Source organism: Paenisporosarcina sp. OV554, assembly GCF_003058165.1.
In the GTDB taxonomy this organism is placed as follows: domain Bacteria; phylum Bacillota; class Bacilli; order Bacillales_A; family Planococcaceae; genus Paenisporosarcina.
In genome coordinates, this window is record NZ_QBUC01000008.1 from 1 (window position 1) to 57,671 (window position 57,671).

At 37.9% G+C, this 57,671-nt stretch carries 55 protein-coding genes, 1 pseudogene and 1 riboswitch (1 of these 57 running past the window's edge); of the genes and pseudogenes, 18 read left to right on the top strand and 38 right to left on the bottom strand.

Translation table 11 applies throughout. From position 1 onward, the window contains the following. Both C8K15_RS08790 and C8K15_RS08795 read left to right on the top strand, forming a co-directional pair. A partial coding sequence (locus C8K15_RS08790) for an IS3 family transposase (protein WP_146173644.1) occupies positions 1-258 on the top strand: 258 nt, incomplete at its 5' end. 200 nt (positions 259-458) lie between these two features. Next, positions 459-902 carry a hypothetical protein gene (locus C8K15_RS08795; RefSeq protein ID WP_233260421.1) on the top strand — a complete coding sequence of 148 codons (444 nt, stop codon included), beginning with the start codon at positions 459-461 and terminating at the stop codon, positions 900-902. Positions 903-954: 52 nt separating this feature from the next. Here C8K15_RS08795 and C8K15_RS20580 read toward each other — a convergent pair whose 3' ends face one another. From C8K15_RS20580 to C8K15_RS08810, 4 genes are all read right to left on the bottom strand, one after another. Continuing rightward, positions 955-1,107, bottom strand: coding sequence for a hypothetical protein (locus C8K15_RS20580; protein ID WP_199224083.1), 153 nt, complete (start codon positions 1,105-1,107; stop codon positions 955-957). A 179-nt stretch (positions 1,108-1,286) separates the two neighbouring features. Further along, positions 1,287-1,814 carry a hypothetical protein gene (locus C8K15_RS08800; protein WP_108586038.1) on the bottom strand — a complete coding sequence of 176 codons (528 nt, stop codon included), beginning with the start codon at positions 1,812-1,814 and terminating at the stop codon, positions 1,287-1,289. Between the two features lie 132 nt (positions 1,815-1,946). Beyond that, the gene (locus tag C8K15_RS08805; protein ID WP_199224084.1) at positions 1,947-3,581 is read right to left on the bottom strand and encodes an acyl-CoA dehydrogenase family protein; all 1,635 of its coding nucleotides are present in this window, start codon (positions 3,579-3,581) and stop codon (positions 1,947-1,949) included. Continuing rightward, positions 3,578-3,961 carry a MerR family transcriptional regulator gene (locus C8K15_RS08810; protein WP_108586040.1) on the bottom strand — a complete coding sequence of 128 codons (384 nt, stop codon included), beginning with the start codon at positions 3,959-3,961 and terminating at the stop codon, positions 3,578-3,580. Before C8K15_RS08810 ends, C8K15_RS08805 begins: the two co-directional genes overlap by 4 nt. A gap of 305 nt (positions 3,962-4,266) precedes the next feature. Continuing rightward, a riboswitch (SAM riboswitch) is annotated at positions 4,267-4,382 on the top strand. Positions 4,383-4,528: 146 nt separating this feature from the next. On the opposite strand from C8K15_RS08810, the gene C8K15_RS08815 reads away from it, so the two are divergent. The 4 genes from C8K15_RS08815 to C8K15_RS08835 all read left to right on the top strand — a co-directional run bounded on the left by C8K15_RS08815 (position 4,529) and on the right by C8K15_RS08835 (position 8,426). Next, on the top strand, positions 4,529-5,560 hold the full coding sequence (locus C8K15_RS08815; protein WP_108586041.1) for a methionine ABC transporter ATP-binding protein: 1,032 nt from the start codon (positions 4,529-4,531) through the stop codon (positions 5,558-5,560). Positions 5,561-5,573: 13 nt separating this feature from the next. Beyond that, on the top strand, positions 5,574-6,224 hold the full coding sequence (locus C8K15_RS08820) for a methionine ABC transporter permease (protein ID WP_108586176.1): 651 nt from the start codon (positions 5,574-5,576) through the stop codon (positions 6,222-6,224). 15 nt (positions 6,225-6,239) lie between these two features. After that, positions 6,240-7,085 (top strand): MetQ/NlpA family ABC transporter substrate-binding protein, encoded by an 846-nt coding sequence (locus tag C8K15_RS08825; protein WP_108586042.1) that lies wholly within the window; start codon positions 6,240-6,242, stop codon positions 7,083-7,085. Positions 7,086-7,514: 429 nt separating this feature from the next. Then, positions 7,515-8,426, top strand: coding sequence for a nuclease-related domain-containing protein (locus C8K15_RS08835; protein ID WP_255421088.1), 912 nt, complete (start codon positions 7,515-7,517; stop codon positions 8,424-8,426). Between the two features lie 77 nt (positions 8,427-8,503). Here the strand turns inward: C8K15_RS08835 and C8K15_RS20585 are convergent, their stop codons facing one another. From C8K15_RS20585 to C8K15_RS08845, 3 genes are all read right to left on the bottom strand, one after another. Beyond that, positions 8,504-8,680 carry a hypothetical protein gene (locus C8K15_RS20585; RefSeq protein WP_199224085.1) on the bottom strand — a complete coding sequence of 59 codons (177 nt, stop codon included), beginning with the start codon at positions 8,678-8,680 and terminating at the stop codon, positions 8,504-8,506. A gap of 83 nt (positions 8,681-8,763) precedes the next feature. Next, a complete protein-coding gene (locus C8K15_RS08840) occupies positions 8,764-8,967 on the bottom strand; it encodes a hypothetical protein (protein WP_146173645.1) in 204 nt (67 codons plus the stop codon). Positions 8,968-9,125: 158 nt separating this feature from the next. Continuing rightward, positions 9,126-10,316, bottom strand: a complete 1,191-nt coding sequence (locus tag C8K15_RS08845) for an MFS transporter (protein WP_108586046.1) — start codon at positions 10,314-10,316, stop codon at positions 9,126-9,128. 333 nt (positions 10,317-10,649) lie between these two features. On the opposite strand from C8K15_RS08845, the gene C8K15_RS08850 reads away from it, so the two are divergent. From C8K15_RS08850 to C8K15_RS08865, 4 genes are all read left to right on the top strand, one after another. Then, positions 10,650-12,911 (top strand): EAL domain-containing protein, encoded by a 2,262-nt coding sequence (locus tag C8K15_RS08850; RefSeq protein ID WP_108586047.1) that lies wholly within the window; start codon positions 10,650-10,652, stop codon positions 12,909-12,911. Further along, a complete protein-coding gene (locus C8K15_RS08855) occupies positions 12,908-14,527 on the top strand; it encodes a thiamine pyrophosphate-binding protein (protein WP_108586048.1) in 1,620 nt (539 codons plus the stop codon). Before C8K15_RS08850 ends, C8K15_RS08855 begins: the two co-directional genes overlap by 4 nt. A 251-nt stretch (positions 14,528-14,778) precedes the next feature. After that, the gene (locus C8K15_RS08860; protein ID WP_108586049.1) at positions 14,779-15,825 is read left to right on the top strand and encodes an LLM class flavin-dependent oxidoreductase; all 1,047 of its coding nucleotides are present in this window, start codon (positions 14,779-14,781) and stop codon (positions 15,823-15,825) included. Between the two features lie 18 nt (positions 15,826-15,843). Continuing rightward, positions 15,844-16,812 (top strand): ATP-grasp domain-containing protein, encoded by a 969-nt coding sequence (locus C8K15_RS08865; RefSeq protein WP_108586050.1) that lies wholly within the window; start codon positions 15,844-15,846, stop codon positions 16,810-16,812. Between the two features lie 53 nt (positions 16,813-16,865). Here the strand turns inward: C8K15_RS08865 and C8K15_RS21155 are convergent, their stop codons facing one another. Continuing rightward, positions 16,866-16,994, bottom strand: a complete 129-nt coding sequence (locus tag C8K15_RS21155; RefSeq protein WP_255421078.1) for a hypothetical protein — start codon at positions 16,992-16,994, stop codon at positions 16,866-16,868. A gap of 87 nt (positions 16,995-17,081) precedes the next feature. Between C8K15_RS21155 and C8K15_RS08870 the strand changes: the two genes are divergently transcribed. Further along, complete coding sequence (locus C8K15_RS08870; RefSeq protein WP_108586051.1) at positions 17,082-17,744, top strand: HAD family hydrolase; 663 nt, start codon at positions 17,082-17,084, stop codon at positions 17,742-17,744. A gap of 167 nt (positions 17,745-17,911) precedes the next feature. Further along, positions 17,912-18,130 (top strand): hypothetical protein, encoded by a 219-nt coding sequence (locus C8K15_RS08875; RefSeq protein WP_108586052.1) that lies wholly within the window; start codon positions 17,912-17,914, stop codon positions 18,128-18,130. A gap of 77 nt (positions 18,131-18,207) precedes the next feature. On the opposite strand, the gene C8K15_RS08880 is transcribed toward C8K15_RS08875, so the two are convergent. Further along, positions 18,208-18,693 carry a C40 family peptidase gene (locus tag C8K15_RS08880; RefSeq protein ID WP_108586053.1) on the bottom strand — a complete coding sequence of 162 codons (486 nt, stop codon included), beginning with the start codon at positions 18,691-18,693 and terminating at the stop codon, positions 18,208-18,210. A 188-nt stretch (positions 18,694-18,881) separates the two neighbouring features. Further along, positions 18,882-19,283 (bottom strand): VanZ family protein, encoded by a 402-nt coding sequence (locus C8K15_RS08885; RefSeq protein WP_158268279.1) that lies wholly within the window; start codon positions 19,281-19,283, stop codon positions 18,882-18,884. A gap of 235 nt (positions 19,284-19,518) precedes the next feature. Between C8K15_RS08885 and C8K15_RS08890 the strand changes: the two genes are divergently transcribed. Continuing rightward, positions 19,519-20,799: a glucose-6-phosphate isomerase gene (locus tag C8K15_RS08890; protein ID WP_108586055.1), complete on the top strand. Its 1,281-nt coding sequence runs from the start codon at positions 19,519-19,521 to the stop codon at positions 20,797-20,799. Positions 20,800-20,891: 92 nt separating this feature from the next. Here C8K15_RS08890 and C8K15_RS08895 read toward each other — a convergent pair whose 3' ends face one another. The 6 genes from C8K15_RS08895 to C8K15_RS21160 form a co-directional block, all read right to left on the bottom strand. Then, positions 20,892-21,977 (bottom strand): ABC transporter ATP-binding protein, encoded by a 1,086-nt coding sequence (locus C8K15_RS08895; protein WP_108586056.1) that lies wholly within the window; start codon positions 21,975-21,977, stop codon positions 20,892-20,894. 18 nt (positions 21,978-21,995) lie between these two features. Next, a complete protein-coding gene (locus C8K15_RS08900) occupies positions 21,996-22,907 on the bottom strand; it encodes an ROK family protein (protein WP_108586057.1) in 912 nt (303 codons plus the stop codon). 379 nt (positions 22,908-23,286) lie between these two features. Next, on the bottom strand, positions 23,287-23,478 hold the full coding sequence (locus C8K15_RS08905) for an aspartyl-phosphate phosphatase Spo0E family protein (protein ID WP_108586058.1): 192 nt from the start codon (positions 23,476-23,478) through the stop codon (positions 23,287-23,289). Positions 23,479-23,876: 398 nt separating this feature from the next. Continuing rightward, entirely contained in the window at positions 23,877-24,077 is a 201-nt protein-coding gene (locus C8K15_RS08910; protein ID WP_108586059.1) for an alpha/beta-type small acid-soluble spore protein, read from the bottom strand. A gap of 255 nt (positions 24,078-24,332) precedes the next feature. Beyond that, on the bottom strand, positions 24,333-24,497 hold the full coding sequence (locus tag C8K15_RS20265) for a hypothetical protein (RefSeq protein ID WP_158268280.1): 165 nt from the start codon (positions 24,495-24,497) through the stop codon (positions 24,333-24,335). Positions 24,498-24,574: 77 nt separating this feature from the next. Further along, positions 24,575-24,700: a hypothetical protein gene (locus tag C8K15_RS21160; protein WP_255421079.1), complete on the bottom strand. Its 126-nt coding sequence runs from the start codon at positions 24,698-24,700 to the stop codon at positions 24,575-24,577. Positions 24,701-24,783: 83 nt separating this feature from the next. Here C8K15_RS21160 and C8K15_RS08920 point away from each other — a divergent pair, with 83 nt between their 5' ends. Continuing rightward, complete coding sequence (locus C8K15_RS08920; protein ID WP_108586061.1) at positions 24,784-24,969, top strand: hypothetical protein; 186 nt, start codon at positions 24,784-24,786, stop codon at positions 24,967-24,969. Positions 24,970-25,060: 91 nt separating this feature from the next. On the opposite strand, the pseudogene C8K15_RS08925 reads toward C8K15_RS08920, so the two are convergent. Together C8K15_RS08925 and C8K15_RS08935 are read right to left on the bottom strand one after the other, a co-directional pair. After that, positions 25,061-25,295, bottom strand: a pseudogene (locus C8K15_RS08925) (diguanylate cyclase); the annotation flags it as partial. 31 nt (positions 25,296-25,326) lie between these two features. Beyond that, the gene (locus C8K15_RS08935) at positions 25,327-26,286 is read right to left on the bottom strand and encodes a bile acid:sodium symporter family protein (RefSeq protein ID WP_108586064.1); all 960 of its coding nucleotides are present in this window, start codon (positions 26,284-26,286) and stop codon (positions 25,327-25,329) included. A 207-nt stretch (positions 26,287-26,493) separates the two neighbouring features. On the opposite strand from C8K15_RS08935, the gene C8K15_RS08940 reads away from it, so the two are divergent. Beyond that, positions 26,494-26,679 (top strand): H-type small acid-soluble spore protein, encoded by a 186-nt coding sequence (locus tag C8K15_RS08940; RefSeq protein WP_108586065.1) that lies wholly within the window; start codon positions 26,494-26,496, stop codon positions 26,677-26,679. Positions 26,680-26,885: 206 nt separating this feature from the next. Here the strand turns inward: C8K15_RS08940 and C8K15_RS08945 are convergent, their stop codons facing one another. The 15 genes from C8K15_RS08945 to C8K15_RS09020 form a co-directional block, all read right to left on the bottom strand. After that, positions 26,886-27,200 (bottom strand): hydrolase, encoded by a 315-nt coding sequence (locus tag C8K15_RS08945; RefSeq protein WP_108586066.1) that lies wholly within the window; start codon positions 27,198-27,200, stop codon positions 26,886-26,888. A 157-nt stretch (positions 27,201-27,357) separates the two neighbouring features. Next, positions 27,358-28,017, bottom strand: a complete 660-nt coding sequence (locus C8K15_RS08950; RefSeq protein ID WP_199224086.1) for a hypothetical protein — start codon at positions 28,015-28,017, stop codon at positions 27,358-27,360. A 692-nt stretch (positions 28,018-28,709) separates the two neighbouring features. Then, positions 28,710-29,213 carry a divergent PAP2 family protein gene (locus tag C8K15_RS08955; RefSeq protein ID WP_108586067.1) on the bottom strand — a complete coding sequence of 168 codons (504 nt, stop codon included), beginning with the start codon at positions 29,211-29,213 and terminating at the stop codon, positions 28,710-28,712. A 483-nt stretch (positions 29,214-29,696) separates the two neighbouring features. After that, positions 29,697-30,512: an STAS domain-containing protein gene (locus C8K15_RS08960; protein WP_233260423.1), complete on the bottom strand. Its 816-nt coding sequence runs from the start codon at positions 30,510-30,512 to the stop codon at positions 29,697-29,699. A 296-nt stretch (positions 30,513-30,808) separates the two neighbouring features. Beyond that, entirely contained in the window at positions 30,809-31,288 is a 480-nt protein-coding gene (locus C8K15_RS08965; protein ID WP_108586069.1) for a metal-dependent hydrolase, read from the bottom strand. A 185-nt stretch (positions 31,289-31,473) separates the two neighbouring features. Beyond that, on the bottom strand, positions 31,474-35,223 hold the full coding sequence (locus C8K15_RS08970) for a DUF6359 domain-containing protein (RefSeq protein WP_108586070.1): 3,750 nt from the start codon (positions 35,221-35,223) through the stop codon (positions 31,474-31,476). A gap of 531 nt (positions 35,224-35,754) precedes the next feature. Next, the gene (locus tag C8K15_RS08975; RefSeq protein ID WP_146173649.1) at positions 35,755-36,390 is read right to left on the bottom strand and encodes an L-fuculose-phosphate aldolase; all 636 of its coding nucleotides are present in this window, start codon (positions 36,388-36,390) and stop codon (positions 35,755-35,757) included. A 49-nt stretch (positions 36,391-36,439) separates the two neighbouring features. Further along, positions 36,440-37,471: an S-methyl-5-thioribose-1-phosphate isomerase gene (gene mtnA, locus C8K15_RS08980; RefSeq protein ID WP_108586072.1), complete on the bottom strand. Its 1,032-nt coding sequence runs from the start codon at positions 37,469-37,471 to the stop codon at positions 36,440-36,442. Then, on the bottom strand, positions 37,468-38,682 hold the full coding sequence (gene mtnK / locus C8K15_RS08985; RefSeq protein ID WP_108586073.1) for an S-methyl-5-thioribose kinase: 1,215 nt from the start codon (positions 38,680-38,682) through the stop codon (positions 37,468-37,470). The genes mtnA and mtnK overlap by 4 nt, the downstream gene beginning before the upstream one ends. A gap of 327 nt (positions 38,683-39,009) precedes the next feature. Then, complete coding sequence (locus C8K15_RS08990; protein ID WP_108586074.1) at positions 39,010-39,459, bottom strand: S-layer homology domain-containing protein; 450 nt, start codon at positions 39,457-39,459, stop codon at positions 39,010-39,012. 70 nt (positions 39,460-39,529) lie between these two features. Next, on the bottom strand, positions 39,530-44,515 hold the full coding sequence (locus tag C8K15_RS08995) for a lamin tail domain-containing protein (RefSeq protein WP_108586075.1): 4,986 nt from the start codon (positions 44,513-44,515) through the stop codon (positions 39,530-39,532). A 168-nt stretch (positions 44,516-44,683) separates the two neighbouring features. Continuing rightward, entirely contained in the window at positions 44,684-45,988 is a 1,305-nt protein-coding gene (locus tag C8K15_RS09000) for an efflux RND transporter periplasmic adaptor subunit (protein WP_108586076.1), read from the bottom strand. Then, positions 45,981-46,673 (bottom strand): hypothetical protein, encoded by a 693-nt coding sequence (locus C8K15_RS09005; protein ID WP_108586077.1) that lies wholly within the window; start codon positions 46,671-46,673, stop codon positions 45,981-45,983. The genes C8K15_RS09000 and C8K15_RS09005 overlap by 8 nt, the downstream gene beginning before the upstream one ends. A gap of 1,264 nt (positions 46,674-47,937) precedes the next feature. After that, positions 47,938-48,372, bottom strand: coding sequence for a transcriptional regulator (locus C8K15_RS09015; RefSeq protein ID WP_108586079.1), 435 nt, complete (start codon positions 48,370-48,372; stop codon positions 47,938-47,940). A 124-nt stretch (positions 48,373-48,496) separates the two neighbouring features. Further along, positions 48,497-48,832, bottom strand: a complete 336-nt coding sequence (locus C8K15_RS09020) for a hypothetical protein (RefSeq protein WP_108586080.1) — start codon at positions 48,830-48,832, stop codon at positions 48,497-48,499. 668 nt (positions 48,833-49,500) lie between these two features. Here C8K15_RS09020 and C8K15_RS09025 point away from each other — a divergent pair. Next, complete coding sequence (locus tag C8K15_RS09025) at positions 49,501-51,060, top strand: SWIM zinc finger family protein (protein ID WP_233260428.1); 1,560 nt, start codon at positions 49,501-49,503, stop codon at positions 51,058-51,060. Beyond that, a complete protein-coding gene (locus C8K15_RS09030; RefSeq protein ID WP_108586082.1) occupies positions 51,057-53,789 on the top strand; it encodes a DEAD/DEAH box helicase in 2,733 nt (910 codons plus the stop codon). The genes C8K15_RS09025 and C8K15_RS09030 overlap by 4 nt, the downstream gene beginning before the upstream one ends. A gap of 966 nt (positions 53,790-54,755) precedes the next feature. Here C8K15_RS09030 and C8K15_RS09035 read toward each other — a convergent pair. Beyond that, the gene (locus tag C8K15_RS09035; RefSeq protein WP_108586083.1) at positions 54,756-55,175 is read right to left on the bottom strand and encodes a single-stranded DNA-binding protein; all 420 of its coding nucleotides are present in this window, start codon (positions 55,173-55,175) and stop codon (positions 54,756-54,758) included. 265 nt (positions 55,176-55,440) lie between these two features. On the opposite strand from C8K15_RS09035, the gene C8K15_RS09040 reads away from it, so the two are divergent. Further along, entirely contained in the window at positions 55,441-55,878 is a 438-nt protein-coding gene (locus tag C8K15_RS09040) for a YwpF family protein (protein ID WP_108586084.1), read from the top strand. 104 nt (positions 55,879-55,982) lie between these two features. Here C8K15_RS09040 and C8K15_RS09045 read toward each other — a convergent pair whose 3' ends face one another. The 4 genes from C8K15_RS09045 to mreB form a co-directional block, all read right to left on the bottom strand. Beyond that, positions 55,983-56,276, bottom strand: a complete 294-nt coding sequence (locus C8K15_RS09045; RefSeq protein ID WP_108586085.1) for a hypothetical protein — start codon at positions 56,274-56,276, stop codon at positions 55,983-55,985. Between the two features lie 225 nt (positions 56,277-56,501). Continuing rightward, positions 56,502-56,945, bottom strand: coding sequence for a 3-hydroxyacyl-ACP dehydratase FabZ (gene fabZ, locus C8K15_RS09050; RefSeq protein WP_108586177.1), 444 nt, complete (start codon positions 56,943-56,945; stop codon positions 56,502-56,504). A 47-nt stretch (positions 56,946-56,992) separates the two neighbouring features. Continuing rightward, positions 56,993-57,310, bottom strand: a complete 318-nt coding sequence (locus C8K15_RS09055) for a DNA-directed RNA polymerase subunit beta (protein ID WP_108586086.1) — start codon at positions 57,308-57,310, stop codon at positions 56,993-56,995. Positions 57,311-57,358: 48 nt separating this feature from the next. Then, positions 57,359-57,671, bottom strand: partial view of a rod shape-determining protein gene (gene mreB / locus C8K15_RS09060; RefSeq protein ID WP_108586178.1) — the end only. Its footprint extends 677 nt past the window's final position; only the last 313 of its 990 coding nucleotides appear in the window; its start codon lies off the right edge, out of view; it ends in the stop codon at positions 57,359-57,361.

Sequence of the window (57,671 nt, forward strand, 5' to 3'; positions counted from 1 at the left end):
GCGTATCAAGTTGCAATAAAAGAAAAAGGCATTACCATGAGCATGTCCCGAAAGGGAACGCCAGCTGATAATGCCCCGATTGAATCCTTCCACTCCTCATTAAAGTCGGAAAGGTTCTATCTTCACAATCTTACCCGGACTACGACGGCAATCGTAGAAAGCACCGTGAATGACTACATTTATTATTATAACAATATCCAGATTCAAACAAAATTAAACTACCAGTCACCGGTCGAATACCGGCAACTGGCAGTTTAAATTAAAGGTGTTTTGACCCTGTCTCATTTCTGGGGGTCAGTCCCATGAAGTGAAAGGTTTTGTGTTAGCAGATGAACCGAAGAAAATTATTCAAATTTAGTTTGAAAGATTTAAGCATTCATAAAGGATGTGTGAGTTTTGCAATTATTGGGTATCACTACTAGATAGAGGATTTAACTAAATTTAGTGGAGGAGTGAAGATGATGATGTTAAAAGGAAATACAGGTAATTCAGGAAATAAAGGAAATAAGCGTTCATTATTAGTTGGCGGACTCGCTTCAATGGCCTATTTATATTTTCAGAAGCCGGAAAATAGAGACAAAGCAAAAATGATGTTGCAGAATACATTGACAAAAGTTTCATGTTTTATGGATTCTCGTAATGTTAAACAATCTCAAATGACCAAAGCAGGCTTCTCAGATCCGAACGATCCAGATGACAATCGTATGGTTGAAGAAGGTTCTATGACCAGCGTTCGATATTATAACGAAGAAGTACAAAGTAAAGATTCTAAATCAGAAGCCAAACAAGCATTTCCAAAATCTCAACAAAAACCTGCATCAGTATCTAAAGAGTCTTTGCCTGAAGATAATAATGACTCACCTGCAAAACAAGAAAATGCAAAAAGAAATCCACCAAGTTAACTAAAAAAAACCGTGAACCCGTTGGGATCACGGTTTTTTCTATGATTCAAACTTAAAATCCGCCACGCTCATCTACATCGTGATTATTTTGACCTTCTTGCACTTGAAGTTTTTCTTTCTGTTCCTGACTTAACTTTTCTTGTGTTTGAATTTTTTCGCTTTCTTTTTTGTTCGTTGGTGTATTGTTATCTTGGTTTTCTTTCACTTTACATCCACCTCTCTAATTAATATGTTGTCATAGTAGGTTTTTCCCTAATCCTCAAACTTATAACATATAAATTAAATAATTTTTTATTTTTGAGGAGTGGACGTAAGTTGGAAAGCTACAAATTAACCTATTTTAGGTGGTTAAATATTAATGTTTAAGTAGTAAAGCTATTAAGGCTACTCTTCGAGAAACAGTTTAACTTCATCAAATTCAATTCCATTTACACTTTTTTTCACAATGGTGTAGCTCATATCATCTTTTAAAAGATTTCGTATTAAACTAATCCAAAAACTCGGTAAGAAAACACACTCTTGTTCTTTATTAATCGACTGAAAGACAGTTTCTTCAAAACTATGATGAATTTCAAGAACGACTCTTTTTTCATCTTTAGAAAAAGTTGTAATTTTCACGTTTCCCCAACCTGCATTGCGGTATAAATCGCTAAATTCAATTAATATATTCTCTAAATCGTTACGATTAGAAAAGGACTGACTAACTTTAATTCCTAAATCTGTTCCGAATTTTTTAAGAATCTCGTTAGTTTTCTCTCTACCTGCAATTTCATTTATTGACATCATTAGAATTTCTAATGCTTGATTCCATATAATAATGGCAGGTGCATCATTGTATGTTAATAAACCTTTTTCATTTCTCCAATTGATCTCATCACTATTTATTTTTATATGTGAAATTGAAGCTGACATCCTAAGACTCTCCTTAATTAATCAATGTGATTTTAGTTTAATAAATAAATACTTAATATTCAATAATACTAAATTTGTCTGCATATAGGTTTTGGATTCCTAATTCAAATTCTAAACGAAGCTATTCTCATTTCATTTAAAGAGTTGGCAAGTTTTCATAGGATCTCCAAGTTTTCGCAATCCCCAAGTAGTTTCTAAATAAATGTCTACTAAAAGGGTCATTTGCCCCCCCATCGATTCAGCTATTTCAAGTGCTACAACACTTTCATAAACGACAGCCATACGCGTTGCCAAGTTTTTTGCTTCAAACGTTTGCATGTCTTCATGTAAACTAGCGAATAATAATAAATCATTTTCTAATTCGCTTAAAACTTTTTTAACAACAGGTTTTACTGATGTTTCTGGCATTTGTAGCAAACGAGATTTCATCGTTTTGATAAATATAATATGAGCATTAAATTTCCGTACTAATCTCACGAATTCCAATCCCAAAATATTTGCGGTGCCTTCCCAAACAGTTAACACCTGTGCATCTCGCAGCAATCGAGGTGTCACGAAATCTTCGATATAGCCATTGCCACCGTGCATTTCAATCGCTTCATGAGCAAAAAGAATCGCTTGTTCTGCTGATTCTTTTTTTAATATAGCAATATATAATCGATTTAATATGATTTCTTCATCACTTGCTTCTTTGGCAACCACTCGGTCATATAACTGGATCAAATCAAATACAGTTGCTAGCTCAACTTCCAATTTGGCAGTCAATTTCCCTAGTGTATCTTGAACCATTGGAAATTCAACAAGTTTTTGACCAAACGCATCTCGCTTCTGTGCATATTCGGAAGCCTCATTTAGAGCACGTCTCATTATCCCAAGTGAAGCGACGGTATTACAAATGCGCGATAAATTTAGGGCTTCCATCATATATTTCAAACCATTTGCGTTTTCTCCAACTACATAAGCAAATGCTCCGTCAAACTCTACTTCACCACTAGGTACAGCTCGAACACCTAACTTATCTTTTAATCTCCGAATTGAAATTCCGTTTAAAGAACTATCTTCAAGACGCCAAGGTACGGCAAAAAGCGTCAATCCTCTTGAACCTTCCTGGGCACCTTCTATTCTAGCAAGGACCATCGCCACACCAGCCATTCCCGCATTCGAAGCAAAATATTTCTCACCGAATAATTTATAATGATCACCTTCTTTGATAGCCTTGACAACATTCGCCCCAACGTCCGATCCTCCCTGACGCTCCGTTAAAAATGTGGCACCCTCAAATAATTCAACATCTCCCGTTGCGCACACATGTGGCAAGAATCGTGCTTTTAATTCTTCATCTGCATAATGTTCAAGTAAGAACGCGGTTGCCATCGTCAACGTCACAGGGCAGTAAACCCCCGCTTCGGCTTGAGACAATACATAGCCTTGTGCAAAACTATACAAGTAATTCCCCCTGCGACCGACTTCAGGAATTTCTTTATGTACATACCCAACAATGCCGGTTCGAAAAGTTTCCTTTACCGTTTCCTTATAGCCTTCATTGACCCACACTTCCGAAACATCTTCACCATAGCGATCAAATTTCACTAATCGTGGTGCGCCTTCACGGTCCGTATGCTGAGCACGCTCATCAATTACATTGGACACACGTTCACCGAACTCACTTAATTCTTTATGTGCATAAGAAAATAACTCTGGCTCCAACCCATTTCTCAAAATCCTATGTAGCGTCTCATCATTAGAATAAAAATTGCGTCGTTTCATTTCCCATTCCCCTTTAGAATAGTCAATTTCTCCGTAAACTGATGCAACAATAATTCCATTTCCAACTTCATCTCATGCAATTCACGAATCTTTATATCAACTTCTGCCACACGATTATTGCCATACTCAATGGTGCGTTCCAACTGTCTTAATCCAGTGCGATCTTGATCAAACAATAACACCATTTCTTTAATTTCATCTAAGTTAAAACCATATTGCTTCCCTCGAATAATTAGCTTCAACTTCGCGCAATCCGCTGTTCCAAAAACTCGAATATTACTCTCCGTCCGCTGCGGTTGCAACAAGCCTAGCTCCTCATAATAGCGAATCGTTCGTGTTGTCACGCCAAACTCTCGTGCCACATCAGCAATACTTTTCAAGCCCCACACTCCAGTCAGCTGTTTTTATGTATTTTATCATTAACGTTAACGTAAACTTCAAGGATTATAATTTAATATAAGAAAAAATACTTCCGTAGGTAAAAAGCGGACATAGAGTACTTTTCATTAAAAAATAAACAGTGTTAGATAAAAACCAAATAAACATAATCCTCGCTCATTGAACATACAATTCTCTAAGTTAACAAATGCACCAAGAATTTTCTTTCTATTCTGACTATCATTAACTTTGTTGACATGGTATTGTATTGAATATATAGTGAACAACATAATTAAATATGCGTTAATTCTTATCAAGAGAAGTGGAGGGCCTGGCCCTATGATACCTCAGCAGCGGGTTTTTACTTTACGTAAAAATACTGTGCTAATTCCAGCGGACAATTATTTGTTCGATAGATGAGAAGAGTGTTCGAGCTAATTTTCTGTGGATGTATTTCCGCACTTCTTTTGCATACGTATGCCTCTTCTGTCTATCGACAGAGGAGGCATTTTTTGTTGTCCACCTCCCTTCTCTTATAACGAGCATGACATCGAAAGGGGCGACATTACGTGATTGAGTTTCAACAAGTAACCAAATCATTTCAAACAAAAAAACAAACGGTTGATGCATTAAAAGGAATCGACTTAACCGTTGAAAAAGGAGATATTTTCGGTGTTGTTGGTTACAGCGGCGCCGGAAAAAGCACACTCATCCGCCTCGTTAATCTACTAGAGCGACCAACAACCGGGCAAGTAATTGTTGATGGTCAATCGTTAACTGAGTTGAAACCAAAGCAGCTGAGAGCAGAAAAGAAAAAAATCGGCATGATTTTTCAACATTTTAACTTACTCAATTCTAAAACTGTTTTTGACAATGTAGCTATACCACTCGTATTATCGGGAACTCCAAAAACGATCATTAAAGCTCGAGTCGAAGAACTTCTTGAATTTGTTGGGTTATCTGATAAAGAAAAAAACTACCCAGAACAATTGTCTGGTGGTCAAAAACAGCGAATTGGAATTGCCCGTGCACTTGCCACGAACCCATCCATTTTATTATGTGATGAAGCGACATCAGCACTGGATCCACAAACAACAAGCGCTGTTTTACAGCTGCTCAAGAAAATTAATCAACAATACAATATCACCATTTTACTCATTACACATGAAATGTCCGTTATTCGAGAAATCTGCAACAAAGTCGCCGTCATGGAAGGCGGACTCGTTGTTGAGCAAGGGTCAGTATTTGAAGTCTTTGCTGCACCAAAAACCGAAATCGCTAAAAATTTCGTACGTACCGTCATCCATGATGAGATTCCACAAAGCGTGCTTAAAAACGTTGCAATCTCAAACACGCATCCGATCATTTGGAAAATTAATTTTGTGGGCAATACATCCAGTCAGCCATTGTTGTCAACTATCGCCAAAAAATACGATGTTCACTTAAGCGTACTCTCAGCCAACATTTCTGAAATTCAAGAAAAGCCTTTTGGTAACTTGATTATCGATGTAACAGGAGATTCTCTAGAAATTCAAAAAGCTTTAACCTACATAAAAGACGAAGGGTTTATCGTTCAGGAGGTGGATTTAAATAATGAGTAATACATTTTGGGGCATGGAGATTACAGCAGAACAATTACTTATTGGGTTTGGCGACACACTTTATATGGTCACGGTTTCCCTTTTATTTTCAGCACTTATCGGTCTACCTCTCGGTATTTTGCTTGTCATTACTCGAAAGGGACATATCTTGGACAACACGTGGGTCTTCAACTTCTTAAATCCGATCATCAATATCTTGCGTTCGGTACCGTTCATCATTTTACTCGTCGCCATTATTCCATTGACAAGAATCATTGCCGGCTCAGCAATAGGCACAACCGCAGCAATTGTTCCACTTGTCTTTTACGCAGCACCATATATTGCGAGACTCGTCGAAAACTCTTTACTTGAAGTCGACAAAGGAATCATTGAAGCCGCTCAGTCTATGGGGGCAACTGTTCCACAAATCATCTTTAAATTCTTAATACCAGAAGGCTTGAGTTCCCTTATTCTCACCTTCACCACCGCAACAATCGGCTTAGTCGGAGCATCAGCTATGGCCGGTGCAGTTGGAGCGGGAGGCGTCGGTGACTTAGCCATCACTTATGGATATCAACGGTTCGACACTATGACCATGATCGTCACCGTAGCAGCACTTGTCATCATCGTTCAAATATTACAATCAACTGGAAACATGGTTTCAAAACAAATAAGAAGAAGATAACTGGAGGTAGGAAAAATGAAGAAATTTGTATTGATATTAATCGTATTAACATTAAGTTTATTGGCAGCTTGTGGTAAAGAAGATGAAGGAAGCGCAGAAGGATCGAAAAAAGTAAAAGTCGGCGTTAGCGGCGGAGACACACGTACATGGGATTACATCGCTGAAATTGCAAAAGAAAAAGGACTAGAAATTGAACTCGTTAAATTTAACGACTATGTTCAACCAAACATAGCTTTGGCAGAAGGCGAAATCGATGCCAACGCATTCCAAACTATCTCTTACTTTGACGAATTTAAAGCAGATCAAAAACTAGACCTTGAAGCAATCGCATCAACCGTTATCGCTCCAATGGGTCTCTATTCGAAAAAACACAAAGCACTTGAAGATTTACCAGATGGCGCAACTATCGCTTTACCGAACGAAGGAACAAATTTTGGCCGCGCTCTACTTCTTCTTCAAGAAGCGGGTTTAATCACATTAACAGACGACTTTGAAGGTATTGGTGCTGAAGACAAAATTAAAGACAATCCGAAAAACTTAAAAATTGAAGCTGTCGCAGCAGGTAACACACCACGTTTCCTTGACGACGTTGACGCGTCAATCATCAACAACAACTTTGCAGTAGAAGCAGAAATTGCTTTAGATGAAGCCCTATTCCACGAGAGCGCAACAGCAAAACCATACATTAACATCATTGCTGCACAAACTGGTGATGCTGACCGACCAGAATTACAACAACTCGTCGAAATTTACCACTCAGAAGAAGTGAAAAACTTCATCATTGAAGAGTACAAAGGCAGCTCAATTCCAACATTCGTTTCACTCGAAGAACTATTAAACTACAAAGACTCTTGGAAATAAAAGAATCAACTTGCTCTTTATATAGAAGAAAGGCGGCGGAAATTACAATTTCCGCCGCCTTTTTGCTTTCTCTAGCGTTTCGTGAAAAGATCTTATTACTGCTTTTGGCTAACGCCAAAAGCCTTTTCTGTTTGGGGCACCCTTGTTCAGGCAACCAGATAATCTCGATTCCAACTTGGAGCTCTATTTTTTCAACTTGGCCTTCAAATTTTCCAACTTGGACCATGATTTTTCCAACTTGGAGCTCATATTTTCCAACTGAGCAATCGCTCACCAACTTCTATCATTTAAAACTTGCATCGTATCTATGAAACATGCTATTTTCATATAAAATACTGCAAAAATTCCATCTAGCAAAGGAGCATTTCTATCGACAAAAAGAGGATTCCACCTAAATCGATTCAAATTTACAAACGTCTCCTCCACCGCATTCCGATAAATCATCCCATTCGTCAAGAAGTCGAAAATAAAATCAATATGACCGAAGCTGGATACTTTGGAGAATGCTATGTGGACAATTTTTTAAAACAAATTGTCTTTCCAAAACACTATACGATCCTAAAAGATGTCCATATTCCCCTGGAACAAAATTCCTACCTCCAAATAGACACCCTAATCATCACTAGAAAATACATATGTGTTCTTGAAATAAAAAATATTAAAGGCAAAATTCATTTTCAACGCAATCCTAATCAACTAATCCGAGACCTAAATGGAGAAACTACATCATACAAATGTCCCGAACAACAACTCAAGAGACATATAAAAAAACTCCACATCTTTTTAAAACAGTCGAAAATTAATATGCCAGTCAAAGGACTTATCGTATTCGCTTATTCAAAAACACATATTATTCAACCACCCCAATTTGCCAAAATCACCATGGGCTGCGATATTTCTGAGCATATTGAAGAGTATAACGAATTGCCCGATGTCATTTCGCAAAACACTTTTAATCGCTTACTGTCAATAATCGCAAATCAATCAACCGAATTTGTACCGAAACCTCTCGCACAAACCTACAACCTAGAACTCTCACACTTCCGAACAGGTCTAATATGTCCTATCTGTCTTCACAAAATTACCAACAAAAAACATTGCTCATTTTGTAAAACTTCTTGTAGTATCATGCAACAACAGGCAATTGAGGACTGGTTCTACCTATGCAAAGACACCATATCCAACAGAGAATGCGTTTACTTTCTTGAACTAAAAGATAAATTCGCAGCTAACTACATACTCACAAAGCTGCAGTTAGACAAAATGAATGATCATAGATATCGACACTACACACTTTCCCAATCCTTTGGACTAACTAATAAATCGTCACCCATAATATAGAAGATTGGCGGCTTAAAATACAATTTCGGCCGCCCTTCTGTTTTAGTGTTTTGAAAGAGCCTTAATACTGCTTTTGGCTAACGCCAAAAGCCTTTTCTGTTATAACACCCTTCGTTCAGGCATCCAAAAGCCTCGATTCCAACTTGGAAAGCTATTTTTCCAACTTGGCCTTCAAATTTTCCAACTTGGCCCACGTTTTTTCCAACTTGGCGACCATATTTTCCAACTGAGCAATCGCTCACCAAAAATCCCATTAGAAAAACCCGCCAAGCGACAGCGGGTGGGGCCATTCAAGAAGCTTTTTTCTCTTGGATTGGTACTTTCATCTGACTTTATGTTATGCAAACCTTAATACTGCTTTTGGCCGCCGCCAAAAGCCTTTTCTGGTATAACACTCTTCGTTCAGGCATCCAAAAATCTCGATTCCAACTTGGATAGCTATTTTTCCAACTTGGCCTTCAAATTTTCCAACTTGGACCACGTTTTTTCCAACTTGGCGACCATATTTTCCAACTGAGCTATCGCTCACCAAAAATCCCATTAGAAAAACCCGCCAAGCGACAGCGGGTGGGGCCATTCAAGATGCTTTTTTCTCTTGGATTGGTACTTTCATCTGACTTTATGTTATGCAAACCTTAATACTGCTTTTGGCCGCCGCCAAAAGCCTTTTCTGTTTGGGACACCCTTCGTTCAGGTCTCTTAAGAATCTGAGTAGAGCATGCCCTTTTTGTTCTTCTGCCACGTTACACTAACCATGATTGTAATTCCTAACACAACAAATCCTAGAATGAATGGATATATGATATTCACGTCATATAGGACACCCGCTAATAGTGGACCTATTACGTTTCCTATGCTCATATAGGCATTGTTCATACCCATTGCAAAGCCTTGTTCATTACCAGCAAGTTTTGAAATGAGTGTATTCAAAACGGGTCGTAATATAGATGTTGCAAGGAACACCACTAATGTAATCATAAAGAACAATACATATGTTGATGCAAATAATGATAGGAAGAAACATACCGCTGTGACTGCAATAAAGACATTCAAAATGATACCTTCTCCAAATCGGCGAACGAGACGCTCGACTACTAACAGTTGCATGACTACACTCACGATACCTGTTGATGTAATCATCACGGCAATTTGTTTCGGCGTTGCACCAAATTGATTATCCACAAACAACCCGAGTACAGATTCATAAGCCATTAATCCAAAACTCATAACGAGCGTGATAATTAATGGAATAAAGTAAGGCTTGTGTATAGATTGTGCTAGCTTTTTAAGCATTGCATCTTGTTCATTTGGACCACCCGTTTCTGGAGTCACTTCTCTACTTTCTTTCAGTACAATAACGGAGAATATAACTGAAACTAACGACACCATTGCAGAGACTAGTAAAGGCAGTTTTAAGTCATAGTCTGCTAAAAATCCACCTATTCCTGGGCCTATCACAATTCCTAAAGACATCGCAGCAGAAATATAACTATTGCCTTTCGCACGTTGATCCATTGTCGTGATATCAGCGACGTACGCAAAAATGGCTGGTATTAACAGTGCTGCCCCTATCCCACCAATTACACGGGACAAATATAACACCCAAATGGAATCAGAGAAATAAAAGACAAACATTGAAATCGTCAAACCGCTTAGACCAGCGATAATCATCTTACGTCGACCTACTTGATCCGCCCATTTCCCTGCAATTGGTGACATTATAAATTGCGCTCCTGCGAAAATCGCAATCATCAAACCTGCTGCCATTCCACCTTCACCAATTGATACCAAATACGCTGGCAAAATCGGAATAATAATTCCAAAACTCCCAATCGCAATAAACATATTAATCATTAACACAATAATTTTCTTTTTCTGCTCTGGTAACATTCAATATCCAACTTTCTTTATAAACACTTTACCTATCTAAACCTAAATCCTATCTTACCGTCAACACATTTGATTCAGAACATTTATAAATTGTTTCTACTATAAGATAATACCAGAACTTACAAACTCTGATTTATAAAAAGTAGATTCTCACACAATTATCGACAAGTTTCCACATAATTCGATTAAATATGTAAATAGTCATGTAAAAAAAATTCTTTTCAACTATAATAATGATATGTAATCGTTACTATAATACAAAAAAATTGTTATATAAAGTAATAATATTGAGATATTACCTATAAAGTTTTATTTATACGAGAGGTGTTATGAGTGGTAGGAAAAGAATATTCACCAGAAAATGTTCTCCAATTTATTGAAGATTCCAATGAACGGTGCAAAATTTTAGGATTAAATCCAAATATTGTACCTGATCCAATATTAATTCCATCTACACAATTAAAACAAATTCAAAGAGACAACAAAGAAGTTTTAGATGTTGTAGAATTTTTTATTCCTGAATTTTTAGGTATGGTAAAAGGTACACCTTTGCTTATCGTTTTGACTGATAATCAAGGTGTCATTATGTACATTGAAGGCGATAATACGATTAAAAGTGTAATCGAGCAACTTGGTTTTAAAACGGGGATTCAATTTATCGAAGAAAATAGTGGTACAAATTGTATTAGCTTAGCTCTTGATAATAATTCCCCTATCGAAATTGTCGGTTCACAACATTACCATGATTTCCTTGCGCATTCTGCTTGTTATTCCGTTCCTTTTAGAGATCATCGGACAAATAAAACTCTTGGCACAGTATCTCTAATGACAAGTTTAAGTTTTAAGGATCCTTTACTTCTCTCTTTATTATCTGTTGTCGGAACTAGTATCGAGCGTGAAATAAAACTTCGTGAACAAAATAAAGATTTAAATGTGTTAAATCAGGTAGTAACTGAATCTTCCCATACGGCTATGGTTTTAACTGATCAACTTGGACGTATTACAGAATTTAATCTTTATGCCGAAATACTGACTGGCTTAAAACGAAATGATGTATTGAAGAAAACAGCTCAAGAATTACCGATTGTTGGAGAATGGATACAAAAGATCATTCAGTCAAAAGAGAGCTTTAATGAAATAGAAGTCATTTTCAAAAACCCTGATTCCTCAAAAGAAACCATCTGTTTATTTGATGGTCGACCAATTTATAGTGTCAATAAATATTTGATAGGTACCGTAGTAAGCTTCCGAGACATCACAGAGCGTTATGAGAACCAGCTTCTAATGAAGCACCACGCTCATCATGACGAATTAACTGGTCTCCCTAACAGGAGATATTTCCAAAACTATGTAAATGGAGTCCTCGAATCACATGATCAGGACCGTTCTCTGTCTATTTTCTTGCTCGACCTAGATCGATTTAAATTAATAAACGATACACTTGGTCATGCAAAAGGAGATACATTACTCGTTGAAATTGCTCGACGATTAGATATGTATTTACATAATAGAGGGAAACTATTTAGAATGGGCGGTGATGAATTTACCATTGCCATCATTAATTTCAATACGATCGAAGATCTCAAACAAATCGCAAGTGAAATTATTGAAATTGTACGCAAACCATTTGTCATTCAAAATCTTGAGTTTCATATCAGTACAAGCATTGGTATAGCGATTTATCCGAATGATGGATCTGATATAAATACACTTTTCTCTCATGCTGACAGTGCTATGTACTTAGCAAAAGATCGCGGGAAAAATGGCTACTGTTTCTACAACTCAGATATGGCCGATGAGTCAATTCAAAAACTGACTCTCGAATCAGAGCTAGAATTAGCCATAAAAAACAATGATCTTGTCCTTCATTATCAACCACAAATTGATTTGCGGACAAATCAAGTAGTTGGTGTGGAAGCGTTACTGCGTTGGAACCATCCAGACCTAGGTCTTGTTCCTCCAGATAATTTTATTCCGCTTGCAGAAGAAATGGGCTTAATGGTAAATCTAGGTGAATGGGTACTTATTCATGCCTGCAGACAAATGAAAACATGGCATGATCAAGGGTTTTCATCGCTAAAAGTATCAATCAATTTGTCTCCACAAGAATTCTTAAAACAACAACTGGTAGATAAAATTAAGCAAGTTTTACTAGAAACAGGCTTAAGTCCACAATCTTTGGAATTGGAAATTACAGAATCAATGACCATGGATGTCATACGCTCTACATCTGTTTTAGAGGAATTGAGTGAAATTGGCATACAAATTGCGATTGATGATTTTGGGACTGGTTATAGTTCATTAAACTATTTAAAGAATTTCCATATTCATCGCTTAAAAATCGACCGTAGTTTCATTCATGACATGATGAGTGGTCAAAAAGGCGAAAAAATTGTTGGAACGATCATTTCCATCGCCCATGCTCTCGACTTAAAAGTGATTGCAGAAGGTGTAGAAACTGAAGAACAGCTGCACTTCCTTAACAACTTAAATTGTGATGAAATACAAGGCTACTATTATAGCAATCCTTTGCCTGCAAATGATTTCGAAAAAAAATTCATATTAAATTCAACTCGAGGTGTGATTCAACTATGAAGTCAATTGCAACTATCCTTGTAGAACATCTAAAATCTTTCCAGGTCACACATGCTTTCGGTGTGCCTGGTAAAGCCATCGTCCCACTTTTACTTGCTATGGAAAAGAACGAACTCGATTTCGTTCTTAGCAGACATGAGTCAGGCGCTGGTTTTATGGCAGGAGGTTATGCACGACAAAACAATACATTGGGTGTTGCAATCGGAACTTCCGGACCCGGTGGCACTAACTTGCTTACATCTGCAGGACAAGCAAAAGCCTATAACTTACCCATTCTTTTTATTACGGGACATCCTTCTGTCAAAGAATCAGGCCGGGCTATGGGTCAAGATTCCAGCGTATTTGGCACCGATCTTGTAAAAATGTTTGAACCTGTTACTCTTTTTAGCGCGAGAGTGGACCGAGCGGACCAATTCCCGCTTTATTTCCAACACGCACTTGAAACAGCTTTAACTGGACGTAAAGGTCCCGTTCATTTATCAATACCGGCAGATGTACTTATGGAAGAAATCGAACCATTTACTCTGACATTACCGCACTTACAACAACCGGTTTCACCTTATATGAACGAAGTGAAAACCTTGCTCGATCATGCCAAAAAACCTCTCCTATTCCTCGGAAAAGGTGTGCATATTTCACAAGCTTATGATGAAGTAAAGTATCTTTCACTTCAATATCATATACCTGTCATCACAACACCCGGCGGAAAAGGAACCATCCGTACCGATCATCCAGGATATCTAGGTCCATTCGGATTAGGGGGAACTCAAGCCGCAAGTGATTATTTAAACGAAGGCGTCGACTTACTTATCGTCATCGGAACAAAACTAACAGACATGACATTAGCTGGATTCACAGCAAACATGCATCCAAAACAAGTCATTCAATTTGACATAGAACCAACTTTTGTCGGTAAATCGATTCCTGTGCCTACATTGCCTATCATCGGAGATGCAAAAGTAAACCTTCAAGCGATTCTCGACCCTGCCATTCTTGAAATCGCTGCAACGTCATTAGTGGAAAGAGAATCAATTGTAATTCCTGCTTCGCCAACAGAAAAAATATCTGCAGTTGCTGCAGTCAAACTGATGCGTAAACACTTATCTGCTGAGACCATTCTATTTGGCGATGATGGGAGTCATACTTTCTATGCAATTCAACATTTTGATATTGAACAAGAAGGTACATTCTTTGCAGACGATGTTTTCGGTACAATGGGTCATGCCATCGGATACGCGATAGGTGCAAAAATTGCCCATCCTAAGCAAGCGATTGCATGCTTGACTGGAGACGGCTGTATGATGATGCACGGCGCTGAAATCTCAGTTGCTGTCTGTCACGACTTGCAAATTCCCTTTATCGTCTTAAACAATGGACGCCTCGACATGGTAGACAAAGGGATGCGTTATAACTTAGGTCGATCAATTGGAACTGTTTATGAATATCCTGCAAACCTAAGCCTCTTTGGTGAATCACTAGGTGCAGCAGCTTTCCGTTGCTTTACAGCAGAAGAAGTTGAAGAAGCCCTTATCTTTGCTCAAACTTACTATGGACCTACTGTTATCGAAATCATGGTGGATCCCGAAGAAATTCCACCTACTCTGAAGCGTGGCTAACTAACTGACCTACTCCCCACAATTTGTGGGGAGTTTTTTGTGTACTCATTTCCATTTCTCAAAACCCATAATTTTACTATTACAACTAAACTCACAAATTTTATAACTAGCTTTACTTGTCACTGGAGACCATGGTAAAACATAATCTCCATATTTGACTCATAACCTAGTTATCCTATAGGATTAATTAATATAATGAATTTCATTATTCTATTAATTTCACTTTTCTTCAAAAAGGAGTTGTACACATTATGCGCTATGGATTTTGGTTACCTATTTTCGGAGGTTGGTTGCGCAACGTGGATGATGAAAACATGCCCCCTACCTTCGATTACGCAAAGCAAGTGATACAAGCAGGCGAAAAATTAGGCTTTGATACTACCCTTATTGCTGAACTTTACTTAAACGATATAAAAGGACCAGAATCCGACTCATTGGAAGCTTGGTCAACAGCAGCCGCGCTAGCTGCAGTCACTGAAAAAATCGAAATTATGGTAGCTGTTAGACCAGGTTTCCATAACCCCGCCGTCACTGCTAAAATGGCGGCCAATATCGATCACATAAGCAATGGACGTTTCACTTTAAATGTCGTATCAGCTTGGTGGGAAGAAGAAGCCAAACAATACGGTGGTATCTTTACTGAACATGACGCGCGTTATGATCGTACCGAAGAATTTATCGATGTGCTCAAAGGATTGTGGACAGAAGAGGTCTTTTCATACAAAGGGTCATTTTATAATATTGAAAATGCACACCTACATCCAAAGCCCGTTCAACAACCGAACCCAATTCTTTACGCAGGTGGCGAAAGTCCTCGAGGAAAAGAAACGATAATTGCTGGCTGTGATGCTTACGTTATGCACGGTGGAACTGTCGAAGAAATCACTACTAAAATCAATGACATGAAATCCTTACGCAAGCAAGCTGGAAAAGATCCGTTCCAATCTTTTGGAATGGCTGCATATATCATTTGTAGGGACACAGAAGAACAAGTTCAACTTGAGTTGCAACGAATTACTGATACGAAAGAATCAAGCGCATATGCTGGATATAATGACTTCGTCAACAAATCGCAACTTGAACAACAAGTGAAACTTTACGACTACTCAGTTTCGAATCGTGGATTAAGACCCAACCTGATCGGCACACCAGAACAAATTGCCAATCAAATTATTGCTTACGAACAAGCAGGTCTTGATCTCTTATTGCTACAATTCTCACCGCAACTTGAAGAAATGGAACAGTTTGCAAAAAAAGTAATGCCACTCGTTGAAAGCAAAAGAGCTCAACTAATCTGACCATCGGAGGACAAAGTTATGACTAAAGTATATGTACTTCATGAAAATAGCGAATGGACTGTCCATTTAACAAAACGTCTTGAAGAACTACAAGTACCTTACGAAGAATGGCATCTCGATCAAGGGATTGTTAATTTAACAGAGGCTCCACCTGAAGGAATTTTCTACAATCGAATGAGTGCCTCTTCACATACGAGAAATCATCGCTACGCTCCTGAACTTACTTCTGCCGTCTTAGCGTGGCTTGAGCACCATAACCGCACCGTTTTCAACGGCAGCAACGCCTTAAGACTCGAGCTAAGCAAAGTACTTCAGTACACTGCATTAGAAGCTTCAGGAATCAAAACGCCGAAAACTATTGCAGCTGTGGGTAAAGAAAATATTGTGAAAGCAGCTCAAGAGCTAGGAGAAAGCTCGTTTATCACCAAGCATAACCGTGCTGGTAAAGGACTTGGGGTTCAATTATTTCACTCAATCGAAGGGTTACGCGCCTATATAGATGGACCAACTTTCGAAGAACCTGTTGACGGTATCACTTTAATCCAACAATATATTAAGGCACCTGAACCTTACATTACTCGATGTGAATTTATAAACGGCAAATTCCAATACGCAGTAAAAGTCGACACATCTGAAGGTTTCGAACTGTGTCCAGCAGACACGTGTCAAATTGACGATATGTTCTGCCCGGTTGGCGAAACTCAACCCGAAACAAGGTTAACTCAACCGAAATTCCAAATTATTGAGAACTTTAATGACCCAATTATTGAAAAATACGAGAACTTCCTTAAACAAAGTGAAATCAAAGTTGCCGGCATAGAATTCATCCGTAACACAAATGGTGACATTTACACATACGACGTCAACACAAACACCAACTACAACGCTGATGCCGAAAAAGAAGCCGGTCGCTACAACATGCTTCAACTTGCAAAAATGCTTAAAGCAGAACTCGAAAAGAAGTACTTCAAAGTCGAATCTGTTTAAACTAGAGAAGAGCGGCCGTGTTTGAAAACGGTCGCTCTTTTCATTATGTTACCTTATTTTACAATTACCGCTAAACTCGCTATTTTTACAACTAAATCTTCATTTTTTACTACTAAATGTACCAAAATTACAACTAAACTAAAATTCACACCAAATCTATCAATAACATCCTTATTTAACATGTCCAAATCATATTTGTGGGCTTCCCCTTCGTTACCATCCACAAATTCGTGATAAACTAGAAACATTAGAACAGGAGTGATCATTTAATGCGTGTAGCTATTTTCGATTTTGACGGGACACTGTACCCCCAAGAAACATTTAAACTGATGATGAATTATATGAAAAAACATCCTATTCACTCTTCAAAATATCAACCTTTTTACCGAGCACTAATGAAACCATATCTTGCGTATAAATTAAAACTATATCCTGAGAACAAAATGAAAGCGAAATCGATGCAACTCTATTTAAATGCATTAAAAGATATGCCTCAACAAGAAATTGAAAATTATTTTAAAGATATGTCTAAAGAAATGCACAATGAACTTAACTTTAAAGTCGTTGATCGTTTGAAAAAGCACCTAAAAGAAGGCGATCATGTCCTGTTAGTTTCAGGTGCCTTCACTCAAATGTTGCACGAAGTAACACGGGACCTTGCTATACATGAAGTAATTGGCACACAAATTCCAATAAAAAACGGCACTGTTGATACGGACAACGCCATTTATCACATTCAAGGTGAACGCAAAAACGAAAAGATAGAACAAGCACTTCAAGGCTTCGACATCGACTGGGAAAACAGCTCTGCCTATGGTGACAGCATCTCAGATATCACAGTTCTGGAACTAGTCGGAAACCCAGTAGCCGTCCGACCTGAATCAAGACTACAAGCAATTGCGGAAGAACGGAAATGGGAAATCCTGTGGTAAACAACTGAATCGGTTCTATCCAGATGTAATGCATTGAGCTGGAGCTATACTATCAGCCCCTTTTTTCTGTCTTAAGGCTTTCCCCAATGGCGGTAGTTGTTCACTCAATATCCACTCTTCACTAAAGCTACATATGGTAAACTTAAATAAAAAAGGATGTATCCCTTATGAAACGCTTTGTCTTAATCATTCCAATCATGATAATCGTTGCATTCCTAGCAATGTGGCTTATTGAGAAAAAATATGCAGAAGTACCTTTTGATTCACGTATCCTCATTTCAATAGGAGGCTCTATCTTCTCCGGTATCATTGCCTACTTCCTACTCAGACATGATGTTCACCAAGTAGATCCAAAACCAATTGGATCAAACAAAAAGAAGCGCTGACTACTCGCGCTTCTTTTTAATTAAGATCACAAAAACGCCTGATCGCAATTTTGCGATCAGGCGTTTTTTAAATCATATTATTTTGATGCAACTTTTGCAACGCGTTTTGCACCGATATATTTTGAACCCCAATAGTATGGATCATTAATCTTAGCTACTGAAACACCTTTACTTGATGAAGAATGTACAAACTTTCCTTTACCGATGTAAATTCCAGCGTGAGAAACACCTTTACCTGAAGTATTGAAAAATACTACATCACCAGCTTTTAGGTTTTTCTTAGAAACTTTTTTTCCAGTTGAATACATTGCTTTAGTCGTTCTTGGCAATTTCACTCCAACTTTTTTATATACATAACCAACAAATCCTGAGCAATCAAAGCCTTTTGTTGTCGTTCCGCCATAAACATAATTTGTACCCATTACTTTTTTTGCAGCTGATATTACTTGCGTAGATTTAATTCCACTAGCTGCATCCGCATGATTTGCGAAAGGTGCAATAAATAAAAATAATGCAATTGTACACATTGAAATGACTTTAAACAACTGAGACTGTAATTTCATAAATTTGAATCCTCCGTTTGGCCAATGGCTATAATTTACTGATAAATTAACTATTATCATCATAACATCGACAAAACCTTTTATGGTTTACAGTTATGTAACAAACTCGTTACATTTGATTACATTTTAAATATTTCATGTAACATTTTATAACTTCTTAAAATATCTTCGTATATTATAAAAACTGTCTAGACGAGATCCTTCTTTAAAGTTGCTTTAGTATACAAATAATGACACATGAAATACCCAAAAATCATTCCGATTGTATCTACTCCAACGTCATAAAACCTTCCATTTCGATGAAAATAGAGCTGAAGAATTTCAGTTAACAATGCAAACATTAAACATAAAACGAATGTACCCTTATAATTTTCAATCCAATTGAATAGGAAAAAGAATAGCAATGCAAAACCTGCAAAATGTCCTATCTTCTGAAACAAAAAAAACGTACTATTTAATTGAAAATCACTAATAATGAATAATTGACTAATATTTGGTGCACTTTGAAACTCGAAATTCACATATTGATTATAAATAAAAAGCTGTGGATCTGACGTACAACTTCCCACCAGGATAATAACAGCCCACATTACTGTAAGTATTCGAAAAAACAAATCCAACATCCTCTCATTTCCATACACTCATTCTCTCATGTAAGAGTATTCTTTGAAAACAATATACCTAAAATTGAATAAACAAGCATCTATTATTCTTCCAAAGATGCAATTTTGGTAGTGCTAAGCCTACCCATATCCCTTCAACCATAAAATGTTAAGATGGTATTAGCAATAAGTAATATAATCGATCAAACAAAAGGAGAATTCTATGACTATTGAATTAACGTATTCTGGTGAATATCAAGAATTAGTGTCACCAGAACTTGAAGCGAAATTAAACGTTATTCATGACAACCTTCAAAATAAAACAGGTGTTGGCTCAGAATTTTTAGGATGGCATGATTGGACAAGCCGTATGAGCGAGACTTTTCTTCAAAACATTCAAGAAACGGCTGACCGTATTCGTAAAAATTCTGATGTCTTAGTCGTTATCGGAATTGGTGGTTCTTATTTAGGGTCAAAAGCGGTTATTGAAGGATTGACTCCGTATTTCCATACTAATCCTGATACGGAAGTGCTTTATGCAGGTCATCAGGTTAGTGGTGAATACTTAGCGAAACTCATGAAATATTTAGATGACAAAGAGGTTACTCTAAATGTCATTTCGAAATCTGGTACAACCACTGAACCGGCTCTTGCGTTTCGATTCCTTCAAAAATATATGGAAGATCGTTACGGTGAAGATGCTGTTTCAAGAATCATTGTTACTACAGATGCTGAAAAAGGTTCGTTACTAAGTTTATCTAGAGAAAAAGGATACCAACGATTTGAAGTACCAGCTGACATTGGTGGACGCTATTCTGTATTAACAGCTGTTGGCTTGCTTCCAATTGCTGTAGCTGGCTATTCTATTCACGATTTAGTAAATGGTGCAAGGGATGCTGAAAAAGACTTCCAACAATTCGACATACACTCAAACACAGCCATTCAATATGCTGTCATTCGAAATCATTTATACAATCAAAATTACTCCATAGAAATATTAGCAACATTCGAACCAAAACTTTCTTACTTGCAAGAATGGTGGAAACAATTGTTTGGAGAAAGTGAAGGAAAAGATCAAAAAGGCCTCTTCCCTGCATCGGTTTCATTCTCTACCGATCTGCATTCACTTGGTCAGTACATTCAAGATGGACAACGCATCCTATTCGAATCTTTCCTTATTATAGAAGAAAAAGCGAATGATCTTTCTGTTTTCACAGCAGAAAACAATGGTGATGAGTTGAATTATTTAAGTGGCTTATCATTGAATGAGTTCAACTTAGCTTGCTATGAAGCGACTTCAAGTGCTCACTTATCTGGTGAAGTACCACAAATTGGTCTTACCATTAAAGAACTTAATGAAACCAACATTGGCTACTTGCTTTATTTCTATATGGTATCTTGTGCATACAGCGCGTATCTATTAGAAATTAACCCATTTGATCAACCAGGTGTGGAAGACTATAAAACAAATATCTTTAAAATCCTTAAAAAACCAGGATATTAATTACTAGCATTCCTATATTAGATGCAAAAAAAGCGGCTTACACATAATTGTGTGTGAGCCGCTTTTTCATGATTAGGGATAGGAAACTTCTCCTATTTAATACGTAGTTCACTTTCTTTATCAAAGAAGTGACCTCTTGCTACATCAAATGACAAATCAATTGCTTCTCCAGGTTGAACTGGGTTACTTGAATCGATTCGTGCAATAAATTCTTGACCTTCAATATTTGAGTAGACCATTAATTCAGCACCAGTAAGCTCAGAAACTTCTACTTTCAAACGTAGAGTTTGGCTTCCTATTGGAGCTTCGCTTGTAATATGTTCAGGACGAATTCCTAAGATTAATTCTTTGCCTTCGTATCCTTGCTCTTTTAAGTATGTAGCGTGGTTAGGAGTAATCGCAATTGATGTACCATCTATAACAAATTGTCCATTAACCATTTTACCGTTAAAGAAGTTCATAGAAGGAGATCCGATAAATCCACCAACAAACACATTATCAGGTGTATCGTATACTTCTTTTGGTGTACCAATTTGTTGAACAAGTCCGTCTTTCATAACAACGATTCGAGAAGCCATTGTCATTGCTTCTGTTTGGTCATGTGTTACATAAATTGTTGTCGTTTTTAAACGTAAGTGTAATTTGGCAATTTCAGCACGCATTTGCACACGTAACTTGGAATCAAGATTAGATAAAGGTTCATCCATTAAGAACAGTTTCGCATCACGTACAATCGCACGACCTAATGCCACACGTTGACGTTGTCCGCCTGATAGCGCTTTCGGTTTACGGTCTAAATAATTTTCTAAACCTAAAATTTCTGCTGCATTTTTAACGCGTTTATCAATATCATCTTTTGAGAACTTACGTAACTTTAAGCCAAACGCCATATTTTCATAAACTGACATATGTGGGTATAAGGCATAGTTTTGAAATACCATCGCAATATCGCGATCTTTTGGTGCTACATCATTCATTCTTTTGCCATCGATATAGAAATTTCCAGAAGAAATATCTTCAAGACCTGCAATCATGCGTAATGTTGTCGACTTACCACAACCTGATGGACCAACAAAGACAATAAACTCTTGATCTGTTACTTCTAAATCAAAATTCGAAACTGCTGAAACATTATTATCATATACTTTAGTAATATTTTCTAAAACTAGATTTGCCAATCCATCCACAACCTTTGCTTATTTTTTAGATACGATTTCTTTTTCATCTGATAACACTAGTAGGGCTGCACCTAACATTCCCGCTTCATTGCCAAATTTCGCTCTTTTCACTTCTAATGGTTTTAATAACAATGGTTCTAGTGCATTCATTAACAGATCCCACCAGCTATCAGCTGAATCTGAAACTCCTCCACCGATAACCACGCAATCCATATCTAGTACTGCTTGCAGTGAACTAATTACGATAGCTAAATCACTCGTGAATTTTTGTGTAACCGCTTGCGCAACCGTATGTCCTTCTAGAGCAAGTTGGAATAAATGATTCGGTGAGACTAATTGGTTGTTTTCATCGACAATACTTTGTTCTGCGATGATTCTTCTTAATGCAGTTCCTGAAACGTATTGTTCGCTACATCCTGGTCTACCACAACTACATACATGACCGCCTGGATATAAAATCGTGTGCCCTACTTCACAGGCACCACCATGTGTGCCATTCATGATTATTCCGTCCTCAACGAATCCACCACCAAGGCCTGTTCCTAAAGTTAAACAAAGTGTGCGTCGGAAGCCTTTTGCTGCTCCTAACATGGATTCTGCAAGACTTGCACAATTTGCATCGTTATTCACTTCTACTCGTAAACCACTAGCTTTTTCTAATAATGTTTTCACTTCTGTTCCTTGCCAACCAGGCAACGTTTCAGTTTCAAAAGTAATGACGCCTTTTTCTGCGTCTACCATTCCTCTTGTACCAATTCCAATTGCTTGTACCTCAGGATGATCTTTTAATATTTGAAGTATCTTCATTTCTAAATAAGGATATAAAGGGACTTCAGTTGGTACTATAAGGTCTTCTAATACTTGACCATCAGAGCCTACAATTCCCATGCGTACTTTTGTTCCACCTATATCAACGCCAAGAACTTTCATTAAGGCTTAACCTCCATATGCGAAAATCTAGTAATATTTTAAACTATCTCTTAATCATACATGATTTTACTGATACGTCTATAATTGATTTTTCAGCAAATTCAATTTATCTTCATTTTGTTTCGACATTCTGATGTTTCTAAAATGAATAAAATGGCTAGGGTACTTACTTTAACAATAAGTACTATATAAGTTTTTTTAGTACATATAATAAGAATAACATAACTTCTACTGGTAAAAAATCCTTTTTGTTTACGCTTACAATCTCGATTTTCACATATAGTTAAACTCCCTTCGCCAGGTTCAATTCAAAAATTCAAAAAATCCAGTAGCGATAATCGCTACTGGATTTTCTTAGTATTATTATATAACTGACTTCTTAGCTCACCTTAGAATAATGATTCTCTGCCATTTGCAGATCTTGATATTTGTTTAGTAAGATATCAAGCTCTTGACTACATAGTATTACACTGGAATGGGTCCTACCCAATTTCATTGCTCTATTGTACATTATTTTTTGTTTCAATTTAATATGTCCTAATAAAATTACTTTCTTATCTAAACTTCTCATCTATCTTCCATCCTCCATACATTTATATTTAAAAACTAGTTTTTAGATCGACTGATAATATTGCACAAGGAACATCATAAATGATTGGTCTTGTAAAAAATTGTCGCTTTGTGTAAATATGAACATTGTTCATTAATTTGTAACATTTATAAAATAATATGAATAAATTTGTTGCTTTCCTTGCAATTTTATTTAACGTAATTTTCGCATTCCGAAACTTCTTTTTGCCAGTCTTGCAATTTTTTTATGTAAACAAGGATCGTTAGCGTCATTTCACACTTGGCAAGTAATCTAAAGTTGAAGAACTATATTACTGAAAACAATTCTAAATAGGTACTTTTCACGAATTTTGCCCATAACAAAATTAAAGCCGACAGTATGAACTGCCGGCATTTTTATTATGAATTTCCTTTTAATTGGTTTTGGGCTTGTGCTACTAAACGCTTAGTAATTTCTCCGCCAACGGAACCGTTAGCACGCGCTGTAGCATTTTCACCTAGTTGTACTCCGAATTCTTGTGCGATTTCATACTTCATTTGATCCAAAGCTTGTTTTGCACCAGGTACTGATAATTTATTGCTTGAATTGTTGTTTGCCATTTTGCTCACCTCCTTGGTACTAATAGAATGGTCGATTTTCAGAAAATCATGCAAGCTGAAAAAATTTTTTCGTACTTTCAAAATTTTCATTATTATTAACATGCTCAAATCCAATAAAAAAATTAGTAATCGAAAAATTTTGAACACATTTAAAAACCCTTCCAGCAATAAAGTTAGAAGGGCATAAATGATGTTTAATTAGTACTTTATATTCTTCTCTTTCTGACAACGATTTCACCTGTAACAACTTTTTCTTTAATGACTTTTACACGTTCTTTCGGTAATTGGAACACGAATCAACTCTTCATCATTTGTTTCAATTGGAGGTGTATGACTATCAAAATAAATATGTTCTACATATATTTCTTCTTTAGTAACCGTTTGAGCACCATCATATGAGAAGTCTGTATGCCCTTGCAATTGCTGATTTTGGTTATGGTTTACATCTTCATCATACAGACCTCTTGTATTCTCATGCGTAGTGAATCCTTGTTGATTTAATGGATGCGAGGCGTTTTTGATTCTTTATTTAGCGCACTTTCATTATACTGCATCGATTGCTCTTCATTAGATTTCCACTCATTTTCTAAACCATATGTCTCGCTTTCAAATAGAAATCCCATATTTTACAGGTACAAACATGGTTCTTAAGGAATCCTATCAATAATATTATGGAAGAATAGGCACAGATTATAAGGAGGTACATATGGAAGAAGAAAACATTCATTTAGTGTCAGCTCTTCACGACATCAAGCAAGAGTTGAATCGTATAGCTGAATCATTGTATATACTAGCCAATAGGCCGCCTGATCAAGCCCAAAGTTTTCATGGAATAGAAGAGAAATTAAGAAAAATAGGCTCTTATGTTGAAGATTTATCATTGAGAAAATGATTGATCCTTAAGAAGTATAATTAACTTCATCATTCCTTATTCAAAAAACCACTAGATACAAAAGTCTAGTGGTTTTTGCGATTTATAATGATTACTTGACTGAAACGCAATTTTTTCCTGCTTTTTTGGATTGGTAAAGAACTTCGTCAGCTTTTGAAAACATTTTTTTTAAATTGTCTTTGTTTTCATATGTAGTAACTCCGATACTTCCAGTAATTCGTACATGAGTCAATATTCATACGAATTCGTTCAGCAAAGACTCGTGCATATTCTTTGTTTGTATTGGGAAGAACAATCATAATCTCTTCTCCACCCATTCGGGCAACAAGTTCTTTTTTATAACCAAGCTATATCACGTTATATACTTTCAATATCTTTTTCTTTTAGGTAGTAAATTTTAATTGCAAATCCATATATCGATGCTAATACCTGTTGAAAAAGCATTCCCAGGACAACTGGAACTGCAACAGCTGCTGGAAAATAAGATACCGCCAAAACAGCACCAGCACTGATATTTCTCATGCCTCCAGTAAACATCATCGCAGTGACTGTCTCTTTGTCTTGCTTGAACAGCTTTCCTGTCAAAAATGTGAATAAATATCCACTAAACGCGACCAAGAACACGATAATTGCTATCCCAACTAATTTTAAATTAATGTCCAATAAATACGGTGCAACAACTGCTCCATTCAACATAACCACAAAACTCATAGCTATTTTTGCAAAGGGTGATAAACGTGCGCTAAGCCTGCCAGCGACCCCTTCTTTTAAGAATTGGTTTAAAGTCATCCCTACAATTGAGGGAATCACAATCATCAGAAATAGTCCTTGCGTGATACCGACTATATCCATTTCAATATTTCCACCAACTAGAAATGACATCGTCATAGGCACAATAAATGGCGACAACATCGTATCAATTAAGATGATGGATAAGGTCAAAGCAATATTCCCTTTATAAATGGAAACCCATACAAAACTGGTTATGCCTGTAGGAATAGCCATCGCTAGTACTAAGCCTGTAATTGTGTAGGTATCTCCACTAAATACAGCATGACCGACGCCAAGTGCCCACAGTGGCATTACAATATGTAAAATAATAAGGACCAAAAAAAGCGGTAAAGGATTCAACACAGCTTGCTTCATTGAAACAAAATTTGAATTCAAGCTCCCTGAAAACGTCATAAAAGCAAAAATCCATGGTATTAAATAAGAAAAATCCTTTATATATACGGACAACAACACCCCAATTACCACAGACGTTGGAATCATTAAGGGCATGAATTTTTCCAGTAACTTGTTGATTTTATATAACATGCAGTGTTTCACTCCAATGATGGTTAAGATATCTCCTCTCATTATAGACTCAATCTGTCTTAATCGTCCCTAAAGAGTCTGTTTGTATGGAAATAGGTGTTCTTAATCAAATAATTTTTTCAAATCATTTACATGATTACGTGTTTCAAAACCAAACTAACACGAACAATAATAATTAAATAAGTACGATCACAAGGAGGAAATATTATGGATATCAATCGTGTAAAGCAAATTGTGGGTTCATCAAACGAAGTAGATGTTACGTATAACGGTGTTTCTGTTTGGATTGATCAAATCCACGAAAACGGCAAAATGGCGACCGTCCATTTAAGACATTCCCTAGAAGAGCGATCTGAAGTGGATATTGCGGAGTTAAAGGAAGAAGTTCATTAATAAGGCATAGGAATGATTTATTTAAGAATTGCTTCTCTCATTAAGAAAATATTCGAGGTTGTAGGATAGCGGCGAAAGTATCCAAGTCGCAAGATTGGGGTGTGACGCAGTCACGTCCCATATATTTATGTGATTTTCAAAGCTTCCCGAAAACCATTTTTCCAACAAAAAAAGCGACTAAAATTAATTAGTCGCTTTCTTCATTACTATCTAAAATCACGAATCTCTTTAGGGTCATCCGATTTACGATCTGTTAAAATTCCCATCTCATCAATGTGGTGCCTTGCAGCATCATCGCCTAAGTGATAAATAATCGCATATAGCACTTTTTGCGCAGCATCATAATGATCATTTTCAGGATCTTTATGGTACTCACGAAATGGAATATGTGCTCGAACATAAGTTTCTAGGTCTGCTTTATGCTTGTCATCAAAAACCGACTGCAAAACATGAACTTCCTGCTCAGTTAAGATGCTTTCAGCAGCTATATCAACATAATAAGTCTTTTTATCCTGTATCATCTCTTCATCTCCTCTTAGTCTTTACTACTCACTACCCCTGGTTGCATAATTAAAACATGAAACACTGGCGCAATCCGCTTTTGCATACGAGAGAAGAGACTTTCCTTGTCACAGAAAAAGCGGCTGAAGATGAAATTTCAGCCTCCATAAACTCCTATTAAATTGATTTGATTCTCACGACTAACTGAGACACTCTTTGCTTCGTTTTCGTGCTTGCAGAACTGAATTTTCTCAATGGGTTCTTGCGTCTCCCTTTCGATAGTAAATACATCCATATAATAAACGTAGTTCCACAAGTTAGATAGCTGACGAAGACCATCGTGGATTTTAAAGTCATCCAATAGCCATTTCTAAAATTAACATCTATCAGATTCCTACCCGAATAAGCTTCAATAACAAGTGGACCAAATGTAATAACTAATAAAAAAGCACCCACAATCGTCACGATTAAACTCCACATTTTATAAGGTTTATACCACCCTACCCCAAGCATCAACCCTGCCAACCCAAAAGTTAGCCAGCCTATATCCCGAAAATAGGTAAGAAAATCGGTCATAACAAATGACATGATCAAGATGCCCAATATCGTCAGAACAGTTACCGACATAATAGCAGTTAATCCAAATATCTCATAAATCGTTCCAATTATACTTTCTCGCTCTCTGGATTCAAGCTCCTTTTCCCTCTTAACCTTTTTCTCTTTTCTTTTATCTAGAAAATCGTTCACTATCTTCATACGTTCCGAAAGTTTCAGTCCATTTACAAGATTTTTAAAATTCCTTTCAACTTGTGGAAATCTATACCTCCCCAAATTCATTTCATCCCCTCCAAATTTTTACACTGATATTATCATTTTACGATTCAAGGTACCTGTTTTATACCTAGCTAAAGGAATGATTTGTAAATACTGGTGAAATAAAAGGGAATTAATATGAAAATTCTCCACAAGTTCTGATGGTAATGACCGCTTTTCACTTTTCATAATTCAGGCACTCTGGATATGATGTTTTCAGACGTGATGCGTAATTTTTCAGACGGTTTTTAGGGTATTGGTTTACTTGGAAATTCTTTGACTGCTGCTGCCGGTAGGACTGGCAGCCTTTTTGTTAGATGGCTTTCTGGATATGATGTTTTCAGACGTGATGTGTAATTTTTCAGACGTCCTGCCCTTTTTTTCAGACGTCAGCTCTCTTTTTTCAGACGTGAAGCTAAATAAGTCAGACTGAGCATTGGCTCACTCTTTAAAACAGTACTCGCTCACAGAAAAACCCGATAAGCGCTAGCGATCGGGGGTATTCCGTTCTTAGGAAATTCTTGAATACTGCTGCCGGTAGGACTGGCAGCCTTTTTGTTAGATGGCTTTCTGGATATGACGTTTTCAGACGTGAACCGTAATTTTTCAGACGTGAAGCCCAAAAATCCAGACTGAGCGTTGGCACACCAAATTCCACACAAAAAAATCCAGCAGCACTGTAAGCTAACTGGATTTATTAATAATGAAATTCCTACCTAATCCATATACCGAGAGGTTCTCACTACACGTCGCTCATCATTTTCAATCTTAGCGGAGATAAGTCCAAGTAAACCACCTAAAATAGCTCCACCAAGCACTTCAATCGGTTGATGACCGAGAAGTTCTTTTAATTCTTTTTCACTTTCTACATATTCAAAGCTTGGGAAATCTCCTGACATCGCTACAATGCTGTCTTCCAAATTATTGACCAGCTGCGCGATTTCTCCCGTATGTCGTCTTATTCCTTGTGCATCATACATCACAATTACACCAAAAACAGCTGCCAAAGCAGTCTCCGTATGACGCGTTCCTTTATTAGCTGCTACGTATGTTGCCAGTGCCGTTACACCAGCCGAATGGGAACTCGGCATCCCGCCTGTCGTGAAAGCCTGCTTCCAATCCCATTTTCCTGTCATCTTCTTATGAGTCAATATTTTCAACCCTTGCGCTATCCCAATGGCCGAAAATGCTGTAACCATTCCACGATTCATAGTCTTCATCTACTTCGCCCTCCACTCTACTAATCGATTAACATCAAGTGCAAACCGTACTTCTATTCCTTTTCAATACCCCAACTACATCTTTATATGCGAAATTAAATAAAAATAATCAAAATCGTATACTACATCTTTCTAGTTTCAGACACATCCACATCATTTATACTTGTTCGTTGGAACAAAAACCTTTTTCCTGGGAACAAAAGAATTTATACTTTTCATAAAAAAAGAAGCGGCTGAAGATACAATTTCAGCTACTTCTTGCATACTTAGCTCATACTAGAAGACACAAAACTATTCATGTTTTAACTTTAAAGCCTTCAATCCACTTATAATCAAATTGTCCGTTTGTAATGACATATTGATCGTGATCTGCAAGTACTATATCTCTCTCTAAAAGCGAAGGCAAGGTAATTCGTTCATCTTTATATTCAGATTGAAAAGATATTTTTTCTTTATAACTCCAACCTCCCTGACTTTTACCTCTTAAATCATTTCTTTTTCCTGAAGAGTTTTAATAGCCTGTTTTAAAGATCCAAAAGTTGGAATGTCTTTAAAATCAATCCCTAGTTGGACAGCAGTTTGTGCTACTACTGGACTGATGCCAGAAAGAGTTGCGACAATTCCCACGAGGCGCAACGAAGCAATGACCTTAAAAATCTGGTTAGCCACATGTGTATCCATTACAGGAACCCCTGATAAATCAATGATTAATGACTGTATCCCTAATTTTAGACTTTGTGTTAACGTACTATCCAAAATACAATTTGCTCTAATCGAATCGATATCTCCGATCAATGGCAACACCCCTACTTGATTAGAAAGAGGGATAATCGGCGCACTCAAATCCCTGATGACAGCTTGTTGAGAAACTAAACGCGTTGTTAATATGTTCATATAAACTCTTGAGAAACTTTCAAAAATAAAATCAAACGTCATGTTAATGGTACTTTCCCATTGAAACCATTGCTTGATTGTCACATGCACTGACGAAGTTTCCATAAACATTTCGATATACTGCCAATATACCCTCCGAAAATTTCTAAGTTGCTCCGTAACTTCACTTAAGGACGTATCGGAATTAGCACGATCCGTTGCAGTTTGACTCGTCCAAGCAAGCACACTCTTTCTCATTTCTTCTTCAGATTGCAAAAGTGAATCTGCAATCACTCTTACGTATGTAATGTTCTGTTTTTTAATTCTCTCGACAATTTCAGTGGATGCATCCACTGAATAATGCGATCCTTTTTTTGGTAATCTTAAATCCATCCAGCTATCTGTCAAATCGATAGAATTCGTCATTAAATAATTATATAAAGCCTGCGTGTTCTCTTTCATTTATTCACCCAGTTCTATTTCATTTTTCCCTACTATTTACAGAAAATTATATCACATTATTTTACAATACAATATATCACGCTTTTTTTTTGATGGATTTAGCTCTATGAGCGGATTCTTGTCGACTACGCGCGAATCTCTGTCGTCTATGCGCGTTTCAAAGGGAATGCCGTGTAAGAACATAAAAAAACTCCAACAATTGAATCAACTGCTGGAGTTTTTTTATGTTCTTATTAACAATGCTTTTATTTGCGTCTTTATTATAAATAGTACCCAAACGCTTCGTAACCAAAATACACTGAAAGTAGTGAAAGAACGGCCAATACCATAGACTCTACCGCTCCCCCAGTTCTTGTTGTCAGAGGGAATCGTACTCTAATCTTCAATGGAAAGAGCAATTTAATGCCGTTTCTCGTTGCCATATCTAAAACTAGATGGCTAGCAATCCCTACTAAAATTCCCGCAGTTACCGATTCAATTGTCACAAATGAATTCATAAGAATCGCCATTAACACTAAAAATAGCAAACTATGTGTAAATGACCGATGTCCAAATAGCACATTTATTACTTTAGAAACAACTGGAAATGCTCGGCCAACCTTACTGCCACCGTGGCAGATATCTGGAATCACTGCGCCGATAACGCCTGCCCCCACTAAAAGTACTGGATTATAATTCGTAACTTGTGCAAACGCAAGACTTGCTGCCAAACCGCCAATGATGTGTGTTTTCCCTGTCATGCTGCTAACTCCCTTTTCTATGTTATCAAGGCACTGCCCCTATTACTTTACACCATTTTAGGATGGGACTAAATAGAACTTTTCAACTCAATTGAAGATACAATTCCAGCCTCTTCTAGCATTCTTATGGCACCTAAAAAAAGACTCTGGAAAAATCCAGAGTCTTTACTACACACTTTTTTGATTTACTTATTCTTGATATTTTTAAACTTCCACTTCTTCGATTTATTGTCGTAGTAAGCGCCTTCGACCGAAGTCTTTTTGCCTTTTGAAACAATAATGAAGTAGTCATTGAAGCCATCTGTGATTTCATTGTCTTGTGCATCAATGAATGACATATCTTTTAGTTTTAAATCATCTTTAATTTTGCTTTGATTTTTCTCTTTCAACAAACCTTTTGGTACTTGATATTCCAAGTTGAGCGTGAATTCGCCACTTGCCGCAAGGACTTCAAAGTTTTCAGAAGTGATGGTGAATGAACCTGTTGCAAGATCGATACTTACATTTTTATCTGCATCATTGATTTTATTGACTGCAGCTTCTGTGAAACGAATTCCAATATGTCCCGCTTCATGTTCAACTACTCCGTCTATTTTGATAACAGATGTAGAGGTGTCAATTTCATCCTCAGTAACTACGACTCCTCCATCTTCAGTTGCAAAGACGTTAACGAGGATTGTCACTGAGTTGTCTCCATATTGTGCAGTAATTGTTGTTGATCCTTCTGCTTTTGCAGTGATGACACCTTGCTCAACTGAAATGATGTTCGTATCGAACCCACTATATATAGCTTCAGCTGCTACATCTTTGATAGTTGTTGTACCATCATATTTTGTTGCTGTTTCAGTTAATTTGAATTGTGCCGTTTGGCCAGATTCTAATTCAAAGTTAGTTTTGTTAGAAGCTAGTGTATACGTATCTTCTTTGTGTACGTCTACTTGAATTAATACAGGATCATGGTCAGATGCACGTCCATGAATATCCATATAATTAGCATTAATATGGATCATGTCAACTAATGTTTTAGCTGCTAAGTTATTTGTAACTAAAACATGGTCAAGAACCTGATTATTTCCTTGATAGTAATAAGAAAAACGTTCACCAGCTGGTACTTTTTCGATCATATTTGTTAAGATGCCGCCTTTAAGTGCTGTAAGCGTTGGTGTGAATTCGAAATCATTCATGTCACCAGCTACGATTACTTTTAAGTTCGGATCTTGTTCTTGTCCTTTTTGTATAAAGTTGTTAATCATTGTTGCAAGTTCAATCCGTTCTGCTTCAGAACCTAAAAATGGAGGTTGATTTTTTCCGAATAACGGTTGGTCTCCACCTTTTGAGTTTAAGTGAGCGCCAATCACGACTACTTTTTCACCTTGGAACTCAAATTGAGCTGCTAATGGTTTACGTGTGTTTTGTTGTGGCAAGTCAAGAATACGTCCAGGATTTTTAGAAAGTTCTCCATCTACCCAAGTTACCGCTTCCGTTGTCCCGCCTTTTGTTCCTTCTGCAAGTGTGACACGTTCAGGATTGTATAGGTAACCTACGCGGATGTTACCACCTGGTGCTCCACCATCTTGATTGTATTCAGGGGCGATGTCAGTCCACTCGTAAGTTGGACCTCCTTCAGCGACGATTGCTGCTATCAGGCGCTCATAACTTGCAGAAGCATCTGTGTTACCAGAAGCAGTTTCACCATCATTATCCTGAACTTCTACTAGTGTAATAATGTCAGGAGATTTCATGTTCACAACAAATGATTTCGCGATTTTCACGACTTTCTCATCAGGTGTGTTCGCTATGTTAGTAGAGAAGTTTTCTACGTTATAAGAAGCAACGTTTAGTTTGTCTTCTACTGGTTCAATATCAGTTACTAGATTTGGTTTTTCAACACGTGTGATTGTAGGTAAATCTACTTCTTCTGTCCAAAGTTTGAAGTTACCGAAACCGAAGCCCATAACTCCAACTATATCACCTGTGTAGAAGTCGCCAGATTTAGCATCGTAATTTCGATTATCGATTTTCACGAAAATACGCTCTGGATTGTAATCATTTGCCGAGATAGTGATTCCGCCTAGTACGTTGAATCCGTTGTTTGTTGAGTTTTCTGCAACAACTGCGATTTCACCGTTCAATTGAGGACCAATAACTTTTGCATTTGGAACTGCTAGACGCATTAATTCAACAGATTCCCAGAAATCAATACCGTCTTCAGCCGGATCAAATGAAGTCAATCCGTCGTTTTCGATGTTTTCAGTAACTGGGAAGATATCTGTACCAATAACCAATGGTGCAGGAAGTTCATGTGTACCGTTTGCAACTGATGTCGTCGCACGAATACGTGTAACTGGTAAGTCATTTGTTTTCATATCTGAGTAACCTTCGTAATACCATTCTTCGACAGTTCCTTCAACAGTTACTAAGTCACCGACTTTTAAACCATTCGAAGCTTTGTTTACGATAATTGCTTCGGACGTTGTGTTGTCCTTATCCGGGTTAACATCTTGGATAACGAAGTTTGCTGAGTTATAAAGATGTGTTACCACACCAGTGATATCTTTTACATTAGCACCTTGGTAATCTGAATAGTGACCTTCGCCTTGAATGTCACGAATTACTAGGTTGTCCACTTTCAAGACGTTATAAGTAAATGAGAAAACTTCAGAAGTCGTATCACTTATAGCAACAGCTTTAATTGTTGTGTCTTTTGCTAATGTAATTGGAGTTGTGTATTTTGTACTTGCCGCAGTAGGCGTTGATCCGTCTACGGTATAGTAGATAGCCGCACCATCAATTGGTGTCAATAACGAAATTTCTGTGCCTTCAGATACTGTTCCTGGGAAAATATCTGTGTAGACAGCAGGCTTGTTCACTAAGTCAAAGCTTTCTAAGCCTAGTGTTTTAACTTGATACGTTGTGTTGAATTTAGAAGCGATTCCTGATACATGGACAAGATCGCCAATCTTGTAGCGTTTAGAAAATTCGTCATAAGCTAAGCCATTACGGTTATCGTTACGGATAACAACCGATTCCCCATTTTCATGTGTAGCTGTGAATTCGAACGTTCCAAAGTCGTTTACTTTTGTAAGATTAGTGATTGTTACATTGTTTAATTGAATTTGTTCACTTTGAGTCTCTTCATTTACGCCAGCAGGTGTGATTTCTTGTACTGCCGGTAGTGGGTTGTTTGAAGAAATTTTCGTAATTTTTGGTTGTTCCATTTGAAGTTCACCGCTATAGACGGTTACTTTCCCTTCAAGTTCAACGATGTCACCTGGTGTAACGTCCGCTGAAGATGAGAAAATGTAAAGACCTGCCGTATTATCTTGGATATAAAATGCATTTCCACCCCAGAATCCTGTGCCTGTAGTGACAGTGCCTTTTACTTTGATTAATTTATCCGATCCTACTTCTGCACGTGCACCAGCAAGGTCAGCCTTTACTTCTGGATCAGGACCTGGAGGAGGTTCTTCTCCGCCGTCAATAAAGTTCATAGATGTAATTGGCGCTTTAAGACCTGCATGATTTCCAAAATATTTTTCAAGTGAAGCTGAAATTACAACTTTTTTGCCAAGATTACTTGGATTTAATTTCAATCCAAATTCTGCTCTTAATGAAGTTGGAGTAGCTGGCAATTGTACATAAATCATTTTTGATATATCTGTTTCACCTGGAGTAGCTGCAATTGCGTAATTCGTATCACTTTCAGCAGGATTTATTACGCTGGTTTCACTTTTAACAAAACCAACTATATATCCTTCTACAGTTACATTTTTCTTAGAATCTACTACAAATTGTGCAATTGCTTCATCGACTTTTAGTGCTGTTTCTGCTGCAGATGCAGTTGGTGCTGTGATATATGGTACAACCATCGAGATTACTAGTAAGAAAGCTAATGCGATCTTACTGAAAGCATGCTTCAATATGTCTTTCGTCATCCATTTCACTCCTCAATATGAAAATTTTATGCTACTTTATGATTATATCAAAACATTGTAAGGGTTTTCATAAGAATTTGTAAAATTCTTTTTGTTTTTGTAAAGGTAGCTAAGAAGTCTGTCTTCATTGTTAAGTAATATATAAAGGACTGTAAATATTACTTCTTTTAATAGGCGGTAGTAGCCGAAATAGCATCTACGGCTACTTGGTTAGTTAAAGTTAGTGTCGATTCTGTAGTAAACCAAAATCAAGGAACAATTTCCCCGAAGGTTGTAGGGGAGCTACGAAAGCACACGAGCCGCAAGATTACCTGTACTAGTAATGGGAGATGTGAAGAAGTCACATCCCCCTCTTACTCATTCGTTAGGTAAAGGTGCAGCTTTGTGTCTTCCAAAACTCCCCGGAAACCTGAGTGATTTTCGGAGTCCACTCCCGCTCACACATTTATCCCAGTGAAAAGAAAAAGTGCCAGGCATCTTCACTTTTGCTGGACGTTTATGTCCCGTTGATAAGTGAAGTGCCTGACACCTTTATTTTTTTTGTCCATAGGTTTTAAATTTTTTAGACATAAGTTTCATTTCGTCTTCATCAAGGATAATCGGTTCCCCGATTGTTTTCGTTTTCACATAGACTTCACAGCAAAATTCAATTTCCTCTGCAATTGCGAATGCTGTCGCAAGATTGCTAGAACCCGCGAGTAATCCGTGATTTGCTAATAAAACAGCTTGGCGATCTTGCATAGCTTCAAAAGCATTGGTTGCAAGTTCTTGTGTACCAAAACTCGCATACTCTGCACATCTTACACTTTCTCCTGCATATGCCACTAAGTACGATACTGCTGGCAATTCCCATCTAAGTGATGCGATGACGGTAGCGTTAAGCGAATGTGTGTGAACAATCGCGTTTATGTCTGTTCGTTTTTCATAGAAAATCGCATGCATCGGGTATTCGCTAGATGGCTTTTTATCGCCCGCAATAACATTCCCCTGGAGGTCGCAAACAACTACATCTTCTGCGGTCATGTCGTTGTATTGAATCCCACTCGGGCTGATAATCATGTGACCAGATTCTCGATCAAAGATTGAGATGTTTCCACCCGTGCCTTTTGTCAGACCTCTAGTGATGAGCATTTTACAATAATCAACTATTTCTTTTCGTTCTTTCATATACAAAGGGGTGTCCTCCTTGTTTGGTGGCACTTGGTAGATTAAGGTCTCACACGAATAGTTTCTTTAGGTTTTCTGTATACGGTGCCTGCACGATGCCTTTTTCAGTAATGATCGCTGTGATGTGCGCTGCTGGCGTGACATCAAAGGCCGGGTTGTAGACGTGTACATCAGCAGGAGCTGTGAGTTTGCCAAAGCCTTCGATGACTTCAGATTTATGTCTTTCTTCTATTGGAATTTCCGCTCCGGTTGGTGTATTCAAATCGATAGTTGGCGTTGGTGCAGCTACGTAAAAAGGAATGCCATAATGCTTAGCTAGAATGGACACGCTCAAAGTACCGATTTTATTGGCTGTATCTCCGTTTGCTGCAACGCGGTCACAACCGACTATAACTGCTTGGACTTTTCCTTGTGACATGACCATCGCTGCCATGCTATCAGTAATAACTGTCACGTCGATGCCCGCTCTGCTTAGTTCTAGAGCTGTCAAAGTAGAGCCTTGTAGACGCGGCCGTGTTTCATCCGCGTAAACTTTGAAATTCCAGCCTTTTTCTTTGGCTAAATACATGGGTGCGGTTGCTGTCCCATACTTCGATGTCGCGAGAGCACCAGCGTTACAATGCGTTAAGATTCCGATTCCGTCAGAGAGCAATGTTAATAAATTCTCTCCGATGTTGCGGTTGATTTCTTCATCTTCTTTATGGATGGCTTTAGCTTCTGCTAAAAGCGAGTCTTGATAAGTAGCGTTCGTTGCTGTAACGGCTGTCATGCGGTCGAGTGCCCAAAATAAGTTAACAGCAGTCGGTCTAGACGTTGCTAAATACGCTGCAGTTTTTTGCACTACTTCGACCAAAACGGTTTGGTCTAGATCTGCTTTGTAATCACGAACACCTAAGTAAACGCCGTATGCTGCTGCTACGCCAATAGCCGGTGCACCGCGGACTTTCATGTTCACGATAGCATCCCAGACGCCCTCCGCTGTTGTGAATTCTTCATAAATGATTTCATTTGGTAATTTGGTTTGATCGAGTAGGACAAGTGCATTGTTTTTCCATTCGATTGGATTGAGTGCTTCGGTCATTGGTTTTCCTCCTGTTGTGCGTTTTGGAGCGCTGCTATATATTGACCACCTGTTTGGAATTCTGATGGGTTAAGAATCAGTTGTACTGCGACGCGCAGGCAAAGACGTTCTGCTTTTAGACGATTTTCGATTGGTTCAATGCTGGTAATGTCTTTTACTTTTGCGAGTCCGACTATGCGACGTGCGAGTTCGAGTCCCGCCATACCTGCTGTGTCTTTGAATATATTTTGGATGTAGTGTTTTTGGAAGTCAGCGTTTTTAGCAACGACTTCAGTTGTGTGCTCTTCCCATGCAGTACTGAATTTCTTTTCGAATAAGTCCATGATATCGAACAAAGTGTTCTCGACCCATTCGGTGAATTCTTTTTGTTGGAAAGCTCGTCCTCTTGCCCATGCAAAAATCAAGTTCGCCATGATGTTGCCGATGTCATAGCCCATAGGTCCGAAGAATGCAAATTCAGGATCGATGACTTTAGTATCATTTTGGTCAATAAAGATAGAGCCTGTATGTAGGTCGCCATGAACAAGCGATTGTGTGTTGTTCATAAAATGAAACTTTAATTTTGCGACTTCTAGATGAAGCTCTTCGTTTGAGTATAGAAGTGTTTGAACAAATTGTTCGTTACCAGGTGTTACTTCGTTGCGGTTAAAGTTGTTATGGAAAGGCTCTGTGAATACGAGATTTTCCGAGATTTCGCAAAGCTCTGGGTTTATGAATGTACGTACTAATTCTTTCTTTTCTTTATGGTTTAGGACGACGTCGGATGTGCACAGTAAAGTATTCACCAGGAAGTCGGTGATATGTTCGGCGAAACGTGGAAACGTTTCAAAGTTTATTAATGCTGTTCGCATAATGGTTAACTTCGATAAGTCTTCCATGATACAGCAGCTCATGATTTCATCAAGTAAATATATTTCAGGAACGAGTCCTGGTGCTAATTTGTGTTGTAATTTTAATGCTTCGGTTTCGATTTTGTTACGACTTGTTGATAGAACGAACTCGTCCGAAATCCGCGCAGTAGTTCCTGCTTGTTTGACGATGATTGATTCGTTTGATTCTGTGTTGGCGACTCGGTAGACATAGTTTAAGTTGCCGTCGCCAATTTCTGTACAGGTAATATGTTGTGCCTCTTTATAGGAGTCTATTTTTGCTTTCACATAGTAGATGACGTCGTCAGAATTCATGAGAAAGTATTGTTCAAAAGTTTGCATGGCGTGGTGCTCCTTTGAAAATAGGTTTTTTTCTATCATATCAGAATGAAAAGTCTGAGGGTAGTTCTGTAGAGTGGGAGGACGTTGCTTCCTCTGCACCATAAAGATTTTCAGGTGCTTCAGGCGCTTCTTGCAGAATATACCGAGATTTAAACCTGAATGTTCACTAGCGCAAAAAGGTTTTTCGTAATGGTGCAACATGGTGCTTTCCAAAGCTCCCCGGAAACCTGAGTGATAAAGTCATTTTACTTGTAAAAGGTTCTCTTTGTGCAAATACAAAAAGGCTTCTAGTAACGGAAGCCTTTTTGCATCTGTTAATACTTTGACTTACTTAATAGAATCAAATTTTTCTAGCATTCGATAGAGGACTACTGCTGTTTCTGCTCGGGTTGTTGGTTGCTTGGGATCAAACTTCCCATTTGATCGACCATACATCAAACCAAGTTCATTGGCATTCATGATTGACTGTTTGGCATAGTCATTTATTTTTGATTCGTCTTTGTATTTCTTGTTATTCGGCAAGCCGTTCAGTATATCGGGATTTGATAGTGCTACTGAACGCATCATCATTGCGGCCATTTGTTCTCGTGTAATGTTAGCATCTGCATCAAAAGAGCCGCCATTTTTACCGAATACGATGGCCGCTCGATGGGCCGCTTCTATTTGTTGTGCAGCCCATTTTTTAGTGGCTGGAACGTCTTTGAATGTTCCTTTGTATTCTTCTACTGACAGTTGAAGCGCTCTAACCAGAAGGACAGTAAATTCTGCTCGAGTCAATCGTTGTTCGGGTGTAAAATGTATCTATTGTTTTACCTGCCGATATAAAACGTGAAGCTAGAGAGTCGATTTAGTTTTTTGCCCAGTGATTCGTTGTATCTTTAAATACAGCATTTGCTGTCATTACTGTGAACTTGGAAAGGTGTTTCGTTGGAACGGACCAGTAGCCATTTTCCAACTTCCCTCCAGCGTAAGACCAGGCTGCAGCATTTTGGTCATAATAAACGGCGGTTGTTTTGTTAGGATTGACCGTCCCATTTACTTTGAGTTTTAGGTTGATTGATTCGACCGATGTGTTGATTTCATTGGTACCTGCGAATAATGAAATATCCACTATATCACTGTATCGTTTCCCAGCTGGAAGTCCCTCTTGTTCACCTTGGACGTCCACTTCCAATGAAATGAAGTCTTGATTTTGTTTTTGTAATTCCTTCAAAACAGTGACTGGCACGTTTATTTCATGACCGTTCTTAAGTACAAAACGCAATGCTTTATCTGCAGTTATCGTTAGGTTTAGTAGGTCTTTTTGAATGACCCATTTGACCTGTTGTTTCGATGTTTGATTAAGCGTCCAATAGTCATTAGTTTTGATTAGTTGATCTTCTGTAACGTTCACTATTTGGTCGTCTGTAACAGGTGGAATAGGAGTAGGCGTTGGAGCTGGGTTTTGCCCGCCATTGTCGTTTCCTTGGTCGCCAGTTGAAAAAGTAGAAACTTCCGATCGCATTTCACCACCAAATGAGTCTTTCACTTGAACATACCAGCTATGTTCTTTTGAGCGTTCAAGATCTTTCCACTTCGTTTCTGCAATGGAACCGTCCTCTATATTTTTCACTTCGCCAATCAGTTCATTGGTGAATATTTCGACTTTAAACATGTCTGTAGCTACCACTTTTTCTTTCGGTGTCAGATTTGTTTCAATCGTAAATTCGTCTTTCCCTGGATAGTCTACTGGGTTGTAGTAATTATATTGATCTAAATATGGTGAGTATGTTTGCATATGGATTTTGTTATCTACTGGATTGACTTTCATCAGGCGTAGGAATCCTTGTCCGCCTTCAGGTCCTCCTTGGTAGTCAGCAAGCATTTGGTACACTTTACGATCGGCTATTCCGTCTGCGTCATCATCGATTTCATCAACAAGTGTTTCCGCATCGTGGTAATGGCCTGACAGAACGGCGATGACGTTGGCATTTGGTGTAACGACATCTTTAAATACTTGGTCGCCAATTGGACTGCGATTTCCAGAAACTAATAAGTATTCATGGAAAGACAGAATCGCTTTTCTTTCTGGGTGTTCTGCTAGAATTTTATTCATCCATGCTATATCTTCATCATTTACGCCCCAGCCCATATACAACATGATAAAGTCATTCCCATTTGAGCTAATTAAATCGTAATGTCCACGGTTGTTTTTATACGATTCCCCGTAGTATTCTTTATCGTTAAAGCGTTGCTCTCCAAAATATTTACCGTATTCATTATAATCCCCTGTTTTGTGCCCCACGTCATGATTTCCAGCTAACACACCGTAAGGAATGGATGCATTGTCAAGTGTACCCATGAAAGTATCAGCCCGCTCCCACTGGATCGGATCATCGGCTTGATCAACTAAATCCCCAGTATGGAAAACGTATTTCAAATTCAAGTTTTCTTTCGATTCGGCCATCCAGTTCGTCATTTTGTCGAATATTTGAGGATAACTTTCAGAATAATATTGTGTATCTGACATCCAGATAAATGAGTAGTCAAATTCAGTCGTCGACGCAATTTCATCTTGTACCATCACTTGCACTTTTCCGTCTTTAACAAACTCTTTTCCAATGACGGATCCATGTAAGGTAAAGTTCGTATCGTCTTTGGCTATTTTCCATTCTTGCAGTTCCCATATAGAATTTGTATGATTCCATACATACATGGAAACTTTTCGGCCGATGAGTGACTTCCCTTCCCAGCTCAGTACAATTTCGTCATCTTGATCAATCTCTTTTCCGACGGCTACATCAAATCGGTGATAAGGGAATTTCTCCAGAGAAGTGGTTTCAACGTATTCACCATCTGCTTTTGCCATTTTGTTTTTAGCAGTAACCACTGATTCACCAGCAGGGATAAGCTCTTTTGGTGGTTCCCGGTCTGCACTGTTTTCAAATATGGTCATTGCCTCTCCGTCAGCTTCAAACTTATGTCCTTCATAGAAGGACACATCTAAGCTGTCTTTTGTCGGATCGCTTACTTTTACTTGTAATTTCGCATTGTTTGGATTTACATTCCCCGTTCCATCTATTGGTGAAATAACTTCTGGTGTGTAAGGTTTTTCTTCTACTATAGTAAAGTTAATGTTTTTTTGAACTTCATTTAGGGCAACATCTCTCGCTGTAAATGAAACCGTGTGGTCACCTGGAGTCAGTTTTGCAGAAGACGTTTCAAAAGGCAATGTGATTTCTTCGCCATCGAGCATAGCAGTTAAACTTTCTACAGAAGAATACTTGTCCGCTACTTCTGCTTGTATCGTAAAGTCACCTTTGTATTCTTTTCCTTCTTCAATCGAAGGGGTAATGATTGGAGCACTGTTATCAACAACGACCGCCGCTTGTATATCATCTACATTTTTTGCTTCAATTGTATGAGACCCTTCATTGACAGTTGTTGTATTCCAAGTGAAGGCTTTTGCTGTAAATTTATCATCAGGTAGTTGGAAACTAAAATCGAATACAGGCTTTGCACTCGCTCCGTCTCCGACAGATAGTTCTTTTTCAATATCTTTGAAGAGTGGATCGTAAAGTGTGGTGCCATCCTCTAATACGAGTCGTACATTTTTCACATAGAAGTCATCTCTATTTTCTTCAGAATTTGTGTCGAACGGTGATACTTTTGTTCCTGCACGTATAGAAATTTTTGTATCAAGTCCTTGTGAAAATTGATTTGGATCAATCGGTATGGTCAAAGTCGTATATGTGTTAATCGTATCGTCGAATATGTGTAGTGTTTCATCCCCGATTGTAACTCCATTTTTAAAGTATAAATTAACATTTTTTACATCAAAAGCGAAGTAGGCTTGTGCTGGAATCGCAGGCTTTGTATCGCTAGTCACGTCCTGTTGATCGATATATAGTTGGCTATCTTTACCGTACGATTTTAGTAGAACCGTTTTACTTAAAACTGATCCATCTTCTACATTTAAACCAACTTTATCTACATCATCTTTTAATATTTTGATGTTTTTAGTTTCCGATGTCACTTCATTAATTCCATCAGATGTTTGAACGTAATAACTTAAGTTTGTCTTGCCAAGTAAGTCAGGAGAAAAGATGGTATGTGAATATACAGTAGAATCATAGACTTTTGTTAAATCGACCATTCGGAACTCTTCAGTATCATTCGTTTTATAAAAAAGACGAACCGTTTTAACGATTTTTTCATCCGTCACGTCAAATGAGAGGTCTAGGTTTTGACGTCCTGAAATGGCTGCATTCTCTGTTAAATCAAGAAGCGCAGGTCCTGTAGTATCTGGCATAGTTGCGACTTTGACTTTTGGAGTCTGTATGGTTGCTATGCTCCCTGGTGTCGCATTTTCTTTTGCACTGCTATATTTTTTCATGACTGTTGATCTTCCATCTGTGGGGAATGTGTAAAGAATACCTTTGTCCGCAATCGTGTCGTCTACTTGCGCTTGGTCGTAATAGTAAGCAGATGAAATATCGACACCTGTATTAGTTGCTATCGCTAATCCTCGATGGCTTGCATTTGCCATACCACCGGATTGAATTTGAACGATATCAACATTTTCGCGTAAATCTACATTGTACATTTGGTTGAAATCAGCTACTGTTTTTTCTTGATTGCTCGCATTTTTGATCCAGTAAACGATGGTTTTGCCACTTGGCAAGATGATGTCATCTTTGTCAGCTTTCCAAATTAAATCTGCCTCAGGACCTTCCGCAGGATACCGATAGCGAATCTTATAATCCTTCAAATTTATATCATCTGCTGAATTGTTATACACTTCAATAAATTCATAGCCGTCTAATGGACCGACATTCGTCGAGTCTGGAACAAGTTCTGTTACAAGAAGAGCAGGTACGTTTTGTGGATCATAATCCAGCGCTTCAATCATCACTTCGTAGACTTCAGTCGTCGCAGTATTTTGTCCATCAAAGGCTTCAATTCGATACGTTATTTTGTTCGTCATTAATTCTGCTTGGTCAATTTGAATTTCAAACGTATTTTCTTCAGTAGAAGCTACCATGTTTTTTTGAAGCCAACTACCATTTTCCGAGAGTTTATAAAAAAGTGTCACGTTTTCTAGTTTCGTTTCATCAGTGACTTGTGATTTAATATGTAGGTTTTCACCTGCAGCGACTTTTTCAATGGGTGAATGTGTTATTAATGGTGCTTGCGTATCTTCAACAGTTGGATCAGCAGGTACTTGTCCCGTTATTAATGCCCCAGGTGTAGGTGTTTCTGACGATGTCAGGATCTCCATCGTTTTTCCGTCTTCACCAGCTTTATATTGAATCCCTTTATTGACACCAACATCTTCTTTTATATAAGTAGCTGACGAGAAGATATTGTTTGAAGTATCTGCAAGAGATAAAGTTCGTTCTGCAGTGTTGGCCATCCCGTCTGCCTCAACATATGTAACCTGATTTTCTGTTATCGTTGTGTTAAATTCTTTATTAAAATCAGCAAGTGTCAGATTCGTATTTTCTTTATTTTTCACCCACACGATTAGTGTTTCACCAGGAGCAATTGTTTTATCTTCGTTAAATGCCCAGTCTACTTTTTTGCCATCTGGATATCCGTATATTAACTTATAGTTTTTTAATTGAATCGGTAGTGTGCTGTTGTTATAAAGCTCGATAAACTCAAAAGCATCCGTTGATGAATTGACTACATTACTACTGTTTGGTAAAAGTTCAGTAATCAGAATAGGAGAATTCGTTGCAGCCAATACATGTGCAGACTTGTTAGTAATGTAGTCAGTTGGTGAAGTGAATAGGGTTGATAATGCTAAACTACTGGTTAAAACTATTGAAGCCACAACTTTCTTTTTCATTTAATAAACTTCCTCCTTTGTTAATTTATTCCTTACTTAGTTTACGAATGAAATGTAAGTACACTATTAAATAATTGTGAAATTTATGTAAATATTCTTAAGCTCGTGGAATCACAGTCAAACAAAAAAAGCTTCTTTCCTTGGGAAAGAAGCTTTTTAATCTGTTTATTAAAATACAAGGAATTTAAGATAGGTTCTCCAACCATTTGCTTTTATAGATTTCCAAGATGGAGAATCGACAGGCATTGGCATGAAAATGGCTGGTGCGTAGCGATAATCGCTAATTCTCGGTTCGTGCACCACAATTGAACCAGCTTGCAATCCTTTACTAATTACTGAACGTGTTTTCCAGTCAAATGCGATGGTTACGGGTAGTTTCGCTGCAAAGCCATTTTGACTCATGACGTATGCGACAGCTGATTCATCTAATCGATCATAGAGCCAATCCGTATTTACAGAAGCCGCTTTTTTGGCCTCATTAACGATGATCATGGCATTCGTGTTGTTACCAAATGGCAAGTTTTCTATCGGTTCATTAGCTTGTATGCGAACTTCATAGTATTCAAGTGGATTCGCATGTTCTTTTGTATCAAGTGATTTATAGGTTGTGAGATATTCAGAATCTCGTGCAGGAACTTGCGATATTTCCGTAACAGTTCCTTCGAAGGAACGATCGATTCCATCGGCTTGCAAGCGAACACGATCTTTTACTTGAACGTCTTGCCATTGTTCATCAATAGCATAGGTGATGATGATTTTTTCTGTGCTATAAATTTCTACTGCCAATCGGTCATTTTCATCACGTATTCTTGATACAACCCCGTCTACAGGGCTAATGACTGCAGCCGCTCCTTCTTGGGCAAGTTGTGCTTTAACTACTACCAATTGTTTATTCACGTCAGAAATTTTTTGTTGTACTTGTGCAATAGCTTGAGCAAAAGCACCATCTTGTGAAACTTCAACGTCCGCACCGACATCTACATTAATGTCAACGTTAACGGTTTGTTCTTCTGTAGTTTCAGCCACATTATCTGAAGTGTTGCCGTTTGAGCTAGTCGAGTTAGCGTCATCTGCTTTCTTTCGATCAGATTCTAATGAGCGAACCGTTAAATTTAGCTCAGTCAATTGATCTTTGAGGGCTTCCTGCTCTGACCTCCATAGAAGTTCTTGCTCGTCAGCAGTTGACGTGTTGAGAGTGGCCACTTCTTGCCCAGCCGTAACAACGTCCCCTTCTTTCACTAACCAGTCTTTTATGGTGTCCTCACTTTTGATATAAATAGTATTCATACTTCGTGGTGCAACGAGTGATTCTTTTGGCAATAGTTCTTCAAAAGAATCATTAGCTAGACGTTCATATTTATGTACATACACATCTTTTAAAATGATGCTCTTATCACTAAATAACAGTATTGCGTTCGCTCCAATGAACGCTGAAATGGCGATCGATATGCCAATAGTTAACCATTTATTCATTGAAGGCACCCCCTTCTACTAATTGTAGGTACCATTCTTCAAGTGGAAGTATGCTAACAACTGCTGTTAATAGTGCCATGACTATATGGATTGCAATAATAATTAGGTATAGAGTTCGTGGATTTATGTCCCTAAATGAACGAATAAAACGAACTTGCAATGCAATAATCAGTGCTGTGAAAATCGATAATTGATTAAAGAAAAATATTAGAAATGGATGATCAAAGAAAGTAACTGCGAGTGGTCCAAATGAAAATAAGGACACTGGAGTAGTGACACCCAAAATGACAAAGATGAAGAATAACAAAGCTTTTTCAAGTAATAGAATTCCCACGACATACAGTTGTAAAACAGCTAGTTTTGATAACTCAATTCCTGTGATTTTATTTAATAGGAATGCAATGCCAAAAAAGTGGAATGAAAGGTAGAGGAATGCCCAAATAATAATTCCGGCTAAAGATACGAGTCTTGCAATTGCAAATGAATCTTTCCCACCTGTTGCATAAACAGATGTGATTTGCTGTGTATTCATACCCCACAGCTCTTGCGCTACAAATAATAGTAATCCAAAAAAACCTACCATCCATACGCGTTTTTTAAAACCTCGCATGTATGAAGAGCCAAGATTATCTATTAGTTCTTGCTGATTTGCAAAATATTTCCAAAATCGAAAATCAAAAATCATAAGTTCGAAATCCTTCCTGTACTATCTTAAGCTAGTATTCTTTATTTACTTTACCAAAACTCGACATCATTTGTAACGTCTAAATGACATTGTTCCACAAAAAATGTGTATTTTTTGAAAGGAATGATTATTTATGTGAAATTTTATATCATCATATAATAAAATTCCATATATTAACAGAATTTATCGGAGGCATGAATACTATGGATCCAACGCACGCAAAAAAGTGTAAGCCCCATCTCTACTTACACTTTTTGCGCTATTTTTTATTGCAAGATTTAGGCCCCAACCTAAATAGGTCGTAAGGATATTCTCCTTGGAAGTTACACTGTGCGCGGTTATAAAAAGGAATGAGTAAAGTTAGCCGCAGCACTATGTATGGAAATCCTTCTCCCTCTATTTTCCCTTCCCCAAAAGGTAGTAATAGCTCTTTTATAGTTTAAATCTCTTATTTCCAGAATGAAATATTTCTCCTTAAATTTGCATTTTGCATACTATTTTCATTCCTAAAATTGAATTTTTGCGTAAAAAAGTGCCTCAAAATCCTATTTTGATTTGTCTCACATAAATGAATAAAAATTTTCCTACAAACCTACACTCTATATAACCTATCGAAGGAAACTTCTTACATATAATAACTTCATCATGTTTCCTGTAATACGTAGTTGAATAGCATAAAAATCATGCCCAACTAAATAAAGAATTTCATTACTTCGAGCAGAGAATAAATTGGAAAGGATGTGTTAGTTTTGAAATTTGGCAAACTATTTAATTTAAGTGTTGCCGATTTATTGTTCGGTATCATTGGATCAAGTGTATTTATCATTATTTTATATATGTTCACTTCATTTTAGGAGGGTGTTGTATGGATAAATATGAATAATGGCCCTTCCTCGATTGATTTATGTCGGAGAAGGGTTTTTGCATGGGGAGAGTTATTATGACGTTACATGTGGACTAAATATCAAGTCAAATAAATTGCTAGTCAGACGTGATGGCCTTTTTTTCAGACGTGAAGTCATATTAGTCAGACGTGGAGCCTGTTTTGTCAGACGTGAAGCCTCATTAGTCAGACGTGGAGATGTTATTCCTACGTGAGGGCCGTTTTTTCCTACGTGGACTTCCATTTTTCCTACGTGGTATGCAAAATATTACCTCTCGACGTGCCCTTCCCCGAAAAATCTCTACACAAAAACACCTTCCTCATATTAATTAAGGTAGGTGTTTTCATTGTTTATAAAATTCCATGATTATCCTCCAACGGTTAGTGTAATAAACGATTAAAGAGATTTTCATCGCGCGTTTGAAGAGCGTAGTCAATCATTCGACTATGATTTACTTCTTCTAGTAACGAGATGAATTCGTCTGCTTCTGCTTTTACATCGCTACCAGGTTCTCTGTCTTCTGGTTCGCCGTGTTGTAAAATTGTTTGCAAATGCGTATGAATATCTGACACTAACAATAATTGATAGAGTGGCAAACGAATGAAGCGATTCCCTTTTTGAAAAACGAAAACTTCAGATAAATTTTCCACTTGGTATGTGGTCATGTTGACGATAATTTCTTTGCCTTCCACAGGAATAAAGTGAAAGAGCTCGTCATCTTTTTTTATAGAAAAGTATTGATAAGCAAATACCAGTTTCATCTTTTGGCCTTCTAGTTTTGAGTAGAATGGTTTCATTAGTTGTACATGTAACATTGTGATCCCCCCTTGATTTAATCGAAATATTCTGATTACTACTATTGTATCACATTCCCGTCCATTTCGTGCAGGATAAAAACCAAAAAAATACCGCCTAGAGCCCGACGGTATGATGGTTTTCTCATGGTTTTCTGAATGTAAAATAAGCCATTGATTTATCGCGATATTGAATAAAGAATCCAAGGAGTATGTATTGTATGGTGCATGACATCTCGTTTCCGTCTTGTACGTTACATGTAAATGAACATTTATTATTTAGAAAATCAATTTGAATATCATCAAGTTGGTAATAATCAAATGTCATCCTTTTAATTCTTGCTATTCCTTTATCATCCGACGTAATAATTGCTGATTTCTTTTTGCCATTCGGTGTAACATAAAGTAGAAATTCTTGTCCACACGACTTCAGCATATTGCTTTGATTCAATCCAGGTAAGATAATTTCATATGATGGCAAACATATCAACCTTTCCCTTATAATTTAAATTTGATACTAATTCCAAAATGTGTAATATACTAATCTAATATTACTTATTACTCTGTTAATTCCAAAAATAATACATCAAATATGAAATGGCGTTTTAAAAATAGAATATATTCTAACGCAAAGGGATGAGTCGTCTAAACTACCTGCATCTAAGGTGGTGTTGATTTTGCAATTAAATGAACTAATTACGGAGTATAGGAAGCTGTCTCAAATTACTCAAAAAGAAGCAACAAAACTTCTTAATATTTCAGCCAGCACATTACCGCTATATGAAACGAATCCCGAGAGCATCTAGCTACCTGTTTTTCGAGCTATATGCAAACTCTACCAAATACCAAGAGATATTAGTAACGAAGTCATATATCACTCTTCAACAATCTCTCGTAGAAAATTATTACGTGTAAAAGAACCTATTGATGACTACGGCGAAGAAATAATCAGTCCAGTCTATCGTGCGTATAAATCAGATCCTGCTTTATATCAACTTTTCCAAGATTTATATAACAAAACCTTCGCCAGAAAAAGAGCGTTTTAAAGAATTTTTGAAAGCTTTTTTGCATTTATAATCTTAATTCTTTCCTATCACTTACGGTTTTCCACGAAAAGCCGTATAATGAAAGGAAAGTTTTTTTTTGGAGATGTTGCTATTGAGCCATTCATTATTTAATATTGCTGTGCGTTACCAATCACATATCCAACAATGGATGGAGACGCTTTCTGAGGACCTACACCCATCTCATTTAGACGATGAAGAGCTTGTACGTCGTGCTTCCTTTGCCGTGCGTAACGGGGCAGTCCGCGCTCTCTCCTACGATCCATACGAACATACACTAGAAGCACGTGTTCATGATGTCAGTTCTGCCGTTGTGACGATTCATTTAGTTGATGAACAAATCACGTGTTCTTGTCCAGAAAAGCGTTTATGCCGTCATTGCTTAGCGGTTATTTTTAGTTTATATATGCAAAAGTTTTCTCTCTCTGAGTGGCTCCAGGAATGGCGTTTAAAAAAGACGGAACAACTTTCTATTCTTGCAAATGAACGTACACCTGAAGGCTGGAATGCGATTGTTCAATCGACGTTTAATGCAGTTTCAGGTGATTGGTCTTGGAAAGAACGTTATTATATCGATAGTTCTATAAATCAAATGAAACAAAAGTTAAAGAAGTTCATGCCTTTTGAACGTGAATGGCAGCCTCTTTACGATGTCTATACGCGCACCATGTTGTTACGCCTGTTGTTTGAAGTGAGCGAAGAACTAAATGAAAACTTATTCCGTGCTACCATTCAAACTGATATTGAAGATATGCAACATCAACTAATCACGCTTTCGAATAAACCTCGTTTATTTGCTGCTGATCCTTTTTATGATGCACTTGTTCTACATGTTCGTCATATCGTCTATGATCTCAAAACAATGGATGATCTTCGCTTCAATTTGCTTCATGCATTTTGGGTAATCATGCTGACTGAAAAAGGTCGTCGTGAGAAAGAATATGAATACTTACTTGAAATCAAGAATTTCGACAACGACATATTCCGTGCATTCTTTTGTGTGCTTCTCAAGAAACCAGATGAATTACGAGAGATTGCCGATAAAATTCATCCAAGTCAAATGCCCGAATGGATGCACCTGGCGAAACTTGCGAAAGAACAAGACGATTTAACGTCACTTACAATTATTTTGCATGCCATGCGCCCACATATTTTCGATTATGTTAATAGCCATTTATCTGCATGGAACCGTTCCTTGTTCGTGTCAAAATTATATGCGTTGTATAAAAATATCGATATGCCTGATGAAGAACGTGAGCAACTGTTTTGGCAGTTCGGATCATTTGGTGTTCGTGCCTACTCGGATTTCTTAATTGATCAACAACGTTTTCAAGATTGGGTTGCCCTTCATCACCGCTTTGAGTCAACACTCGACTATGCGGAGTCATGTGGAATGAAAACCATCTTACAAGAGGCTCCTGAGGCCGTGTTACCGTTCTATCACGTATTGGCGCTAAGTGAGGTACGAGAACGTAATCGCCATAACTACAAGCAAGCTGTACGGATTTGGAAGAAAATGAAATCAGCCGCGAAGAAAAGTGGCAAAACCGATTATTGGAATTTGTACGTCAGCGAGATTCAAACGAAATATCGCCGCTTACGAGCTCTCCAAGAAGAGATACAGAAAGGAAACTTGCCTTTATGACTTCTCATGTATCGCCTTTTATGAAGAATCTAATCCTTTCATTCGACCAAATGGATGATGGATTCACGACCGTTCATGCCTATAACGATGAAGGCATGCGGTTATTTACCGAACAATGGATTTCATTTATATCTTTTCAGCACGAACCATCTTTTTATGGGCTGCATCACGATGAAGAAACAAACTTTTCATCATTAGAGTTAATTGAGCTGTTTTCCCCCACTACTAAACATCCTTACGTTCACGTCAGTGGATTTGCTCCAGAAGATGAGTCGATGATAAAAACCATTCAACAAGCATCAAGTTATTGGAATTCACCAACTCTGTGGGACGATCTTACATTTGAAGATGATTCGCTCGTTTATTCTTCACTGGATGCACCTCCTGCAGCGAAACTGATGCTTACTTCTGCTATACAACAAAAACTCTACAGCGTAGGTTTAACGCTAAATGATATTCCAACTCTTCTTCCCTTTTTCAAGCAAGGTGGATGGCCATTGCAATCACAAGCTGGTCAAGGAGAAGTTAACGTGGCACTGCGTCTCAGCGAGCCTGAATCTTTATCAGACGAATGGATTCTTGAAACAGTGGTACGTGGCAAAAAAAGTTCAGTGCACTGGACGCCCGCTTTTCGTAAGAAACAATCTCCAATCGAAGAGGCACTGCCTGATAAATGGAAAGTCCATGCGTCTTATGTGTACGAAACTCAATCCAATATGCTCGATTTGATGAATATTGAAGCCGAAGCGGATCGCTTTTTATCGCTGTCACTAAGTGATTTAGACGTCCGTCACTTTTTGCGGGATGATGCAGCGCGTTTGCAAGCTCTCGGCTTTGAAGTCATCCTACCGGCTTGGTTAAAAGCCGTGAAGGAATCCAAACTGCGTGTGAAATCTAATGCGAAAACTACTACATTTAAAACGACAGCTGGTTTAAATGAAATTTTAACGTTTGATTGGAATTTTTCATTAAATGGGCAAGCTATTTCGGAAGATCAATTCAAACAAATGGTTGAAGAAAATCGCGAATACATCCGTGCCGGAAACGAGTGGTTCCGCATTGATTCCAATTGGATGCATGAAATCCGTCAATTAATGGAGCAGACGGAAAATGAAAACTGGACGGTCAAAGAATTGCTATTTAGAGAGTTGCCTGATGCTCTCCTTAATGAAGATGAATCTGGCGAAGAAGATGATGATCCGTTGTTCCAATTTGAATTGAACCAATCGCTGAAAAGGTATTTGGAACAACTTCAAGATAAAAAAGAATTGCCTACGACAATAGTGTCGCCTCACTTATTAACCGATTTACGTCCTTACCAACAACAAGGACTAGACTGGCTTGTGTTTATGCGTGAACAAGGATTCGGCGTATGTTTAGCCGATGATATGGGTCTTGGAAAAACGGTGCAATTGATTGCTTATTTATTACATGTGCATCGTACGAATCAGACCGATAAGCCATCGTTTATCATTTGTCCCACATCTGTTTTAGGAAACTGGCAAAAAGAGCTAGCACGTTTCGCTCCTGATTTAAATGTCCATGTGCATTATGGACAAACGCGTTCCAAAGATGAGTCGCTTGCTGTCGAATTAGGAGATTTAAAACCTGATGTTGTTTTAACTACGTTTGGTACGGCTTCACAAGACGCTGACGCGTTAAGTGAAATTGAATGGTGTAGTGTGACACTTGATGAAGCGCAAAATATTAAAAACATGCATACGAAACAAAGTCGAGCTATTCGTAAATTGCGCGGTGAACATCATTTAGCGTTAACTGGTACACCAGTTGAAAATCGCTTGTCCGAGTTATGGGCAATTTTCGACTTTATTTATAAAGGGTATTTAGGTAGTTTCCGCAAGTTCCAAGAGAACTTTATAGCACCGATTGAACGTGATGAATCGGAAAATCATAAAGAAAAACTACGTGCAAAAATACGTCCGTTCCTACTAAGACGTACGAAACAGGATCCGGACTTGTTATTAAATCTTCCGGACAAGCAAGAACAACGTGAGTATTGTCCACTAACAACTGAGCAAGCTGCACTCTATGAAAGTTTGATCCAAGAAACGTTGTTCAAGCTCGAAACATTAACCGGTTTTGAGAAAAAAGGTCTTATTTTAAAAATGTTAAGCAAGCTGAAGCAATTGTGTAATCACCCAGCCCTATATTTAAAAGAGGGATTTGGTGAAGCGGAGTATATGATGGAGCGTTCTGAGAAGTTAGCACGCATAGTTACACTCGCTGCTGAAATTGCCGCTCGCGGTGAGCAATGCCTGATTTTCACGCAATACATTGGCATGGGCCACTTGTTGCAACATTGTTTAAGCGAGTTATACGACATCGACCCACCGTTCCTGTCAGGTAGCATGCCGAAATTACAGCGTGACAATCTAGTGGAAGCGTTCCAAGAAAAAGAATTCCCTGTGTTCATTTTGTCGCTGAAAGCCGGCGGTACTGGACTTAATTTAACAGCAGCAAATCATGTTCTCCATGCCGATCGTTGGTGGAATCCAGCGGTTGAAAATCAAGCGACGGACCGTGCTTATCGCATCGGGCAAACGCGCTTTGTACATGTCCATAAGTTTGTAACAATAGGGACGATTGAAGAAAAAATCGATAAATTATTAGCCGATAAACAAGCTTTATCTGAAGACTTAATCCAATCAAGTCAATGGATTACTGAAATGGCAGATGAAGATTTAAAGGATTTATTAACTTTAGGTTAAAGTTGATACAACTCAGATGGGAGTCAGGTGGCCAGCCACCTGGCTCTTTTCTGTTTTTGACACTTACTATTAATCGTCTGTGAACAAAAGAAGGTTACTCCAAAAAATGAACGGCTTCAGACTCAGACACAAATGTTCCCTAAATTGTAGCTGCGCCTGATTCCGTAGGGATATCTCTTTAAAATGTGAATATTGATCGCCTGTGGTAGTGCTTCCCTCCCGTAGAGAGACACAATTGCATCTCAATTTGTGGCTCCTGCCACGTCTACATTCTTGCGGAAAACTTTCCTGTTCGCGACACTTCCTTTGCAGGATTTTTTTTGGGTGAAACTGGGTGACAGGGAATAACTCTAGTTGAAAAGGAATAAACGCTATGCGAAAGGGAATAAAGTGATTGCCAATGGGAATAAACACTTCCACAACAGGAATAAATCAAAATGAACGGGAATAAATCCAAAAACCACATACTGCAGAACATTTCCCTCAATACAGAGACTCAATTGCTCTTCATCTGGGAGTGCACTCTTGCGAAGGCCATATTATGATGGCAGGAATCTAGCCAACTGCCACTTTTCTATTCGTGAATGATTCCCTCCCGTAGAGAGACACAATTGCATCTCAATTTGTGGCTCCTGCCACGTCTACATTCTTGCGGAATTCTTTAAGAAAACCATTTCTATCAATCTATGTACAAGACCGGTCGTGCTTCACGCGACCGGTTTTCCTCTCTTGTCTATCAAGTAAAGCGTTATTTCCCCACTATTCTTAAGCTTGGTTCGCTGAGTTTATGTTCAAGCACAAGGATTCGCTCATTCAAATGTGCAATCATACGAATTAGTTGTTCCATATGTAGTTCCATTCGAACAAGGTGATCAGGTATCGCTTTCATATTGGGTGAATTCCTTTCTATTGGATTTGACAAAAATTGTGTACTAACCATCGGTGCGGTCTACCGAGAAATCGAAGCTACACAACAGGTAATTCTTTATGCTCTTTTTCAGTGAAAATGAAATCTTCTTTTGCTTGTGATTCTTTATTCACATGTTTGTGCTCAGAGGATTCGTCAATTCTAGGTTTCGTTTGTAAAAACTGGACTTCTTCAACGATTACTTCTGTTACGAATATGCGATTGCCATCTTCTTTTTGATAGGATCTGGAATGGATATGCCCATTAATCCCAACAAGAGAGCCTTTACCACAATATTTAACTGTGTGTTCGGCCAGTTTCCCCCATACGGTGCATAGCACGAAATCCGCTTCATCTCCTTTTGCATTTTTGTAGGTACGTTGTATGGCTAAAACAAAACTTGCTTGCACTCTGCCTTCTGACAAATGACGAAGTACCGGATTCTTTGTCATTCTCCCAATCATCCCAACTTGATTCATTTATTCACCTCCTTCTTAGGTATTGAATTTATTGTACAAAGGACTTAAATTGTGCGCAAAGCGACAAAAATTCATTTTGACCACTTTTGTGCAAGGGAAAATTCAATTTTACGACTTCTATATTTTGACAAAAATTGCACAAACCTAATTGGCTGTAGGCTGAAACCCATTTAGTCAAAATGCCGTTTTGCCTTGTTTCCGAAGATTTTTCAACACTGTGTTATACTAGATTCAATTATACTTTTGCGGAAAGGCTGTGAGCTTATTGAAAACGTTTAAGATGTTGTCCATGACAGTTGTTCAAGGGGGCCAAACCATCTCGATTCCCCTCGTAGATGGCATCATTATTAATCAAGAAAACAGCCACCGGTCGTGGATTTTGGAAATGTATGTCGATAAAACAGACAGTACATTTTTCGAACAATTTAAGAATTCAGGTGAATTGATGGAAGTAAAAGTCGTCATTTCATATCCTGAAAATGAACCAGCAGGCTTTGAAGTAGCTGTATACGCTGTTAAAACAATCGGGGATTATGTTTCTGTGTTATTTAAAGGGACGTTAACACGAACCCGTCGTAAGTATGCGGTACAATTGCTGACAGAACTTGTCCAAGATGGATTAACAGGTGAACAGCTTATAACTCGCTTTGAAAACGATATGCGACAACGACCTCAATTAAAAAAAGACTCGGCTACTGTTTAATTACAGCTACCGAGTCTTTTTCTATCTGTTCGTTCTACAATAAGAGCAAGGCCTTAGGTCAAACCCTTCCACTGTCAGGGTAAGTCTAAATGCAAAATAAGTAATTACTCATCTTTGTTATCTGCGTCACGAGCGTCCATGTCATCTTCTAATATTTCTTCTTCTTTCGTATTCGGGTCTTTCATCATGTCTTTATCATTGTCTAAGTTTTTGTCTTCCTGCGTTGGTTCAACTTGATTTCCGTCATTGGTACCAGGTACTACATCTTGTGTATCCTCACGTACATCTTCCATTGGCGTTTGATTTGCTGGTGGTACATCCTTGTTATTGTCTCTCATATTACAACCAACTAATAATAAAGCACTCATACCAAATACAATCGTTGTCTTTTTCCACATAAAAAAGTTCCCTCCTTTCTATAATCGTTCACCACACTTCGTGTGATTCACAATAGGTTACCCTAGAAAGGAAAGAACTATTTATGCTTTTTATTTTTCTTTTAAAGTGAATAAATCGTATGCTGCTTTATCTTTAGACGCATAATAATAAAGTAATAATTTTTTTTTGAACAAAAGTAAATTACATTACGTTAAAAATTAGTATTCCCTTTGCCACTGTTTTTATTATGTTGTTTTTTCAACAATGGGTCCAAGAGCAAATAAAATATCTGTTTCGCAAGCGATTTCACCATCTACTGTCGCAATTGCATGTCCTTTGCCCATTGCACCGCGTATTTTAACAAACTCGACTTCTAATCGAAGTTGATCCCCTGGCACAACTTGACGTTTAAAACGGCAGTTATCAACGCCAGTTAAGAAAGCAAGACGACCTTTGTTCTCTTCTTTATTCAATAAAGCAACTCCGCCTACTTGTGCTAATGCTTCGATAATTAACACACCTGGCATTACTGGATATCCTGGGAAATGTCCGTTGAAAAAATCCTCATTAATGGAGACGTTTTTTAACCCAACTGCTCGTTTACCGTCTTCAATTTCAATAATTCGATCAACGAGTAAAAATGGGTAGCGATGTGGTAAAATCTCTTGAATTTGCTGTGCTGATAATATCAAGTTAGTTTCCTCTTTTCATAAAAAATGCATAAAAGATTGTAGATTTAGGACTTACCGTTTAATATATCCAAAATGTGTTGCCACGTATCCCATTTCAAGGCATCTTTTGGATTACCGTCACCGACATATCCATAACCAATTGTTAAACCGGCTGCAATTGCGCCAACTACAAGAGCTGCAACTAGGATGATGCGAAGCCATATCGGGAAAAGACGGATTTGAACCCACCAAGTTTTCTTATTTTCCTTAGTCTCAGCTTTTTCAGCTTTCTCAACTTTATGCTGCTTCCGCATTGAAGGTGCTTGGGTATTCACTTGTTGTTTTACGTCTTTTACTTCAACGTCTTTTACTCCATTAGTCATGCGTCGCTCTCCTTATCAATTGTGCTTAAGTTGCCGTTCCTTTTAAAGTCATTTTGATACTTTACCAATGTTATTTAGCAGCATTCCTGTCCCAATGGCTACACAATCCATTGGGTGCTCGGCAATCAATACTGGTACTTTAAGGGCATCTGCTAATAAGGAATCAATTCCATGCATTAAAGCACCTCCGCCAGTTAAAATTACACCGCGATCAATAATGTCAGCGGACAATTCAGGTGGCGTTTTTTCAAGCACATTTTTCGCTGCTTGGATAATTAGTGCAATTGACTCGCGTAAGCATGTTTCGATTTCTTCAGAATGAACTGTAATGGTACGTGGTAGACCTGTTAACATGTCACGT

Excerpts from the sequence above, each read along its gene's own strand:
- C8K15_RS08795 (WP_233260421.1), top strand. The coding sequence starts at position 459 with ATGATGATGTTAAAAGGAAATACAGGTAATTCAGGAAATAAAGGAAAT.
- C8K15_RS08800 (WP_108586038.1), bottom strand. The coding sequence starts at position 1,814 with ATGTCAGCTTCAATTTCACATATAAAAATAAATAGTGATGAGATCAAT.
- C8K15_RS08805 (WP_199224084.1), bottom strand. The coding sequence starts at position 3,581 with ATGAAACGACGCAATTTTTATTCTAATGATGAGACGCTACATAGGATT.
- C8K15_RS08820 (WP_108586176.1), top strand. The coding sequence starts at position 5,574 with ATGGAGATTACAGCAGAACAATTACTTATTGGGTTTGGCGACACACTT.
- C8K15_RS08825 (WP_108586042.1), top strand. The coding sequence starts at position 6,240 with ATGAAGAAATTTGTATTGATATTAATCGTATTAACATTAAGTTTATTG.
- C8K15_RS20585 (WP_199224085.1), bottom strand. The coding sequence starts at position 8,680 with ATGGGATTTTTGGTGAGCGATTGCTCAGTTGGAAAATATGGTCGCCAA.
- C8K15_RS08840 (WP_146173645.1), bottom strand. The coding sequence starts at position 8,967 with ATGGGATTTTTGGTGAGCGATAGCTCAGTTGGAAAATATGGTCGCCAA.
- C8K15_RS08845 (WP_108586046.1), bottom strand. The coding sequence starts at position 10,316 with ATGTTACCAGAGCAGAAAAAGAAAATTATTGTGTTAATGATTAATATG.
- C8K15_RS08855 (WP_108586048.1), top strand. The coding sequence starts at position 12,908 with ATGAAGTCAATTGCAACTATCCTTGTAGAACATCTAAAATCTTTCCAG.
- C8K15_RS08860 (WP_108586049.1), top strand. The coding sequence starts at position 14,779 with ATGCGCTATGGATTTTGGTTACCTATTTTCGGAGGTTGGTTGCGCAAC.
- C8K15_RS08865 (WP_108586050.1), top strand. The coding sequence starts at position 15,844 with ATGACTAAAGTATATGTACTTCATGAAAATAGCGAATGGACTGTCCAT.
- C8K15_RS21155 (WP_255421078.1), bottom strand. The coding sequence starts at position 16,994 with ATGTTAAATAAGGATGTTATTGATAGATTTGGTGTGAATTTTAGTTTA.
- C8K15_RS08870 (WP_108586051.1), top strand. The coding sequence starts at position 17,082 with ATGCGTGTAGCTATTTTCGATTTTGACGGGACACTGTACCCCCAAGAA.
- C8K15_RS08875 (WP_108586052.1), top strand. The coding sequence starts at position 17,912 with ATGAAACGCTTTGTCTTAATCATTCCAATCATGATAATCGTTGCATTC.
- C8K15_RS08880 (WP_108586053.1), bottom strand. The coding sequence starts at position 18,693 with ATGAAATTACAGTCTCAGTTGTTTAAAGTCATTTCAATGTGTACAATT.
- C8K15_RS08885 (WP_158268279.1), bottom strand. The coding sequence starts at position 19,283 with ATGTGGGCTGTTATTATCCTGGTGGGAAGTTGTACGTCAGATCCACAG.
- C8K15_RS08890 (WP_108586055.1), top strand. The coding sequence starts at position 19,519 with ATGACTATTGAATTAACGTATTCTGGTGAATATCAAGAATTAGTGTCA.
- C8K15_RS08900 (WP_108586057.1), bottom strand. The coding sequence starts at position 22,907 with ATGAAAGTTCTTGGCGTTGATATAGGTGGAACAAAAGTACGCATGGGA.
- C8K15_RS08905 (WP_108586058.1), bottom strand. The coding sequence starts at position 23,478 with ATGAGAAGTTTAGATAAGAAAGTAATTTTATTAGGACATATTAAATTG.
- C8K15_RS08910 (WP_108586059.1), bottom strand. The coding sequence starts at position 24,077 with ATGGCAAACAACAATTCAAGCAATAAATTATCAGTACCTGGTGCAAAA.
- C8K15_RS21160 (WP_255421079.1), bottom strand. The coding sequence starts at position 24,700 with ATGGGATTTCTATTTGAAAGCGAGACATATGGTTTAGAAAATGAGTGG.
- C8K15_RS08920 (WP_108586061.1), top strand. The coding sequence starts at position 24,784 with ATGGAAGAAGAAAACATTCATTTAGTGTCAGCTCTTCACGACATCAAG.
- C8K15_RS08935 (WP_108586064.1), bottom strand. The coding sequence starts at position 26,286 with ATGTTATATAAAATCAACAAGTTACTGGAAAAATTCATGCCCTTAATG.
- C8K15_RS08940 (WP_108586065.1), top strand. The coding sequence starts at position 26,494 with ATGGATATCAATCGTGTAAAGCAAATTGTGGGTTCATCAAACGAAGTA.
- C8K15_RS08945 (WP_108586066.1), bottom strand. The coding sequence starts at position 27,200 with ATGATACAGGATAAAAAGACTTATTATGTTGATATAGCTGCTGAAAGC.
- C8K15_RS08950 (WP_199224086.1), bottom strand. The coding sequence starts at position 28,017 with ATGAATTTGGGGAGGTATAGATTTCCACAAGTTGAAAGGAATTTTAAA.
- C8K15_RS08955 (WP_108586067.1), bottom strand. The coding sequence starts at position 29,213 with ATGAAGACTATGAATCGTGGAATGGTTACAGCATTTTCGGCCATTGGG.
- C8K15_RS08960 (WP_233260423.1), bottom strand. The coding sequence starts at position 30,512 with ATGACGAATTCTATCGATTTGACAGATAGCTGGATGGATTTAAGATTA.
- C8K15_RS08965 (WP_108586069.1), bottom strand. The coding sequence starts at position 31,288 with ATGACAGGGAAAACACACATCATTGGCGGTTTGGCAGCAAGTCTTGCG.
- C8K15_RS08970 (WP_108586070.1), bottom strand. The coding sequence starts at position 35,223 with ATGACGAAAGACATATTGAAGCATGCTTTCAGTAAGATCGCATTAGCT.
- C8K15_RS08975 (WP_146173649.1), bottom strand. The coding sequence starts at position 36,390 with ATGAAAGAACGAAAAGAAATAGTTGATTATTGTAAAATGCTCATCACT.
- mtnA (WP_108586072.1), bottom strand. The coding sequence starts at position 37,471 with ATGACCGAAGCACTCAATCCAATCGAATGGAAAAACAATGCACTTGTC.
- mtnK (WP_108586073.1), bottom strand. The coding sequence starts at position 38,682 with ATGCAAACTTTTGAACAATACTTTCTCATGAATTCTGACGACGTCATC.
- C8K15_RS08995 (WP_108586075.1), bottom strand. The coding sequence starts at position 44,515 with ATGAAAAAGAAAGTTGTGGCTTCAATAGTTTTAACCAGTAGTTTAGCA.
- C8K15_RS09000 (WP_108586076.1), bottom strand. The coding sequence starts at position 45,988 with ATGAATAAATGGTTAACTATTGGCATATCGATCGCCATTTCAGCGTTC.
- C8K15_RS09005 (WP_108586077.1), bottom strand. The coding sequence starts at position 46,673 with ATGATTTTTGATTTTCGATTTTGGAAATATTTTGCAAATCAGCAAGAA.
- C8K15_RS09015 (WP_108586079.1), bottom strand. The coding sequence starts at position 48,372 with ATGTTACATGTACAACTAATGAAACCATTCTACTCAAAACTAGAAGGC.
- C8K15_RS09025 (WP_233260428.1), top strand. The coding sequence starts at position 49,501 with ATGTTGCTATTGAGCCATTCATTATTTAATATTGCTGTGCGTTACCAA.
- C8K15_RS09030 (WP_108586082.1), top strand. The coding sequence starts at position 51,057 with ATGACTTCTCATGTATCGCCTTTTATGAAGAATCTAATCCTTTCATTC.
- C8K15_RS09035 (WP_108586083.1), bottom strand. The coding sequence starts at position 55,175 with ATGAATCAAGTTGGGATGATTGGGAGAATGACAAAGAATCCGGTACTT.
- C8K15_RS09045 (WP_108586085.1), bottom strand. The coding sequence starts at position 56,276 with ATGTGGAAAAAGACAACGATTGTATTTGGTATGAGTGCTTTATTATTA.
- C8K15_RS09055 (WP_108586086.1), bottom strand. The coding sequence starts at position 57,310 with ATGACTAATGGAGTAAAAGACGTTGAAGTAAAAGACGTAAAACAACAA.